The 57671-nt window shown below is 72.0% G+C and carries 48 protein-coding genes and 2 pseudogenes (2 of these 50 only partly in view); 30 read left to right on the top strand and 20 right to left on the bottom strand.

Going from position 1 to position 57671, the window contains the following annotated elements:
• The 4 genes from ABZ354_RS13560 to ABZ354_RS13545 all read right to left on the bottom strand — a co-directional run.
• Positions 1-677, bottom strand: the 5' portion of a protein-coding gene (locus ABZ354_RS13560) for a Tat pathway signal sequence domain protein (protein WP_358656203.1). Its footprint begins 10 nt before the window's first position; 677 of the gene's 687 nt are visible here — the first part of the coding sequence; it begins with the start codon at positions 675-677; its stop codon lies off the left edge, out of view.
• On the bottom strand, positions 674-1078 hold the full coding sequence (locus tag ABZ354_RS13555) for a hypothetical protein (protein WP_358656201.1): 405 nt from the start codon (positions 1076-1078) through the stop codon (positions 674-676). The genes ABZ354_RS13560 and ABZ354_RS13555 overlap by 4 nt, the downstream gene beginning before the upstream one ends.
• A gap of 138 nt (positions 1079-1216) precedes the next feature.
• Positions 1217-1705, bottom strand: coding sequence for a hotdog fold thioesterase (locus tag ABZ354_RS13550; RefSeq protein ID WP_358656199.1), 489 nt, complete (start codon positions 1703-1705; stop codon positions 1217-1219).
• Positions 1706-1764: 59 nt separating this feature from the next.
• A complete protein-coding gene (locus ABZ354_RS13545; RefSeq protein ID WP_358656197.1) occupies positions 1765-4044 on the bottom strand; it encodes an FdhF/YdeP family oxidoreductase in 2280 nt (759 codons plus the stop codon).
• 466 nt (positions 4045-4510) lie between these two features.
• Between ABZ354_RS13545 and polA the strand changes: the two genes are divergently transcribed.
• Together polA and ABZ354_RS13535 are read left to right on the top strand one after the other, a co-directional pair.
• Positions 4511-7237: a DNA polymerase I gene (gene polA, locus ABZ354_RS13540; protein WP_358656196.1), complete on the top strand. Its 2727-nt coding sequence runs from the start codon at positions 4511-4513 to the stop codon at positions 7235-7237.
• Positions 7238-8443: 1206 nt separating this feature from the next.
• Positions 8444-9034, top strand: a complete 591-nt coding sequence (locus tag ABZ354_RS13535; RefSeq protein ID WP_358656194.1) for a hypothetical protein — start codon at positions 8444-8446, stop codon at positions 9032-9034.
• 629 nt (positions 9035-9663) lie between these two features.
• On the opposite strand, the pseudogene ABZ354_RS13530 reads toward ABZ354_RS13535, so the two are convergent.
• Positions 9664-9834: pseudogene (locus ABZ354_RS13530) on the bottom strand (DUF4184 domain-containing protein); the annotation flags it as partial.
• A 422-nt stretch (positions 9835-10256) separates the two neighbouring features.
• On the opposite strand from ABZ354_RS13530, the gene ABZ354_RS13525 reads away from it, so the two are divergent.
• Entirely contained in the window at positions 10257-11993 is a 1737-nt protein-coding gene (locus ABZ354_RS13525) for a lytic murein transglycosylase (RefSeq protein WP_358656192.1), read from the top strand.
• 89 nt (positions 11994-12082) lie between these two features.
• Here the strand turns inward: ABZ354_RS13525 and hrpB are convergent, their stop codons facing one another.
• Positions 12083-14590, bottom strand: coding sequence for an ATP-dependent helicase HrpB (gene hrpB, locus ABZ354_RS13520; RefSeq protein WP_358656190.1), 2508 nt, complete (start codon positions 14588-14590; stop codon positions 12083-12085).
• A 58-nt stretch (positions 14591-14648) separates the two neighbouring features.
• Positions 14649-15446 carry a class I SAM-dependent methyltransferase gene (locus ABZ354_RS13515; protein ID WP_358656188.1) on the bottom strand — a complete coding sequence of 266 codons (798 nt, stop codon included), beginning with the start codon at positions 15444-15446 and terminating at the stop codon, positions 14649-14651.
• 388 nt (positions 15447-15834) lie between these two features.
• On the opposite strand from ABZ354_RS13515, the gene rpsA reads away from it, so the two are divergent.
• From rpsA to ABZ354_RS13490, 5 genes are all read left to right on the top strand, one after another.
• Entirely contained in the window at positions 15835-17337 is a 1503-nt protein-coding gene (rpsA, locus tag ABZ354_RS13510) for a 30S ribosomal protein S1 (RefSeq protein WP_358656186.1), read from the top strand.
• Between the two features lie 334 nt (positions 17338-17671).
• Positions 17672-18610 carry a PAC2 family protein gene (locus ABZ354_RS13505; RefSeq protein ID WP_358656184.1) on the top strand — a complete coding sequence of 313 codons (939 nt, stop codon included), beginning with the start codon at positions 17672-17674 and terminating at the stop codon, positions 18608-18610.
• Positions 18611-18765: 155 nt separating this feature from the next.
• Complete coding sequence (coaE, locus tag ABZ354_RS13500; protein ID WP_358656182.1) at positions 18766-19395, top strand: dephospho-CoA kinase; 630 nt, start codon at positions 18766-18768, stop codon at positions 19393-19395.
• A 50-nt stretch (positions 19396-19445) separates the two neighbouring features.
• The gene (locus tag ABZ354_RS13495; RefSeq protein WP_358656180.1) at positions 19446-19826 is read left to right on the top strand and encodes a tetratricopeptide repeat protein; all 381 of its coding nucleotides are present in this window, start codon (positions 19446-19448) and stop codon (positions 19824-19826) included.
• A 250-nt stretch (positions 19827-20076) separates the two neighbouring features.
• A complete protein-coding gene (locus ABZ354_RS13490; protein WP_358656178.1) occupies positions 20077-20511 on the top strand; it encodes a DoxX family protein in 435 nt (144 codons plus the stop codon).
• Between the two features lie 93 nt (positions 20512-20604).
• Here the strand turns inward: ABZ354_RS13490 and ABZ354_RS13485 are convergent, their stop codons facing one another.
• Positions 20605-21312: an RNA-binding S4 domain-containing protein gene (locus ABZ354_RS13485; protein ID WP_358656176.1), complete on the bottom strand. Its 708-nt coding sequence runs from the start codon at positions 21310-21312 to the stop codon at positions 20605-20607.
• 65 nt (positions 21313-21377) lie between these two features.
• Between ABZ354_RS13485 and ABZ354_RS13480 the strand changes: the two genes are divergently transcribed.
• The 6 genes and pseudogenes from ABZ354_RS13480 (at position 21378) to ABZ354_RS13455 (ending at position 26671) form a co-directional block, all read left to right on the top strand.
• Complete coding sequence (locus tag ABZ354_RS13480; RefSeq protein ID WP_358656174.1) at positions 21378-22244, top strand: uracil-DNA glycosylase; 867 nt, start codon at positions 21378-21380, stop codon at positions 22242-22244.
• Between the two features lie 37 nt (positions 22245-22281).
• Positions 22282-23244 (top strand): prolyl aminopeptidase, encoded by a 963-nt coding sequence (gene pip, locus ABZ354_RS13475; protein ID WP_358656173.1) that lies wholly within the window; start codon positions 22282-22284, stop codon positions 23242-23244.
• A 313-nt stretch (positions 23245-23557) separates the two neighbouring features.
• Positions 23558-23755: pseudogene (locus ABZ354_RS13470) on the top strand (nucleotidyltransferase domain-containing protein); the annotation flags it as partial.
• Positions 23756-23916: 161 nt separating this feature from the next.
• A complete protein-coding gene (locus ABZ354_RS13465; RefSeq protein WP_358656172.1) occupies positions 23917-25281 on the top strand; it encodes an amidohydrolase in 1365 nt (454 codons plus the stop codon).
• Positions 25282-25438: 157 nt separating this feature from the next.
• A complete protein-coding gene (locus ABZ354_RS13460; protein WP_358656170.1) occupies positions 25439-26128 on the top strand; it encodes a DUF899 domain-containing protein in 690 nt (229 codons plus the stop codon).
• A 360-nt stretch (positions 26129-26488) separates the two neighbouring features.
• Positions 26489-26671 carry a hypothetical protein gene (locus ABZ354_RS13455; protein WP_358656168.1) on the top strand — a complete coding sequence of 61 codons (183 nt, stop codon included), beginning with the start codon at positions 26489-26491 and terminating at the stop codon, positions 26669-26671.
• Positions 26672-26879: 208 nt separating this feature from the next.
• On the opposite strand, the gene ABZ354_RS13450 is transcribed toward ABZ354_RS13455, so the two are convergent.
• Both ABZ354_RS13450 and ABZ354_RS13445 read right to left on the bottom strand, forming a co-directional pair.
• Positions 26880-27320, bottom strand: a complete 441-nt coding sequence (locus ABZ354_RS13450; RefSeq protein ID WP_358656166.1) for a hypothetical protein — start codon at positions 27318-27320, stop codon at positions 26880-26882.
• The gene (locus tag ABZ354_RS13445; protein WP_358656164.1) at positions 27311-27934 is read right to left on the bottom strand and encodes an ATP-binding protein; all 624 of its coding nucleotides are present in this window, start codon (positions 27932-27934) and stop codon (positions 27311-27313) included. Before ABZ354_RS13445 ends, ABZ354_RS13450 begins: the two co-directional genes overlap by 10 nt.
• Positions 27935-28170: 236 nt before the next feature.
• Between ABZ354_RS13445 and ABZ354_RS13440 the strand changes: the two genes are divergently transcribed.
• The 4 genes from ABZ354_RS13440 (at position 28171) to ABZ354_RS13425 (ending at position 31202) form a co-directional block, all read left to right on the top strand.
• On the top strand, positions 28171-29031 hold the full coding sequence (locus ABZ354_RS13440; protein WP_358656162.1) for a helix-turn-helix transcriptional regulator: 861 nt from the start codon (positions 28171-28173) through the stop codon (positions 29029-29031).
• Positions 29032-29307 (top strand): DUF397 domain-containing protein, encoded by a 276-nt coding sequence (locus ABZ354_RS13435; protein WP_358656160.1) that lies wholly within the window; start codon positions 29032-29034, stop codon positions 29305-29307.
• 483 nt (positions 29308-29790) lie between these two features.
• The gene (locus tag ABZ354_RS13430) at positions 29791-30429 is read left to right on the top strand and encodes a uridine kinase (RefSeq protein ID WP_358656158.1); all 639 of its coding nucleotides are present in this window, start codon (positions 29791-29793) and stop codon (positions 30427-30429) included.
• Between the two features lie 338 nt (positions 30430-30767).
• Complete coding sequence (locus ABZ354_RS13425) at positions 30768-31202, top strand: CBS domain-containing protein (RefSeq protein WP_358656156.1); 435 nt, start codon at positions 30768-30770, stop codon at positions 31200-31202.
• 28 nt (positions 31203-31230) lie between these two features.
• Here the strand turns inward: ABZ354_RS13425 and ABZ354_RS13420 are convergent, their stop codons facing one another.
• Positions 31231-32358, bottom strand: coding sequence for a magnesium and cobalt transport protein CorA (locus ABZ354_RS13420; RefSeq protein WP_358656154.1), 1128 nt, complete (start codon positions 32356-32358; stop codon positions 31231-31233).
• Between the two features lie 267 nt (positions 32359-32625).
• Here ABZ354_RS13420 and ABZ354_RS13415 point away from each other — a divergent pair, with 267 nt between their 5' ends.
• Complete coding sequence (locus ABZ354_RS13415) at positions 32626-33420, top strand: methyltransferase domain-containing protein (protein ID WP_358656152.1); 795 nt, start codon at positions 32626-32628, stop codon at positions 33418-33420.
• 149 nt (positions 33421-33569) lie between these two features.
• Here ABZ354_RS13415 and ABZ354_RS13410 read toward each other — a convergent pair whose 3' ends face one another.
• Together ABZ354_RS13410 and ABZ354_RS13405 are read right to left on the bottom strand one after the other, a co-directional pair.
• A complete protein-coding gene (locus ABZ354_RS13410; RefSeq protein WP_358656150.1) occupies positions 33570-34487 on the bottom strand; it encodes a sugar kinase in 918 nt (305 codons plus the stop codon).
• On the bottom strand, positions 34484-35392 hold the full coding sequence (locus tag ABZ354_RS13405) for a pseudouridine-5'-phosphate glycosidase (RefSeq protein ID WP_358656149.1): 909 nt from the start codon (positions 35390-35392) through the stop codon (positions 34484-34486). The genes ABZ354_RS13410 and ABZ354_RS13405 overlap by 4 nt, the downstream gene beginning before the upstream one ends.
• A gap of 107 nt (positions 35393-35499) precedes the next feature.
• Between ABZ354_RS13405 and ABZ354_RS13400 the strand changes: the two genes are divergently transcribed.
• Entirely contained in the window at positions 35500-35928 is a 429-nt protein-coding gene (locus tag ABZ354_RS13400; protein WP_358656147.1) for a VOC family protein, read from the top strand.
• Between the two features lie 15 nt (positions 35929-35943).
• On the opposite strand, the gene ABZ354_RS13395 is transcribed toward ABZ354_RS13400, so the two are convergent.
• Positions 35944-36498 (bottom strand): methylated-DNA--[protein]-cysteine S-methyltransferase, encoded by a 555-nt coding sequence (locus ABZ354_RS13395; RefSeq protein ID WP_358656145.1) that lies wholly within the window; start codon positions 36496-36498, stop codon positions 35944-35946.
• A 71-nt stretch (positions 36499-36569) separates the two neighbouring features.
• Positions 36570-37442: a glycerophosphodiester phosphodiesterase family protein gene (locus tag ABZ354_RS13390; RefSeq protein WP_358656143.1), complete on the bottom strand. Its 873-nt coding sequence runs from the start codon at positions 37440-37442 to the stop codon at positions 36570-36572.
• A 279-nt stretch (positions 37443-37721) separates the two neighbouring features.
• Between ABZ354_RS13390 and ABZ354_RS13385 the strand changes: the two genes are divergently transcribed.
• The 7 genes from ABZ354_RS13385 to aroQ all read left to right on the top strand — a co-directional run bounded on the left by ABZ354_RS13385 (position 37722) and on the right by aroQ (position 46797).
• Positions 37722-38570: an MHYT domain-containing protein gene (locus ABZ354_RS13385; protein WP_358656141.1), complete on the top strand. Its 849-nt coding sequence runs from the start codon at positions 37722-37724 to the stop codon at positions 38568-38570.
• Positions 38571-38609: 39 nt separating this feature from the next.
• Complete coding sequence (gene uvrB, locus ABZ354_RS13380; protein WP_358656139.1) at positions 38610-40757, top strand: excinuclease ABC subunit UvrB; 2148 nt, start codon at positions 38610-38612, stop codon at positions 40755-40757.
• A gap of 203 nt (positions 40758-40960) precedes the next feature.
• The gene (locus ABZ354_RS13375) at positions 40961-41539 is read left to right on the top strand and encodes a TerD family protein (RefSeq protein ID WP_358656137.1); all 579 of its coding nucleotides are present in this window, start codon (positions 40961-40963) and stop codon (positions 41537-41539) included.
• A gap of 69 nt (positions 41540-41608) precedes the next feature.
• A complete protein-coding gene (locus tag ABZ354_RS13370; RefSeq protein ID WP_358656135.1) occupies positions 41609-43621 on the top strand; it encodes a TerD family protein in 2013 nt (670 codons plus the stop codon).
• A 282-nt stretch (positions 43622-43903) separates the two neighbouring features.
• Positions 43904-44929, top strand: a complete 1026-nt coding sequence (locus ABZ354_RS13365; RefSeq protein WP_358656133.1) for a TerC family protein — start codon at positions 43904-43906, stop codon at positions 44927-44929.
• 119 nt (positions 44930-45048) lie between these two features.
• On the top strand, positions 45049-46152 hold the full coding sequence (locus ABZ354_RS13360) for an ionic transporter y4hA (RefSeq protein ID WP_358656131.1): 1104 nt from the start codon (positions 45049-45051) through the stop codon (positions 46150-46152).
• 171 nt (positions 46153-46323) lie between these two features.
• Entirely contained in the window at positions 46324-46797 is a 474-nt protein-coding gene (gene aroQ / locus ABZ354_RS13355) for a type II 3-dehydroquinate dehydratase (protein WP_358656129.1), read from the top strand.
• A 75-nt stretch (positions 46798-46872) separates the two neighbouring features.
• Here the strand turns inward: aroQ and ABZ354_RS13350 are convergent, their stop codons facing one another.
• Positions 46873-47529 (bottom strand): MBL fold metallo-hydrolase, encoded by a 657-nt coding sequence (locus ABZ354_RS13350; RefSeq protein ID WP_358656127.1) that lies wholly within the window; start codon positions 47527-47529, stop codon positions 46873-46875.
• A gap of 64 nt (positions 47530-47593) precedes the next feature.
• Positions 47594-48280: a maleylpyruvate isomerase family mycothiol-dependent enzyme gene (locus ABZ354_RS13345; protein ID WP_358656125.1), complete on the bottom strand. Its 687-nt coding sequence runs from the start codon at positions 48278-48280 to the stop codon at positions 47594-47596.
• A 221-nt stretch (positions 48281-48501) separates the two neighbouring features.
• On the opposite strand from ABZ354_RS13345, the gene uvrA reads away from it, so the two are divergent.
• Positions 48502-51519 carry an excinuclease ABC subunit UvrA gene (gene uvrA / locus ABZ354_RS13340; RefSeq protein ID WP_358656123.1) on the top strand — a complete coding sequence of 1006 codons (3018 nt, stop codon included), beginning with the start codon at positions 48502-48504 and terminating at the stop codon, positions 51517-51519.
• A 169-nt stretch (positions 51520-51688) separates the two neighbouring features.
• Here the strand turns inward: uvrA and ABZ354_RS13335 are convergent, their stop codons facing one another.
• Positions 51689-52615: a carbohydrate kinase gene (locus ABZ354_RS13335; protein WP_358656121.1), complete on the bottom strand. Its 927-nt coding sequence runs from the start codon at positions 52613-52615 to the stop codon at positions 51689-51691.
• Between the two features lie 16 nt (positions 52616-52631).
• The gene (locus ABZ354_RS13330) at positions 52632-53663 is read right to left on the bottom strand and encodes a LacI family DNA-binding transcriptional regulator (protein WP_358656119.1); all 1032 of its coding nucleotides are present in this window, start codon (positions 53661-53663) and stop codon (positions 52632-52634) included.
• A 282-nt stretch (positions 53664-53945) separates the two neighbouring features.
• On the opposite strand from ABZ354_RS13330, the gene ABZ354_RS13325 reads away from it, so the two are divergent.
• Positions 53946-54374 (top strand): Rieske (2Fe-2S) protein, encoded by a 429-nt coding sequence (locus ABZ354_RS13325; RefSeq protein ID WP_358656117.1) that lies wholly within the window; start codon positions 53946-53948, stop codon positions 54372-54374.
• Between the two features lie 178 nt (positions 54375-54552).
• Here ABZ354_RS13325 and ABZ354_RS13320 read toward each other — a convergent pair whose 3' ends face one another.
• Positions 54553-55497, bottom strand: coding sequence for a hypothetical protein (locus ABZ354_RS13320; RefSeq protein WP_358656115.1), 945 nt, complete (start codon positions 55495-55497; stop codon positions 54553-54555).
• A gap of 405 nt (positions 55498-55902) precedes the next feature.
• On the opposite strand from ABZ354_RS13320, the gene uvrC reads away from it, so the two are divergent.
• Positions 55903-57671: the 5' portion of an excinuclease ABC subunit UvrC gene (gene uvrC / locus ABZ354_RS13315; RefSeq protein WP_358656113.1), read on the top strand. It continues 271 nt past the right edge of the window; only the first 1769 of its 2040 coding nucleotides appear in the window; its start codon is at positions 55903-55905; its stop codon lies beyond the right edge, outside the window.

The raw sequence follows: 57671 nt of genomic DNA, 5'->3' as shown, positions 1-57671 counted from the left end.
CTGTTGCTGCAGGCTACTTGGAGAGCCGTCGAGAGATGCCGCGCGTAACGCGGACCGAGGATGAAACTGTGGACTTGCTTTACGCGTGCATTACGTAGAGTTACGTCCAGGAAAGGGAGCCCGGAGTTCATCGGAACATTTCCGCATTCCGTGACCCTCATGGTGATGACGATCTTGCGGGAGTATCCCGACTTTGTCCGGAAAGGCGTCCGCGGGACCGATGTCAGGGAAAGGCCCGCATAGGGCTGCGCGATCCGGGTCACGGTGACGGGCGGGCCGGACGTCACCGTGAGCAGGAGGCCGAAGGCGAAGGGGGCGCGGGGGTCGCCGGCGGGGCCGCTGTCCGGCCCCCCACCGCCGGGTCCGCCGCCGTCCGGCCCGTCCGTGCCGGGCCCGGCGCCGCCCGCCGCCCGGCCCAGATAGTCGAGGCCCACGACCTGTGAGGGGTAGGGCGGCGGCGGTGGCGCCGGTGGCCGGGGCCGGGTGGCGTAGAGGTATCCGCCGCCCGCCAGCAGAACGAGAGCCGTGGCTCCGGCGAGGGCGGCGTGACGATGCAGGCCGAGGCGGGCGGTGAGCCGTTCGTGGAGGGCGGCGAGCCGGCCGTCGGGCTCACGGGGCGCGGATGCTGACGCTGCGTGGGTGCCCTCACCGGGCTCGACCGGGCCGACGACACTCACTGCCAAGGCCCCTCGGCCGGTGTGCGGGTGCGGTACAACTCGGCGCACCCCGCCCGCACTCGGCGGTCGATCAGGGCGTCGTCGGCCCGGGTCCCGCCGCTCCGCCGCTCGGCCCGCGCGGCGTCCACCACCTCACGCAGGATCTCGTACTGCCCGTTGGACAGGCCCATCGACTGGTAGTCCCCGTAGGTGTCGCCGCCCAGCACCGCCCGGGACCAGTGGCCGACGATCCGGGCACACAGGTCCTGCGGGGGCGTGGCCCGCGGAACCGGGGCGGAACCGGTCCGCGCGGCACCGCCCTCCCCGCCCCGCTCCGCCCCGGCCCCGCATCCGCCGACCGGCCCGGCGAGCAGCACGACGAGTGCCAGCGCCGCGCCCGCACGGCGAACTCCCGTTGCCATGCACCGACGTTAGGGGTCGCGCGGGCAGCAGGGCCAGAAGCGGGATGCGGGATGTGAGATGCGGGATGCGGAGGTGATGGAGGGCCGGAGTGCCGGTTGTGCCGGGGTGTGTCCAGGGAGGCGGGCGTGTGGGACTCCTCAGCCGGTCGCGCCCACCGGCTCGCCGTCGCCCGGACGGACGTCCCGCAGCAGGCAGGTGAGGCGGGCGGTGCACACCCGCCGCTCCTCCTCGTCGCTGATGACGACCTCGTACGTCGCGGTGCTGCGCCCCCGGTGGACCGGTGTGGCCACACCGGTCACCAGGCCGGACCGCACACCGCGGTGGTGCGTGCAGTTCAGGTCGACGCCCACGGCGACCTTGGTGCTGCCGCCGTGCAGCATCGCGCCCACCGAGCCGAGCGTCTCGGCCAGCACCGCCGAGGCGCCGCCGTGGAGCAGCCCGTACGGCTGGGTGTTGCCCTCCACCGGCATCGTCCCGACGACGCGCTCGGCGGACGCCTCCACTATCTGCACGCCCATCCGCGTCCCGAGGTGCCCGGCGGAGAACAGCGCCCGGAGGTCCACGCCCAGCGCGGCGTACTCGTCGAGGACCTCCTGCGGGAACTTCACGTTCTGCTGCTCGCCCATGGGCCAGGCTCCATTCGTCGTGATCGCGACAACTCTTTCCATTGTCACTGAGCGAACGCTCAGTCGGTCGCCGATTGTTCCAGACGGACCACGACGGACTTGCTGGCCGGGGTGTTGCTGGTGTCCGCGGTCGCGTCGAGCGGGACCAGGACGTTGGTCTCCGGGTAGTAGGCCGCCGCGCAGCCTCGCGCCGTCGGATAGTGCACGACCCGGAAACCCGGCGCCCGCCGCTCCACGCCGTCCCGCCACTCGCTGACGAGATCCACGTACGAGCCGTCCGCCACCTTCAGCTCGCGCGCGTCCTGCGGATTCACCAGTACCACCCGGCGGCCGTTCCGGATGCCGCGGTAGCGGTCGTCGAGGCCGTAGATCGTGGTGTTGTACTGGTCGTGCGAACGCAGCGTCTGCAGCAGCAGGCGGCCCTCCGGCAACTCGGGGAACTCCACGGGCGCGGCCGTGAAGTTGGCCTTGCCGGTCGCGGTCGGGAAACGGCGCTCGTCGCGCGGGGCGTGCGGCAGCACGAAGCCGCCGGGACGGGCCACCCGCGCGTTGAAGTCCTCGAAGCCGGGGATCACGCGCGCGATGCGGTCCCGGATCGTCCCGTAGTCCTTCTCGAACGCCTCCCACGGAGTACGGCTGCCCTCGCCGAGCACCCGCCGGGCCAGCCGGCACACGATCGCCGGCTCCGACAGCAGGCGTGGTCCCGCGGGCTCCAGACGCCCGCGCGAGGCGTGCACCATGCCCATCGAGTCCTCCACGGTCACGAACTGCTCGCTGCCGCCCTGCACGTCACGCTCCGTGCGGCCGAGGGTCGGCAGGATCAGCGCACGCGCGCCCGTGACCACGTGCGAGCGGTTCAGCTTCGTCGACACGTGCACCGTGAGCCGGGCCCGGCGCATCGCCGCCTCGGTGACCTCCGTGTCCGGGGACGCCGACACGAAGTTGCCGCCCATCGCGAAGAACACCTTCGCCGCACCGTCGCGCAGCGCGCGGATGGCCCGTACGACGTCGTAGCCGTGCTCGCGCGGCGGAGCGAAACCGAACTCCTTCTCCAAGGCGTCCAGGAAGGCCGGGGCCGGGCGCTCGAAGATGCCCATCGTGCGGTCGCCCTGCACGTTCGAATGGCCGCGCACCGGGCACACGCCCGCACCCGGGCGGCCGATGTTGCCGCGCAGCAGCAGGAAGTTGACCACCTCGCGGATGGTCGGCACCGAGTGCTTGTGCTGGGTCAGGCCCATCGCCCAGCACACCACCGTCCGCTCGGAGTCGAGGACCATCCGCAGCGCCCGCTCGACCTCCGTGCGCGTGAGGCCCGTCGCCCGCAGCATCTCGTCCCAGTCGGTCGTGCGGGCCGCCGCGGCGAATTCCTCGAAGCCGTGCGTGTGCTCGCCGACGAAGGCCTCGTCGACCGCGCCCTCCGTCTCGAGGATCAGTCTGTTGAGGAGCCGGAACAGGGCCTGGTCGCCGCCGATGCGGATCTGCAGGAACAGGTCCGTGAGCGTGGCGCCCACCGTGAGGCCCCTGGCGGTCTGCGGGTTCTTGAAGCGCTCCAGCCCCGCCTCGGGCAGCGGGTTGACACTGATGATCCGCGCGCCGTTCGCCTTGGCCTTTTCCAGGGCGGTCAGCATCCGCGGGTGGTTCGTGCCCGGATTCTGCCCCGCGACGATGATCAGGTCGGCCTGGTGCAGGTCCTCCAGCAGGACGCTGCCCTTGCCGACACCGATCGTCTCCGACAGGGCCGAGCCGGAGGACTCGTGGCACATGTTCGAGCAGTCCGGGAGGTTGTTCGTGCCCAGCTCTCTCGCGAACAGCTGGTACAGGAACGCGGCCTCGTTACTGGTCCGGCCCGAGGTGTAGAAGACCGCCTCGTCGGGGGAGCCGAGGGCCGTGATCTCCTCGGCGACGATGTCGAACGCCCGCTCCCAGGTGACCGGCTCGTAGTGCTCGGCTCCCTCCGGCAGGTACATCGGGTGCGTCAGCCGGCCCTGCTGGCCGAGCCAGTAGCCGCTGCGCCCGGCGAGGTCGGCGACCGGGTGCGCCGCGAAGAACTCGGGCGTGACCCGGCGCAGCGTGGCCTCCTCGGCCACCGCCTTCGCGCCGTTCTCGCAGAACTCCGCGGGGGACCGGTGGTCCGGCTCCGGCCAGGCACAGCCGGGGCAGTCGAAGCCGTCCTTCTGGTTGACGCGCAGCAGCGTCAGCGTCGCGCGCCTGGTGCCCATCTGCTGCTGGGCCATGCGCAGGCCGTGCCCGATCGCGGGAAGGCCGACCGCCACGTGCTTCGGCTCGGCGACCTGCGGTGCGTCCTGGACCGGATCGCTCTTGGGCGGCTTCCTCGCCATCGCACACTCCTCTTCGACTGCGTGTGTGAGGTACGTCTCCGATCCTCGCACGCAGGACCGACATTGATCAGGGGCCGGGCGTGCCCGCGATACGCGGGGAGGCGACGGGCGGGGCGCACGGGGAGCGTGGGGAGCACGCACACGGTCGTGGCGCGGCCCGGCACGCGATGCCGGACAGGCCCTTCCGGCAGGACCCAGCCCTTGACGGGCCGGGCGCGGCCCCGCGCGCGATGCCGGACATGCCGCCCGTGCCGAGCGGCGCGAGCGCGGGGGAGGCGTGGCCGAACCCCGGTGACCGTGGCCGGCCGAGACTCGGTGGCGTGCCGGCCGAGACCCGGCGACCGTGCCCGGCCGGGCCCCGGTGGCGCGTCGGCGGGACCTGGTGGCGTGTCGGCCGGGACCCGGTGGCGTGCGGTGGAGCCCGGCCGAGCCTCGGCTGTCAGTGGCACGTGGCAGGATCGGGGGCGTGGCAGAAACAGCATCGAAGAAGACCGAGACCACCCCCGGCGGCACCCGTCCCCGCCTGATGCTCATGGACGGACACTCGCTGGCGTATCGCGCGTTCTTCGCGCTCCCCGCGGAGAACTTCACGACCGCGACGGGCCAGCCGACGAACGCGATCTACGGCTTCGCGTCGATGCTGGCCAACACGCTGCGCGACGAGGCGCCCACGCACTTCGCGGTCGCCTTCGACGTCTCCCGCAAGACCTGGCGCTCCGCGGAGTTCACGGAGTACAAGGCGAACCGCTCCAAGACCCCCGACGAGTTCAAGGGCCAGGTCGAGCTGATCGGCGAGCTGCTGGACGCGATGCACGCGCCGCGGTTCGCCGTCGAGGGCTTCGAGGCCGACGACGTCATCGCCACGCTCGCCACCCAGGCCGAGGCCGAGGGCTTCGAGGTGCTGATCGTCACCGGCGACCGCGACTCCTTCCAGCTGGTCAGCGAGCACACCACGGTGCTGTACCCCACCAAGGGCGTCTCCGAGCTGACCCGGTTCACCCCGGAGAAGGTCTTCGAGAAGTACGGGCTGACGCCGGCGCAGTACCCCGACTTCGCCGCGCTGCGCGGCGACCCGTCCGACAACCTGCCGGGCATCCCCGGCGTCGGCGAGAAGACCGCCGCGAAGTGGATCAACCAGTTCGGTTCGTTCGCGGACCTCGTCGAGCGCGTCGACGAGGTCAAGGGCAAGGCCGGGCAGAACCTCCGCGACCACCTGGAGGCCGTCAAGCTGAACCGCCGGCTCACCGAGCTGGAACGGCGGGTTGAGCTGCCGAAGACGGTCGCGGAGCTGGAGCGCGCTCCGTACGACCGCAAGACGGTCGCGGTGGTCCTGGACACCCTGGAGATCCGCAACCCGTCCCTGCGCGAGCGACTCTTCGCCGTCGACCCCGGGGCCGAGGAGGCCGAGACCACGCCGGTGATCACGGACGGCGTGGAGCTGGACGGCGCGGTGCTCGGCACCGGCGAGCTGGCTCCGTGGCTGGCCGAGCACGGCACGGGCACACTCGGCGTCGCCACCGTCGACAGCTGGGCGCTCGGCGCAGGCTCGGTCGCCGAGGTCGCGCTCGCCGCGCCCGGCGGGGCCGCGGCCTGGTTCGACCCGGCGCAGCTGGACGAGGCCGACGAGCGGGCGTTCGCGTCCTGGCTGACCGACGCGGACCGGCCCAAGATCTTCCACAATGCCAAGGGCGCCATGCGGGTCTTCGCCGAGCACGGCTGGAGCGTCTGCGGCGTCACCATGGACACCGCGCTCGCCGCCTACCTGGTCAAGCCGGGCCGCCGCTCCTTCGACCTGGACGCGCTGTCCCTGGAGTACCTGCACCGCGAGCTGGCCCCCGCCGCCGCGGCCGACGGGCAGCTCGCCTTCGGCGCCGACGAGGACGCCGAGCGCGAAACCCTGATGGTGCAGGCCCGCGCGGTCCTCGACCTCGGCGAGGCGTTCGAGGGCCTGCTCCAGGACGTCGGTGCCGCCGACCTGCTGCGCGACATGGAGCTGCCCACCTCCGCCCTGCTGGCCCGCATGGAGCGGCACGGCATCGCGGCCGACCGGGCCCACCTGGAGGCCATGGAGCAGATGTTCGCCGGCGCGGTGCAGCAGGCAGTGAAGGAGGCGCACGCGGCGGCCGGGCGCGAGTTCAACCTGGGCTCGCCCAAGCAGCTCCAGGAAGTCCTCTTCGGTGAGCTGGGCCTGCCCAGGACCAAGAAGACGAAGACCGGCTACACGACCGACGCGGACGCCCTCGCCTGGCTCGCCACCCAGACGGACAACGAACTGCCGGTGATCATGCTCCGCCACCGTGAGCAGGCGAAACTCCGCGTCACCGTCGAGGGCCTGATCAAGACGATCGCCGCGGACGGCCGCATCCACACGACCTTCAACCAGACGGTCGCCGCGACGGGCCGCCTCTCCTCGACCGACCCGAACCTGCAGAACATCCCGGTCCGCACGGACGAGGGCAGGGCCATCCGCAGGGGCTTCGTGGTGGGCGAGGGCTTCGAGTCCCTCATGACGGCGGACTACAGCCAGATCGAGCTCCGCGTCATGGCCCACCTGTCGGAGGACGCGGGCCTGACCGAGGCGTTCACCTCGGGCGAGGACCTGCACACCACGGCCGCCGCGCAGGTCTTCTCGGTCGAGCAGAGCGCGGTCGACGCCGAGATGCGCCGCAAGATCAAGGCCATGTCGTACGGCCTGGCCTACGGCCTGTCGGCGTTCGGCCTCTCCCAGCAGCTCAACATCGAGGCGGCCGAGGCCCGCGCCCTGATGGACGCGTACTTCGAGCGCTTCGGCGGTGTACGGGACTATCTGCGGCGGGTCGTGGACGAGGCGCGGGCGACGGGGTACACGGCGACACTCTTCGGCCGCCGTCGCTATCTGCCCGACCTCAACAGCGACAACCGCCAGCGCCGCGAGGCCGCCGAACGCATGGCCCTCAACGCCCCCATCCAGGGCACCGCCGCGGACATCGTCAAGTTCGCCATGCTGAAGGTGGGCACCGCGCTGCAGGAGGCGGGCCTGAAGTCCCGCATGCTCCTCCAGGTCCACGACGAAATCGTCCTGGAAATCGCCCCGGGCGAGCGCGCGGCGGCGGAGGAACTCATCCGCCGCGAAATGTCGGCCGCGGTCACCCTCCGGGTGCCCCTGGGAGTCTCGGTGGGCGCGGGCCCGGACTGGGAGTCGGCCGCGCATTAGCCTCGGGCGGGGGACGGGTCGTCCTCCGGCGGGGAACGGGTCTGTCGAGGCGGGGGCTGCTTGCCGCCCGGCGGCGGGAGGCTCCCGTGCGGGGGTCTGCCTCTCGGGCCGCTTGCCGCCCCGGCGGGGGGAGTTGCCCGTGCCGGGGTCTGGCTTCGGTGGGGAACGGGTCTGTCGAGGCGGGGGCTGCCTGCCGCCCGGCGGCCGGGAGGCTCCCGTCCCAGGGGTCTGCCTTTCGGGCCGCTTGCCGCCCCGGCGGGGGGAGTTGCCCGTGCCGGGGTCTGGCTTCGGCGGGGAACGGGTCTGTCGAGGCGGGGGCTGCTTGCCGCCTGGCCCCCGGGAGGCCCCCCGTCCCAGGGGTCTGCCTTTCGGGCTGCTTGCCGCCCCGGCGCGGGGGCAGTCCGTGCCGGGGTCTGGCTTCGGCGGGGAACGGGTCTGTCGAGGCTGGAGGCCGCTTGCCGCCCGGCGGGGAGTTGCCCGTGCCGGGGTCTGGCTTTCGGTGAGGGCCGGGGGAGCCATCCACGCTGGGATGCCGGGGCCATTGGCGGAGGCGGGGAGCGGCGGGCATGCGCGGCGGCGGGGCGGGTGTGGTCAGCGGCGCCGCCCGTACGTGAGGGGCGGCAACCCGCCCACGCAGGCAGTGCCACCCGCTCCGTGCTCACGGCGACGCCGGTGCGGTCGCGTCGCCCGTACGTGAGGGGTGGCACCCGGTCAACGCCGGGCAGCGCCACCCGCTCCGCGCGCACGGTAACGCTCGGTGCACGTCTGCGACCGCTTGGACAACGGCCCACCCGCCCCGGGCCTGTCCGCACCGGCCCACCCCGCCCCGGGCACACTCGCCCCGGCCTGCCCGGCCCCACGCATATTCACCTTGGCCTACCCGGCTCGGGCGACACCCGGCTCGGGCGACACCCGGCTCGGGCGACACCCGGCTCGGGCGACACCCGGCTCGGGCGACACCCGGCTCGGGCGACACCAGCCCCCGGGCGACACCCGCACCCCCTCCCACACGGCACCTTCCGCGTTCCCGGCGACCTTGACGACTTCGGCAGTCTCGGGAATCCCGGCGGCTCTGACGACTTCGGCAGTCTCGGCGAAATCGGCGGCCTCGGGCCACCGGACGCCCCGCCCCACCCCGGTGGGACCGTCACTCGCGTGGCCCCCGCGAGAACGCCCTGCCCCACCCCGCAGGAGCACGATGCGGGCATGGGTATACGGATGCTCCACCACCGGACAGCACCCACACCGGGACACGCCGACGCGCTCGGCCGCGTGTCACCCCCGCCGGTCCCGGCTCACGCGGCCACCGCAAGCACCGTCCGTGCCCCCGCCACCTTCGCCTCCGCCCTCCGGCGCACGGCGGAAGACCTCCGACGCCTGGGGACGCCCCGCGACCCCGTCCTGCGGGCCCTGGCCCTCGGCGACGCGTCCCGCACCTCGGACCCCCCGCTCTGGCGGCAGTGGACGAACGTGGCCCTCGGCCACATCGACCGAGCGCTCCGCGGCCCGGAATCCCGCCCCGGTGAGCCACTGCCATGGCGCCAGTGGGCCGCCGTCGCACGTGCCCGTCTCGGCTCGGCCGCTCACCCTGGCGTCCCATTCCTGTGGCGCCAGTGGGCCGAGCTCGCCCGCGGCTACCTCGCGCTCGCCCTGGCAGCGCTGCCAGGGCCACGCCCCGTACAGACGGTCACCGTCTTCGTCGCGGCGCCGCAGCCCGTCACCGGACACCCGTACGGCCGGGCTCCGCGCCGACGCCGCCGGGACGGCCGAGGGCCGGGACCGGACGCCACAGCCTGACCCCGGCCGCGTACAGCAGCACACCGGCCCGCCACCACCCCGCCCAGCCGCCAAACACCCGCGTCCCCCCGGGTCGAGAGGCGTGAACGCGTCCCACCCGACACGCGTCAGCGATCCCAGCGCCGCCGCCGGCACGTACCACCACGCCACCAGACCGGCCTGACACGCGCGCAGTGACGCCCCGCTCGCGTGAGCGCGGCCGCCTGCCTTTGCCGCGTCCGCGTGAGCGTGGCCGCCTGCCCTGGTCATGCCCGCACCGGCGCGGCCGCCTGCCCCTGCCCTTGCCCTTGCCCCGTCCGCGTCAACGCGGCCGCTCACCCGGGCGGCGCCCGCGGCGGCAGGACCGCTCACCCCGGCGGCGCCCGCTGCGGCAGGACCACTCGCCCCAGCGGGCATCTGCCGCGGCGAGACCACTCGCCCCATCGCCGCCCGCGGCGTGGGCCCCGGCCCTACCACACCCGCCGCGGTGGCAGGACCACCTGCCGCTGCCCCTTCCCCTGCCCCGCCCCCGGCGTGGGCCGCCGCCCCACCGCGCCCGCGGCAGGGCCACCGCCTTCGCGCCCGCCGCGGCGCCTGGGCAAACCAGGCGCTCCCGCACCGGCTGCCAAAGCCCCCCGGCGCCCACGCGACGCGACGGCCACGTCGACCGTGGGCACGTCCCGCTCGGAATGCGTCAGGTCCCCGAACTCCGCCACTCCGGACAGCACACTCGCCGCGTAGTGGGTCATGCCGGGCGCGAGCCAACCCGCCACGAGGGCAGCCGGTGCCCACGGTCCGCGGCCCGTCCCGTCGGTGCGCAGGGCAGGCGGCGCGGTCGGCGCATGGCCGGGGGCGGAAAGCGTGAGGGAGTAACCGGGCCACTCGGGAGAGCCGTTGACGAAGCCCCCAGGGGCCTGAAGATCGCCCACGTCCCCCTGCGCGCCCCGAGTTCCGGACACCTGGCTGTCCAAGTCGGTCAACCGGCGGAAACCGGGCACGAACGACTGTCCGAGCCCGGCAAGTTGTCGTAGGGTCACCTGGGTCGATGTGCCGGGAGTGCGGGGAGCGCGGCGCAAACCGCCCGAACCGCAGCACAACTGCACACCGGTGTCACACGGTCCACGCGAGCCGGCGAGCAACTGGCTTGACGAGGGCAACCGTCGCGGCGGGCCGATCGTCACAAGCAGGGCGGGCACACCACGCAGAGACGGGCGCTCCGGCGTCCATGGGAGGGGTTCACTCCATGACGGCGCATTTCGGCACGAGGCTGCGCAAGGGAGCGGCGACCACCGCTGTGGCCGCGGCCGCGGTCGCGGCTCTGGCGGCGTCCCAGGCTCCCGGTACGGGACCGGGGGACCAGGGCAGACAGCCCACCGCCGACAGTACGTCGTCGCCCGACGCGAACGCCGACAGCGCGACCGGCAACTCGCCCTACTACACGGATCTTCCGCCGCTGCACAGCCCGAAGCCGTCGCCGACGGACGGCACGGCCGTCACGCCCGGCTCGGCCGAGTCCGGCATCCCCGCGACCGTCCTCGACGCGTACAAGAAGGCAGCCGCCGCCCTCGGCGCGTCCAAGCCCGGCTGCAACCTGCCGTGGCAGATCCTCGCCGCCATCGGCAAGGTGGAGTCCGGTCAGGCGCGCGGCGGCCGCGTCCGCGCCGACGGCACCACGATCACCCCGATCATCGGCCCCCAGCTCGACGGCAACGGCTTCGCCCTCATCCAGGACACCGACGACGGCGTCTACGACGGCAACAGCCGCTACGACAACGCCGTCGGCCCCATGCAGTTCATCCCGTCCACCTGGGCCTGGGCGGGCCGCGACGGCAACGGCGACGGCAAGAAGGACCCCAACAACGTCTACGACGCGGCCCTCGCCGCCGGTCACTACCTGTGCCGCTTCGGCTGGGACCTGTCCGTGCAGGCCGACATGAACCGCGCGATCCTCAGCTACAACAACTCGCAGGACTACCTCCACACGGTCCTGTCGTGGCTGGAGTACTACCGCAAGGGCTCGCACGAGATCCCGGACGGCACCGGAGCCCTTCCCGGGGGCCGCAGCGACAGCCGGCAGGACCCGGGTTCGCACACCCGGCCGTCGGCCCCGTCCACCCCGAAGCCCGGCGAGTCGGGCAAGCCGGGCGGCGGAAGCCAGAGCCCCAAGCCGCCCACGACCGAGCCCCCGACCACGCCTCCCCCGACGACGCCGCCCCCCACCACGCCCCCGCCCACGCCCACGCCCACCGACACGGTGCACCACCTGGAGGACGCGGGGACCGGGACGCTCACCGCGATGGCCGGCGACGCGTTCACCGGGCGGGTCAGCGCCCGCGCGGAGACCGAGGACGGCAAGCCGGTCGCCACCGTGCGCGTTCGCTTCACCATCACCGGCTCCACCGACGCCACCTTCTCCAACGGCGAGACCGTCGCCACGGCCCCCACCACCAGCTCCGGCGTCGCGGTCGCGCCCAGCCTCCTCGCGGGCGAGAAGACGGGCGACTTCACGATTCGCGCCACCGTCGTCGGCCGCCTCGTCCCGGGCCTGGACTATGCGGCGTCCGTCACCGAACGCGCGGCCGACGCCCTCACCCGCACCGACCAGGCCGCCCTGACCTGCCCCGCCGGCGGCGAGTTCGCGAGCCAGGTCGAGGTCAGGGCCACCTACAAGGACGCGGTCGCGGACGGCGTCGCCGCCACCGCCACCCTGATCAAGTCGGCGGACGACCCCACCGTCAACGACAAGGGCCCGTACTTCAGGGACGCCGACGGCAGGGCCGTCCGTACCCTCACCGGCCTGAAGACGGACGCGGACGGCCTGCTGAAGCTGCCGAAGCTCTACGCGGACGAGACGAGCGGCACGTACCTGCTCCGCGTCACCACCGCGGGCGGCGCGACCCTCACGGTCGAACTGACCGTGACCGCCGCCGAGTCGACGGAGCCGGCCCCGACCACCCCGTCGCCGACCCCGACCGCATAGCCCGTACCCCGCCAGGGCGTCCTTCCGTTCCAGGAGGGGCGCCCTGCGCGCGTGTACGTACGCGGATGAGTGCGCGACATGCGTGGCCGTCACCGTCGCAGCCGGGCGTTGGTGTACCGCGTCGGCTCGGCGGTCGCCGGATCCTCGGGCCACGGATGCTTCGGGTACCGCCCGCGCAACTCGGCCCGTACGCCCCTGTAGCCGTCCCGCCAGAAAGAGGCGAGGTCGGCGGTGACGGCGGCGGGCCGCCCGGCGGGCGAGAGCAGGTGCACCACGACCGGCACTCCGGCGACCCGGGGCGACTCCTGCAGCCCGAACATCTCCTGGAGTTTCACGGCCAGCACCGGCTGCTCCGGACGGGAGTAGTCGATCCGGATCCCGGACCCACTCGGCACGGTGAACCGCTCGGGAGCGAGCTTGTCCAGCCGCCCGGCCTCCCCCGACGCCCAGGGCAGCAGCCGGGCCAGCGCCCGCCCCGCATCGATGCGCGCCAGATCCGCCCGCCGCCGAGCCCGGCCGAGCTCCGGCTCCAGCCACTCGTCCACGCGCGCGTGCAGCGCGTCGTCGCCGACGTCGGGCCAGGGGTCGCCCAGGTGCAGCCGCACAAACGCGAGCCGCTGCCGCAGCACCTCGGCATCCGCGGACCACCGCAGCAGCCCCAGGCCCTCGCGCCGCAGCCCGTCCAGCAGTGCCTCGCGCACGAGACCGGCGGCAGCGTCCCGCATCGGACGCACGGCGAGCTCGACCGCTCCCAGCCGCTCCACCCGCCGCGCGACGACATCCCCGTCGTTCCAGCGCACCTCGTCGTCCGCCCGCAGCAGCGCACCGGCCGCGAGCCGGGCCGTGCCCTCGTCGATCGCCGCCGCGAGCTGCACCCGCGCGTGCCCCCTGCCCACGGGCCGGTCGGCCACAGCCACAGCGATCCACGGCGCGCCCCGCAGCGCGGACCCCTCGGAGAGCTCGGCCCTGGTCCCGGAAGCCATGAGATACGAGCCGCCGTCCGCCCCGGCGACCCGCTCGGGAAAGGCGAGAGCGGCCACCAGCCCGACGGCACGGTCCTCCGGTACGGAGCCTGAAGCGCCCGACCCGGCCACCTCGCCCACCACGGCCCGCAGCCGCCGCACCTCGGCACGCCACCGCGCCGCATAGGCGTCACCGCCACGCCGCGCGGCCCGCAACGCGCCGGCGAGGTCGTCCCCGTAGTCCCGCGGTGCCTCCTCGCTGAGCAGTGCCACCACCTCGGCGGCCCGCTCCGCGCCGACCGTCGCCGCGGCGTCCACCAGCGCCCGCCCCAGCCGCGGATGCAGGCCCAGCCGCGCCAGCCGCGCACCCCGCTCGGTGGCCCGCCCCGCGGAGTCCACCGCCCCCACCGCCGACAGCACCCGCCGCGCCGCCGCCATCGCCCCGCCCGGCGGGGGATCCAGCAGCGCGAGCCCGGACGCGTCCGGATCCCCCCAGCACGCCACCTGCAGCGCGAACGCCGTCAGATCGGCCACCTTGATCTCCGGCGCCGGGAAACGCGGCAGCCGCACGTCCTCCGCCTCCGCCCAGCACCGGTACACCGTGCCCGGCGCCTCACGCCCGGCCCGCCCCGCCCGCTGCCGCGCCGACGCCTGCGAGGCCCGTACCGTGGTCAGCGCGCTCAGCCCGCGCGCGTGGTCGACCCGGGGCTCCCGCGCCAGCCCCGAGTCCACGACCACCCGCACCCCCGGCACCGTCAACGACGACTCCGCCACCGACGTCGCCAGCACCACCCGGCGCCGCTCCCCGGGCGCCAGCACCGCGTCCTGCACGGCCGCCGGCGCCCGCCCGTGCACCTGCAGCACGTCCACACGGCCGAGGTCCGTCAGCTGACCGGCGACCCTGGCGATCTCGCCCACGCCCGGCAGGAAACACAGCACGTCCCCGTCCCGTTCGGCCAGCGCCCGCCGCACCACCGACGCCACATGCGCGAGCAGCGCCGGGTCGACCCGCATCCCGTGCGGCGGCCGCACCGGGCGAACCGGCGGCGACCACACCACTTCCACGTCGTACGAGGCACCCGAAGCCTCGACCACCGGCGCCCCGCCCAGCAGCCGCGCCCAGCCCTCGGCGTCGGTCGTCGCCGACGCGGCCACCAGCCGCAGCTCCGGACGCAGTGTTTCCCGTACGTCCCACAGGAACGCCGCCGCCGTGTCGGCGTCCAGATGCCGCTCGTGGCACTCGTCGAGCACCACCACGTCCACGCCGGACAGTTCCTGGTCCCGCTGCAGCCGTTGCAGCAGCACGCCGGTCGTCACGACCTCCACGCGCGTGTGCCGCCCCACGACCCGCTCCCCGCGCACCGTGTAGCCGACGCTCTGTCCGGGATTCTCGCCCAGCAGCCACGCCATGCGCCGGGCCGCGGCCCGTGCCGCGATCCGCCGCGGCTCGGCGACGACCACCCGCCGCGCCGGCCCCTCGCCGAGCAGCCCTGCGAGCGTCGGCGGCACCAGCGTCGTCTTGCCGGTCCCGGGAGGGGCGACCAGCACGGCGGTGCCGTGCCCGGCCAGGGCGTCGTCGAGCGCGGGCAGAGCGGTACGGACGGGCAGCCCGTCCAGTGCGTCGTAACGGATCACGCCCCCAGTGTCGTACGACGGCGCGACTCGTCCCCCGAGCCTGTGGAAAACTCCGGCCTCAGTCCCGCTCGCACACGAAGATCGCCGTGCCGGGGATCAGGCCGCCACGCAGCGGGGACCAGCCGCCCCACTCCGCGGTGTTCCACGCCGGCCACTCCGGCTCCACCAGGTCCACGAGCCGGAGGCCCGCCCCGACGACGTCCCGGACACGGTCGCCGAGCGTCCTGTGGTGCTCGACGTACACCGCCCGGCCCCGCTCGTCCTGCTCGACGTACGGCGTGCGGTCGAAGTAGGAGCCCGAGACGCCGAGCCCTTCCGGGCCCGGCTCGTCCGGGAACGCCCAGCGGATCGGATGCGTCACCGAGAACACGAACCGGCCCCCAGGCCGCAGCACCCGGCGCACCTCCTCCAGCACCAGCACCGGCTCCGCGACGAAGGGCAGCGCCCCGTACGCCGAACACGCCAGGTCGAAGGAGCCGTCCGCGAAGGGCAGCGTGCCCGCGTCGGCGCACACCAGCGGGAACGCCCCGCCGATCCGCAGCGCGTGCTGGAGCTGCCGGTGCGAGATGTCCAGCGCGACCGGGCGGGCGCCCTGCGCGGCCAGCCAGCGCGCGCACTGTGCGGCCCCGGCTCCGATCTCCAGGACGTCCTTCCCCTTCAGGTCCTCGGCCGGGCCCAGCAGCTCGGCCTCCACCTCGTCCAGGCCCTCGGGGCCCCAGACGAACCGGTCGTCGCCGAGGAACGTGCCGTGCTCGGTCTGGTATTCGTCCGCGTTGCGGTCCCACCAGCCACGGTTCGCCCGGACGCTTTCCGCGACTCCGGCGTTCCGACGGGTGGCCTCGGGCTCGGACGCCACGGGCTCTTGGATGATCGGCTCCCTCGTCGTACTCTTCCGTCCGGCCCGTCCCGGTGGCTCTCGTGCCTCGCGCGAGAGGGGCGGCCCGGGGCCTTCATGGCCTCGACAGACAGGTTCTGCGCCGGATATACGGCGATCCGCCCCGGGTGCGCGATTCGCGCATTGACCCTGTCCGGCTGCCCCCGTATGCTACAAGTTGCGCTGCGGGCCTGCGCACCTCAGACGTAGCAGGTCGCGCTCGCATCTGTTGTAGTCCCCTCGGTTTTCGAGGCGCCACTAAGGATTTTGTGTGGCGCTTCCTTGGCTGTCCGGCTTCTTCAGAGCGAAACGGGCTCCCGGCGTAAGCAGTACCTACGACTTCAATGTCCGTACCGGAGCCCTTTCCCACATGACGAGCAGCACCGAGACCACCGCAACCACCCCGCAGGTAGCGGTCAACGACATCGGTAACGAGGAAGCTTTCCTCGCCGCGATCGACGAGACGATCAAGTACTTCAACGACGGCGACATCGTCGACGGCGTCATCGTGAAGGTCGACCGGGACGAGGTCCTGCTCGACATCGGTTACAAGACCGAAGGTGTCATCCCGAGCCGAGAGCTCTCGATCAAGCACGACGTCGACCCGAACGAGGTCGTCGCCGTCGGTGACGAGATCGAGGCCCTTGTCCTTCAGAAGGAGGACAAGGAAGGCCGCCTGATCCTCTCGAAGAAGCGCGCCCAGTACGAGCGTGCCTGGGGCACCATCGAGAAGATCAAGGAAGAGGACGGCATCGTCACCGGTACCGTCATCGAGGTCGTCAAGGGTGGTCTCATCCTCGACATCGGCCTCCGCGGCTTCCTCCCGGCCTCCCTGGTCGAGATGCGCCGTGTCCGCGACCTCCAGCCCTACGTGGGTAAGGAGCTCGAGGCCAAGATCATCGAGCTGGACAAGAACCGCAACAACGTGGTCCTGTCCCGCCGTGCCTGGCTGGAGCAGACCCAGTCCGAGGTCCGCCAGACCTTCCTCACGACCCTGCAGAAGGGTCAGGTCCGCTCCGGCGTGGTCTCCTCGATCGTCAACTTCGGTGCCTTCGTGGACCTGGGTGGCGTCGACGGTCTGGTCCACGTCTCCGAGCTCTCCTGGAAGCACATCGACCACCCCTCCGAGGTCGTCGAGGTCGGCCAGGAGGTCACGGTCGAGGTCCTGGACGTCGACATGGACCGCGAGCGCGTCTCCCTGTCGCTGAAGGCGACCCAGGAAGACCCGTGGCAGCAGTTCGCCCGCACCCACCAGATCGGCCAGGTCGTGCCCGGCAAGGTCACGAAGCTGGTTCCGTTCGGTGCGTTCGTCCGCGTGGACGAGGGCATCGAGGGTCTGGTCCACATCTCCGAGCTGGCCGAGCGCCACGTGGAGATCCCGGAGCAGGTCGTCCAGGTCAACGACGAGATCTTCGTCAAGGTCATCGACATCGACCTCGAGCGCCGCCGCATCAGCCTCTCGCTGAAGCAGGCCAACGAGGCCTTCGGTTCGGACCCGTCGGTGGTCGAGTTCGACCCCACCCTGTACGGCATGGCCGCGTCGTACGACGACCAGGGCAACTACATCTACCCCGAGGGCTTCGACCCCGAGACCAACGACTGGCTCGAGGGCTACGAGACCCAGCGCGAGGTGTGGGAGACCCAGTACGCCGAGGCGCAGCAGCGCTTCGAGCAGCACCAGGCGCAGGTCATCAAGTCCCGCGAGGCGGACGCCGCTGCTGCCGCCGAGGGCGGCGAGGCTGCCGCTCCGGCCGCATCCGGTGGTGGCGGCGGCGGTTCGTACTCCTCCGAGGGCCCGGACAACTCCGGCGCGCTTGCCTCGGACGAGGCGCTGGCCGCGCTCCGCGAGAAGCTCGCCGGTGGCCAGAGCTGACCACTGAGCAGGAGCTGATCACTGCGCAGTAGCTCGTGAACTGAGGGCCCGCATCCTTCGTGGATGCGGGCCCTCAGCCGTGCCCGCGCTGACCGCTGACCGCGGGGGTCCCTCGTCCAGGAACGCCTGCTCGCGCGCGAGCGGCCGCCGCGCCGTGATCACATCCACGCGTGCGTGCGGGTGTGTGCCGGGTGCGTGACAAGGTGGTGCGCGCCCGGCGATGCGCGGTCTCCAAGGGAAAGGAGCGGTAAAGACGGCCTGATCAGGTGCACGGGGGGAATGCGCTGGTCCCGCACCACGTTGTGCAGTGGGAACACGAGGAGGAGCGGTCACTGTGCCTGATCCGCAGGGTTTGTACGCATGGGAGCCGAAGGGCCTGGCCGTGGTCGACATGGCACTCGCCCAGCAATCGGCCGGCCTTGTCATGCTCTACCACTTCGACGGCTACATCGACGCGGGGGAGACCGGCGACCAGATCGTCGACCGGCTGCTCGACTCGCAGCCCCACCAACTCGTCGCCCGTTTCGACCACGACCGGCTCGTCGACTACCGGGCCCGGCGCCCGCTGCTGACGTTCCAGCGCGACCGCTGGACCGACTACGAGGAACCCGCCATCGAGGTGCGGCTCCTCCAGGACACCACCGGGGCACCCTTCCTGCTGCTGTCCGGCCCGGAGCCCGACATCGAGTGGGAGAGCTTCGCCGCCGCCGTCGGCGAGGTCGTGGAGCGTCTCGGCGTGCGCCTGTCCGTCAACTTCCACGGCATCCCGATGGGCGTCCCGCACACCCGGCCCGTCGGCCTCACCCCGCACGGCAACCGCGTCGACCTCGTCCCTGGCCACCGCAGCCCCTTCGAGGAGGCCCAGGTGCCCGGCAGCGCGGAGGCCCTCGTCGAATACCGCCTGACGCAGGCCGGGCACGACGTCCTGGGCGTCGCCGCGCACGTGCCGCACTACATCGCCCGCTCCACGTACCCGGACGCGGCGCTGAGCGTCCTGGAGGCCATCACGGCGGCGACCGGTCTGGTCCTGCCCGGCATCGCCCACGGGCTGCGTACGGCCGCGCACCGGACGCAGACGGAGATCGACCGTCAGATCCAGGAGGGCGACGAGGAACTCACCGCGCTCGTCCAGGGCCTTGAGCACCAGTACGACGCCGCCGCGGGCGGCGAGACCCGCGGCAACATGCTCGCCGAACCCGTCGAGATCCCGTCGGCGGACGAGATCGGGCGCGAGTTCGAACGGTTCCTGGCGGAGCGGGAAGGGGAGGGCTAACCGCCGACGGGCGCCTCCCTGTGGCCGGGCATCAGGCTCGCTGACACTGGTTGACGCCGCGTGGGGTCTCCACCGGCGGTCGGACACCGCAGGCTCGGCGCCGGTCGGCCGTCCCGGCGCGGGCTGGTCGGGTGGCAGGGCCTAAGCTGCCGTTCATGCTGAAGGTGGGTCTGACCGGCGGGATCGGCGCCGGCAAGAGCGAGGTGTCACGGCTGCTCGTCGAGTACGGGGCGGTCCTGATCGACGCGGACCGCATCGCGCGCGAGGTCGTCGCGCCGGGGACGCCCGGCCTCGCTGCTGTGGTTGCGGCCTTCGGCGCGGAGGTACTCGCCCCGGACGGCAGCCTGGACCGGCCCAAACTCGGCTCCGTGGTCTTCTCCGACCCGGAGAAGCTGGCCGTCCTGAACGAGATCGTGCACCCCTTGGTCCGTGCTCGCTCCAGCGAACTGGAGGACGCCGCCGCAGACGACTCCGTCGTCGTCCACGACGTCCCGCTGCTCACGGAGAACGGCCTCGCACCGCTGTACGACCTCGTGATCGTCGTGGACGCGAGCTCCGGGACCCAGCTCGACCGGCTGGTCCGGCAGCGGGGCATGACCGAGCAGGACGCGCGGGCACGCATGGCGGCCCAGGCCACCCGTGAGCAGCGGCGGGAGATCGCGGACATCGTCATCGACAACGACGTACCGCTGGAGGAACTGCGCCGACGCGTGCGGGACGTGTGGGCGGAGCTCTCCCGCCGCACCCACGGGACGCCGCAGCAGCCCGGGCAGCCGGAGGAATAGCGGCCCGCCGGTCGCGCGTTGAACCCGTTCAGCGTGGGAAGGACTCTGCCGTGCCCGAGAACAGCGGATCGACCGGACGTACTCCGGAGACCCATGTCATCGACTTCCGTGCCGCCGAGCAACTGCTCGCCGCACGTGATCCGCGGGGCGCGGTGAAACTGCTCGACGAGGTGGTCGCCGCCCACCCGGAGAACACCGCGGCGCGACTGCTGCGCGCACGCGCCTTCTTCGCCGCCGCGCAACTGCGCCCCGCCGAACTGGAATTCAGCGTCGTCCTGGAACGCGAGCCCGACAACGCCTTCGCCCACTTCGCGCTAGCCCGCACCTACGAGCGTCTCAGCCGCCTCGACCAGGCGCAACGACACTTCCGGCTGGCGGCAGCCCTGGACCCGAAACCGGAGTACCTGAAGGCCGCGCGCTTCGAATCCTGAGCGCCGCGGGGGCGATGTGGTCCGTTCTTTCCCCGGCTGCCACGCCGCGTGGCCCGCGGCCGGACGCGTTGCCGTACCGTCCGGCACGCTCCTACGACTGCTCCCGCGCCGCTGTCACTCGGTCGGTGGCGTCTCCGTAGCGGGCCGGGGAGCGTTTCGGTGCGAACAGGCTCTCGGGGAGCGATGAGTTGCCGGGGTCCTGGAGGTCTTCTTCTGTGACAGCACACGACCGGTTCACACAGGAGACACCATGTCCGGAAACACCGCTTCAGCCGTCGCCGAGCCCACGCGCGGCCGTGGCCGGTTCGCCCGCGTCGCCCTGCGCGCTCTGCAGGTCTTTCTCGCGCTCTTCTTCGGCATCGCGAGTGCCGTCCCCAAGCTGATCGCGCATTCCTCCGCCGTCGAGTCGTTCGACGAACTGGGCTGGGGCAGCGCGGGCATGTACGCCATCGGCGCACTCGAACTCGCCGGCGCTGTCGCGTTGTTGGTACCTCTGCTGCAATCGGTCGCGGCCACGGCGCTGAGCGCGCTGATGGTGGGCGCGTTCGTCGTCCAGGTCACCGTGTTCGACGGCGAGTACGCCGCCACGCCGCTCCTTCTCATTCTGCCGCTCGCCCTCATCGCATGGGCCCGGCGCGGACACAACGCGGATCTGATCCGCATACTGAGCCTGTCGCGACGGTGACGTCGTCGGGGAGGAAGAGGGAGCCGTGCCCGGGTACGCAGCTCGCCCCTCGTCGTCCGCGGACGGTTCCGTCCCTTGAGCCGTGTCCGCTGCCTACCGTCCGCCGCTCGGCCGGCCGCCCGGCTTGCTCAGACCTTTCAGGGCACGCAGGCGCTCCAGCTCACGGCGGTCCCGCTTGGTCGGGCGACCGGCACCGGGGTCCCGGATCCCGGCCGGTGCAACGGCCTCGCGGGGCGGGGGCGGCGGGGAGTTGTCGACGTAGCACTGAACGGCGACGGGGGCGCCGACCCGCTTGCGGATCAGACGCCTGACGACGACGATCCGCTCCCGTCCCTCGTGCCGCAGCCGCACCTCGTCGCCGACGCGGACGGAGTGGGCGGGCTTGACGCGCTCGCCGTTCACACGGACGTGGCCGCCCCGGCAGGCGGTGGCTCCGGCGGAGCGGGTCTTGACCAGGCGGACGGCCCAGATCCAGCTGTCGACGCGGACGGTGTCACCGCTCTTCGGACCGGCGGCCTCGGCAGCGGCCAGGGCGGCAACGACCTTCGGGTCGAGAGTGGCTGCGGACGCGCCGTACTCGGGACCGCGGGTGCTTCCGGCGCCGGAGTCGGCACCGGCCGCGGCGTCAGCACCGGCATCGGCGTCGGGGCCCGTGGTGGCCGCGGTACCGGCGTGGGCTCCGGTTTCCGTGCCGGCTGGGGTTTCTCCCGTGCGTGTCCGGCCGGCGCGGCGAGGGCCGCCATGCCGAGCAGCCCCGGCTGTTCCGTCCGCCCTGTCGTGGTCCACGTCCTTGGCAACCATGCACCCGACCTTAATACCGGGACCGGGGCAGGGCGTGGGAAATTCCGGCGGCCTACCGTGGGGGCATGGACATCAGCGGCCTCGACGCGCTCGACCGGCGGATTTCGGACTGCCGGGCCTGTCCGAGGCTGGTCGCCTGGCGGGAGGAGGTGGCCGCCGTCAAACGTGCCGCCTTCGCCGACGAGACCTACTGGGGCCGGCCCGTACCCGGCTTCGGGCCGCCCGACGCGCGACTGCTGATCGTCGGCCTCGCCCCGGCGGCGCACGGCGGCAACCGGACAGGGCGCATGTTCACGGGGGACCGTTCCGGGGACGTGCTGTACCGGGCGCTGTACGACCTGGGCCTCGCGTCGCAGCCCACGGCCGTCGGGGTCGGGGACGGGCTGGAGCTGCACGGGGTGCGGGTGACGTCGCCCGTGCACTGCGTGCCTCCCGCGAACCGGCCCACGCCGGGCGAGCGCGACACCTGCAGGCCCTGGCTGGTGCGAGAGCTGCGGCTGCTGCGGCCGACGCTGCGGTCCGTCGTCGTACTCGGCGCCTTCGGCTGGCAGGCCGCTCTGCCGGCGTTCGCGGAGGCGGGCTGGACGGTGCCGAGACCGCGGCCGGTGTTCGCCCACGGTGCCCGGCTGCCCCTCAGCGCCTCCGGCACGACCGGCGAGACCGGGGCCCCCGGCACGTCCGGCGCGCCTGGCGCGTCCGGCGCGTCCGGCGCGCATGGCGCGGATGAGGGCATCGGCGTGTCCGGTGACCGGGGCGAGCCCGACGTCCGGGAGCAACCTGACGGCGGTGTCGCCCGGCCGCTGGAACTGTTCGGCTGCTTTCACGTCAGCCAGCGCAACACCTTCACCGGGCGGCTCACCCCCGAGATGCTGCGGGAGGTGCTGCGTACGGCGGCGCGGGTGGCGGGCCTCACGGTGGCCCCGGAAAAGTGAGATGACCGGCCCGGTCCGTGGACGTTACGGTGCGCTGATGGGCCTGTATCCGGAGATCGAACCGTACGACGGCGGGATGCTCGACGTCGGTGACGGCAACCGCATCTACTGGGAGACCTGCGGGAACCCGCGGGGCAAACCGGCACTGGTGCTGCACGGCGGGCCGGGTTCCGGCAGCAGCCCCTACTTCCGTCGCTTGTTCGACCCCGCCGTCTACCGGATCGTGCTGCTGGACCAGCGGGGGTGCGGGCGTTCCACGCCGCACGCGAGCGCGTACGACACCGACATGCGTGTCAACACGACCGAGCATGTGATGGCCGACCTGGAGGTGTTGCGCCGGCACCTGGCGATCGAGCGCTGGCTCGTGTGGGGCGTCTCGTGGGGATCGGTGCTCGGACTGCGGTACGCGCAGACACATCCGGAGATGGTGTCCGAACTGGTGCTGGCCGGGGTGGCGACCGGCTCCAACCGTGAGGTGACGCTGCTGACGCGAGGCTTGGGCACGCTCTTCCCGGAAGCCTTCGAGCGGTTCCTCGGCCTGCTTCCCGAGGACGAGCGGGACGGGAACCTGGCCGCCGCGTACAACCGGCTCATCGAGTCGCCCGATCCCGCGGTGCGTGAGCGGGCGGCGCGTGGCTGGACCGACTGGGAGACAGCGATCATTCCGGCACCGCCCCGCTCGGTGGCACGCTTCGAGGACGCGGCGTTCCGGATGGGCTTCGCCCGCACGGTGACGCACTACTTCGGCAACGACCATTTCCTCGGCGCGGGCAACGACGACGGAGTCGTGCTGCGCGACGCGTCCCTCATCAAGAACGTCCCCGGCACGATGGTCCAGGGCAGCCTCGACCTGGGCAATCTGCTCGGCATCGTATGGCGGCTGCACCATGCCTGGCCCGGCAGCGAGCTGATCGTCGTGGACGAGGCGGGACACGGCGCTGGAGCCCCGGGAATGACGGACGCGCTGGTGGCGGCGACGGACAAGTACGGCCGCGGGTGAGGGCTGGGGCGTGTGCGGGGGTGTGCGCGGGCGTGTGCAGGTAGGTGTGCGGTCGTTGCGTGTCTGCGGTCTGCGGTCTGCGGTCTGCGGTCTTGCGGTGTGCGGTGTGCGGTGTGATGCGGTGGGCGGTCTGCGGTGTGTCGGCCGCCGTGACGCCGGCTTCGATGCCTGTCACCTGGATGTCCGCTCCGGCGCCACACGTGGCGCACATCCGGCTCGAGCCCCGCTTGTTGTCGTGCGTGCGCCGGGAGGCGAGGCTTACGCTTCCGGCGATCTCTGACCACCACGCCCCCGACCGGCCGGAGCCGTCGCCGTGTCCTCACCCGCCGACGGAGCCTTCCTCGACGCCGTTGCCTACCGGCTCGCCGCGCTGCCCGGCGTACGGGCCGTGGCCCTCGGTGGCTCCCGCGCACAGGGCTCCGCACGCCCGGACAGTGACTGGGACCTGGCGATCTACTACCGCGGCGCCTTCGACCCCGCCGACCTGCGGGCCGTCGGCTGGCTGGGTGACGCGTAAGACAGCCCGACGGCTGTCCGAGCGCGCTGCGGGAGAACGCCGCCGGCCGGCCCTGGGACCTGGTCCTGGCCCTGGCCCGGACGGCACCGGACGGTGGCGAGTTCCGCATCGTCCGGGAGGTCGTCCGACCGGCCTCCGCGTCGTACCGTGGCGGCATGAGGCCTGCCACCGCGGAGGTCACCGTCGACCTCCTCATCACCGGCTGCACCGTCCTCGTGCACGACGACGAGGAACGGATCGGATTCGCGCGGGACGCCGCCGTCGTCGTACGCGACGGTGTCATCGAGGCTGTGACGAGCGCCGCCGCCACCGGTGGACTGTCCGCCGTCGAGCACATCGACGCACGCGGCCAGGTCGCGATGCCGGGACTTGTCAACTGCCACACCCACGCGCCGATGGTCGCGCTGCGCGGCCTCGCCGAGGACCTGCCCACCGAGGAGTGGTTCAACGACGTCGTCTGGCCCGTCGAGTCCAACCTCACCGCCGAACACGTCGACCTGGGCGCGCGGCTGGCATGCGCCGAGATGATCCGCGGTGGCGTCACGTGTTTCGCCGACCACTACTTCGCGATGGAGGCCGTCGCGTCCGTCGTCGCCGAGTGCGGGATGCGGGCCCTGCTCGGAGAGACCTACTTCTCCTCGCAGGGGCCGGAGGGCCGGGAGAAGTCCCTCGACTTCGCGCTGCGGCGGCGCGGCACGGCCGGCGGCCGCATCACCACGGCCCTCGCCCCGCACGCCCCCTACACCGTCACGGACGACGACCTCGCCGTCACCGCCGAACTCGCCCGCGCCCACGGCCTGCCCGTCCACCTGCACGCCGCCGAGAACCGCGACCAGACCGACGCCAGCCTCACCCGGCACGGCCGGACCCCCATCGAGGTCCTCGCCCACACCGGGATCCTCGACACCGACGTCCTCATCGCGCACGGCACCGGCATCCTCGAACACGACCTGCCGCTGCTGGCCGCGGCCGAGGGCCGGACCGCCGTCGCCAGCGCGCCCCGCGGGTACCTCAAGTTCGCCTGGCCCACCACCACGCCGATACGGGGCCTGCGCGACATCGGCATCCCCGTCGGACTGGCCACGGACGGCGCCGCCTCCAACAACAACCTCGACGTGTGGGAGTCGATGGCGCTCACCTCCCTCATCCAGAAGTCCACCGCGGGTGACCCGCGCTGGCTGACCTCCCGTCAGGCTCTGCACCACGCAACGCTGCAGAGCGCCCGCGCCGTGGGCCTCGGCGACACTGTCGGCAGCATCGCGCCGGGACGCCGGGCCGACATCGTCCTCGTGGACCTCACCGGACCGCACACCCGGCCCGTGCACGACCTCGCCGCCACATTGGTGCACAGTGCCCGCTCCGCAGACGTCCGTACGACGATCGTCGACGGACGCGTCCTGATGCGCGACCGCGAGCTGCTGACGATCGACGTGGCCGCGGTCGCCGAGGAGTTGGAGGAGCGGCTGCCCGCGCTCGTGGACCGCGGCCACGGCCGGCGCATCCAGGAGTACGACACCTGAGCGGGCGGCATCACCGTCGCGCGTCCCCCACACCCCTTCGCCGGAGTGCCAGAGTGCCGGAGTGCCGGGACCGTCGAAAAGGAATACCGCGGCGAGCGATGAGTTCCGTACGGCGCGGCGGTCACCACAAAGATCGGACCGCTGTACAGGAGGGCTCATGTCGCTTCCCGACATCGTCTCGCGCGACCAGTGGCGCGTCGCACGCCAGGACCTGCTCGCCAGGGAGAAGGAGGCCACGCGTGCCCGGGACGCGCTCAACGCCGAGCGGCGCAGAATGCCCATGGTCGAGGTGGAGAAGGAGTACGTCTTCGAAGGCGGCGACGGCAGGGCCTCGCTCCTCGACTTGTTCGACGGCCGGGACCAACTGGTCGTCTACCACTTCATGTTCGCCCCCGAGTGGGAGTCGGGCTGCCGCAGCTGCTCCGCCTTCCTCGACCAGATCGGGCACCTCGCCCACATGAAGGCGCGGGGTACGACGTTCGCGACCGTGTCCCGGGCGCCGTACACCCGGATTCTGCCGTTCAAGGCACGGATGGGCTGGACGGTGCCGTGGTACTCCTCGTACCTGTGCGACTTCAACCGCGACTTCGAGGTGACCCTGGAGCACGACGGGGAGCTTCTCGAGCGGCCCGGCCTCAGCTGTTTCCTGCGCGACCGCGACCGGGTCTTCCACACCTACTCGACGTACGAGCGGGGCCTCGACGGGCTCGGCTCGACCACGAGCCTGCTCGACCTGACGGCCCTGGGGCGGCAGGAGGAATGGGAGGAACCCAAGGGGCGTGCGTCGACGCTGGGGGCGCCCGCGGGTAGCGCCCGCATTCGCTACCACGACGAGTACGAGGACTGAGGGGTGCGAGGATCGCAGGCACGAGGTCCGAAGAGTGCCAGGTCCGAGGGGTGCCGGGTCCGAAGGACGCCACATCCGCAGGGTGCGAGGACTGACGGTGCGACGCCGTGAACGGCGCTCGTGTGCGGACCGAAATGCGATCCGCCTTCGGAGGGGGCATGCCCTCATCGCCCGCGCGAGCGTATACGACACCGTACGCGAACCGCGACGGAGCGTAATCAACCACCCGAAATGCCGAGTTTGTGCCCGCTTTCGGCAGTGAACGCGTGTCAACTATGTCTCATTGCCGTCGCTCCACGAGGCATCACGGGTCTCCATGGCGTTTAACTACACCAGTACAGCGCTACATGGAGGTGCAGGGTGAGCGGGCGAACGGTGCTCGAGCGCTTTCCCGCCGGCGGGCCGCGCGGCTCGTGGCCGGCGGAGGAGTTCGCGCAGGCGCGGCGTCTGGAGGGCCTGTCGGCCGAGGTGGTCATGGACCTCGCGACGGACATGTTCCTGGTCGTCGTGCGCGGCGACGCGGCGATCGACGCGGCCGCCTGAAGCCCGCGGTGGCACTGCGTACGGTCTTCGCGCACGCGATGTCGCACACCGACGTGCGGTGCACGCCGCCGGGCTCTGCAAGCGGTTGAGTCTGCTGATCACCGGCGCTCGAGCCCGTGTGGCGTCTGGGTGGATTCACATCCCGGATGCTCATCGAACGGCCTGCCGGACAGGGCTTGCGAGACCTTGCGCGACCTTGTCGAAAGCCTCAGGCGTTGACCGGCCGTGACCAGTTCGGGGTTGTGTTCGTCAGTCGGCACAGGGCCAGGTAGAGCGGAATGGGCGGCGTGTAGGGGACGGTTCCGTCCGGCCGGTGGATCAGGCCCGGCGCCCTCGGCGCGTCGGGGACGACCGCACCGGCGGCGTAGCGCGCGGGTGCGGGCCACTCCAGGGCGTAGTCGGAGTCCGACGGAACAATCCACCACCAGTGCGTCTCATCGCTGTAGACGCACCCCACTCGGGGCAACCGGGGCATCATCAGGGGACCGAAGCGGGCGGGTACCGCCACTGCGTCGCAGCCCAGCGGAGCGGTCATGCCGTCGGGCACGGCCAGTCGCCGGGGTGTACCGGACGGCCGCAGTCCGCGCTGCAGGCCGATCAGCGTGTCCAGGCACATGGCCCGGCCGGCGGACGCGGTGCTCACGCCCATTCGGCCCCCGATCCCGTGTGTGCTTCCGCCTCGTCGTCCGTGTCCGAGCCGCCGGACGCGCCAGGCTTCGGGCGGGCACCCCAGCCCAGGTCGTTGCGCGGTCCGGACGGGACGCGCGATGTATCCGCCCCGCGCGGCAGGTCGGCCCAGACCAGCAGTCCCGCGCCCTGCTCGCGGGTGCCCCAGGCGTGGCACAGGGTGTCGACGAGCAGCAGCCCGCGCCCGTGCTCGTCCTCGGGGCGCTGCCCGGCCGGCGCGTGGGGCTGCCCCGGTGCGCACCCCTCGTCACGCACGGCTATACGGAGCAGGTCGTCGCCGTCGTGCAGTTCGCACACTATGTGCGTGCTGGCGGTGTGCACGATCGCGTTGGTGACCAGCTCGGACACTACGAGGGCCGCGGTGTCGCAGGTGTCCTCGCAGACCGACCAGCCGTTCAGCCGTGCGCGTGTCAGGCGTCTCGCCTGCGCGGGGGAGCCCGGATGTGCGGCCAGCTCGAAGCGGAACCGGCGCTGCTCGGCCGCCCCGTGAGGGGTGACTGCCGTAATGGCGTCGAGGCCGAGCGGGACTGCGGCGGCGTCTGTTCCTAAGGGCGCGGACGGAATCACGCTTGCCACTATCGCCCCGCCGCGGACACTTGGCAAGCATCACTCTGGAAAATGCAGAGTGCTGTATGACGCGGTGGGGTGGCGTGGCACACTGCTGGCAACAGCACGTCGAGCGGCGCCAATTGAGATCAAGAAGATCGCCCCGGTCTTCGAACAGGTCTTCGAGCGGCGCCGCCCGGCTGTCGGGATCTTTCAGCAACCCGTCGTGGATTCCGAGTCAGTGCATTCTTCTGTGGAGGTGGAGCGTGAGCGAACCGCGGTCCGCGCCGACGGTCGGACAGGTCGTCCTCGGCCGGCGCCTGCTGGACCTGCGGGAACGCGCCGGGATGAAGCGCGAGGAGGCCGCCGCCATTCTCCGCGTCGCACCCGCCACGGTCCGCCGTATGGAGATGGCCGAGGTGGCCCTCAAGATCCCGTACCTCCAACTGCTGCTGAAGGCCTACGGAGTCCCGGAGGCCGAGGCCGACGGATTTGTCCAGCTCGCCGAGGACGCCAACAAACCCGGCTGGTGGCAGCGCTTCCACGACATCCTGCCCGGCTGGTTCTCGATGTACGTCAGCCTGGAGGGCGCCGCCGCCCTGATCCGCGGCTATGAGCCCCACTTCGTCCCCGGCCTGCTGCAGACCGAGGACTACGCGCGCGGGGTGCTGCGGTGCGGCGCCATTGGCCAGACCCGGCCCGAGGACATCGAGCGGCACGTCGCCCTGCGCATGCAACGGCAGGATCTGCTCACCCGGGAGAACGCACCCCGGATCTGGGTCGTGATGGAGGAAACCGCGCTGCAGCGCCAGGTCGGTGGTCCGGAGGTGATGCGCGCCCAGATCGACAGACTTCTCGAGGCCGCGGATCTGCCCAACGTGACGCTGCAGATCGCGCTGTTCGACGAAGGGCCGCATCCCGGCACCTACGGGCCGTTCGTGCTGTTCCGATTCGCCATGCCCGAGCTTCCGGACATGGTCTACAGCGAGTACCTGACCGGCGCCGTCTACCTCGACGCCCGTACCGAGGTGGCGACCCACCTCGAGGTCATGGACCGCATGGCGGCACTGGCCGCCACGGCACACCGCACGAAGGAGATCCTTCGGGATTTCCGCAAGGAGCTGTGAATGAAACGCATCACGTCCGAGCCCCAGCGGCGGGTCCGCACCGAGGGGATCTACAACGGCATGCCGGCGCGTGAGCTGGGGAGCGAAGGCTGGCACAAGCCGTGGAGCGGTGGCAACGGAGGCAACTGCCTGGAGGCGATGAAACTCGCCGACGGCCGGATCGCGGTTCGGCAGTCCACCGACCCCGACGGGCCGGCGCTGATCTACACCTCCGACGAGATGACCGCCTTCATCGAGGGCGCCAAGGCGGGAAAGGCGGACTTCCTCCTGTCCTGACCGCCGTTTTCCTCCTGAGCACGTCCTGAGTTGATCATTAACAGTTGATTGCCTCCTTCACCAGTCACCCTTTCAGCCACTGATAGCCGGGCTGGCCGCTCGTCGGCGGTCCTCCCACCGGTCCTTCGCCAGCCGTCCGCCACCCGCCGTCCGTCGCCTCGGTCGGCGGGTGGCGGCGTGTGCGGAACCCGCGGCCAGGGCCGGCGGTCTTCCTCCGGGAGCGGGAGCACAAACCCGTCGCCCACCGGCAGACCGTCGGAGGGAACGGGGTGGGGTGCACAAACCCGTCGTCCCACCGGCAGACCATCGGCACCCGCGCCGCAAAGCCCTGCCCCCGCACGGCGAGCGCGTGTCCCCCTCCGGGCGTCCCCTTCCGGGGGCCGGGCATGCCCGGCGCCGCGAAGCCCGCTCTCGCACGGCGAGTCCCCTTCGGAGGGCCGGGCGGCCCGTCGAGTCCGCCGACGGACGGCGCATCATGGGCCTGTGCGACTCGAAGCGATCACCTGGGAACGGCTCGGCGACCTGCTCGCCGAGCGCCTGCTCGACCTGGCGCCGGCCGACGGCAGTCCCTGGCCACGCGCTGCCTTCGACGGTGCTCCGGCCGCACGCACCGGTGACCTCGCCGAACGCGTCAGCGAAGCGCTGCGCGCCGGCGGCCGACCCTCGCTCGTCGTCGGCACGGAGGGCTTCTTGCGCCCGGCCTCGCTGCGCCTGGAGCACGGACGCCGGGACCCGGAGTCCTATGAGAACGGCTGGTACGACACCGGCGCCCTGTGGCGCGAGGTGTTCGGCCCTCTCGAGCCCGGCGGCGACGGACGCGTCCTGCCCGACCTGTGGGACCCCGTCACCGATCGAGCCACCCGCAGCCCCTACGTCCGCCTCCCGCCCGGTGGCGTCCTCCTGATGCACGGCCCCCTCCTCCTGCGTCACTGGTTCCCCTTCGACCTGACCGTCCACGTCCTCCTCTCCCCGGGCGCGCTGCGCCGCCGCACCGCCGAGGCCGACCACTGGACCCTGCCCGTCTTCGAGCGCTACGCGGACGTGACCGACCCCGCGGCCACCGCCGACGTCCTGGTGCGCGCCGACGACCCGCATCACCCGGCGTGGACCGGCTGGACCTGACCCTCGCCGCCGCCGGGCGGAACGGGTCCGCGTCATCCGGCGTGAGCCGGCCTAACCGGTCGCTCCCCCCGACAACGGCGGCCGTCCCCGACGCCCGCCCCGGGAGGGACCTGCCTCCGGGCCACCCCTGGAGAGATCGCCCCCGACCACCCCGGGAGAAACCCGCACCCGGCCACCCCGGGAGGGACATGGCGGAGGACCGGCCCAGCCCTCCTGCGGCAGCTCCGCCCCCGCCCCGCTCCGCGTGCGAGTGCCAGGCACCGCGGCGAGAATGTGGACGCCGGGACCAGCGGTGCGCCCCCGCACCGCGCCGGCCGTTCGGCACCAGGAGGCAGCGCATGACCACCGCCAAAGACATCATGCACCGCGGCGCCCAGTGGATCCCCGCCCACGAAACCCTCGACCGCGCCGCCCAGCTGATGCGCGAGCTGGGCGTCGGTGCCCTGCCCATCAGCGACGAGAACGAACGGCTCTGCGGCATCCTGACCGACCGCGACATCGTCGTCGGCTGTGTCGCCGAGGGCCGCGACCCGGCTCGGGTCACCGCGGGCGACATGGCCCGGGGCACTCCGCGCTGGATCGACGCGAACGCCGACATCGGCGACGTCCTGCGGGAGATGCAGGAGTACCAGATCCGCCGACTGCCCGTCATCGACGACAAGCGGCTCGTCGGCATGATCAGCGAGTCCGATCTCGTCCGGCACCTGGCCGACGACCAGATCGCGAGCTGGGCGGAGAGCGTCTACGCCAAGAGCTCCGCGCGCCGAGCCTGAGCCGCCCGGCACGCCTCCTTGGCGCCCGTCACAGCCAGCCGTTGCGCCGGAAGCCCCGGTACAGCACCAGACAGGCGACGGATATGACACCGACGACCAGGGGATAGCCGAACCGCCAGTGCAGCTCCGGCATGTGGTCGAAGTTCATGCCGTACACCCCGCACACCATCGTCGGCACGGCGACCACCGCGGCCCAGGCCGTGATCTTGCGCATGTCCTCGTTCTGCGCGACCGTGACCTGCGCGAGGTGTGCCTGGAGGATGGAGTTGAGCAGTTCGTCGAAGGCGGCGATCTGCTCGACGGCTCGCTGCAGATGGTCCGAGACGTCCCGGAAGTACGCCTGTATCTCCGGGTCGACCACGCGTATGGGCCGCGCGGCGAGGTCCTCCAGGGGGCGATTCAACGGCACCACCGCCCGTTTCAACTCGAGCAGTTCGCGCTTGAGCTGGTAGATCCTGCCCGGGTCGACATGGACGCCCTGCTCGGCGAACACGGCCGTCTCCACCTCGTCGACGTCGTCGTGCACGGAGTCGATGACGGACAGGTAGTCGTCGACCACATGGTCCGCGATCGCGTGCAGTACCGCCGAGGGGCCTTTCGCGAGCTGCTGCGGCGCGGACTCCAGCTCCTCGCGCAGCGGTCCCAGCGAGCCGTGCCGCCCGTGCCGCACCGTGATCACGAAGTCCTCGCCGGTGAACACCATGATCTCGCCCGTGTTCACCACCTCGCTGGTGGCGGTCAGCTGGTCGTGCTCGACATAGCACACTGTCTTGAACACCGCGAAGAGCGTCTCGCCGTACCGCTCCAGCTTGGGCCGCTGATGGGCCTCGACGGCATCCTCGACCGCCAGGGGGTGCAGATCGAACAGGTCGGCGATGCCGGCGAACTCCTGGTTCGTCGGCTCGTGCAGCCCCATCCAGACGAAACCCTCGCCGCTCTTGCGCACCTGCCGCACGGCCTCGACCAGATCGCCGCCCATGGAGACCCGGCAACCGTCCTGATACGTCACGCAGTTGACCACCGAGGAGCCCAGTGGGGAACGGGCCGGGTGGCTCAGGTCCACGCGCGGGCGCCGACGGGCCAGCCGTGCCACTCTGCGCAGGCCACCCACGCCACCGATGCTCGTGACCTTCCGCAGATTCCCTGCCATGGACATCTGGATCTCCTTGCGTGGATCTCCTCGCGCCGCGTCTCCGCGCCCTGGTCGGGCCAGTTTGCCAGGTGACGCCGAGCGGCGAACGAACCTGTGGAAACGCCGTATTCCGCTTGGTTCCCGGCTGTGGACAACCGGCCGGCCCCGCTGGACAGGGTCCTTGACCGTCGCGTCCGGTACCCGTCTGCTGTCCGGCCGGACGTGGGCGGTCTCGCCGGCGGCGCCGCGCCGCCCGCACCGGACAAGTGGGACACCTGGGATGATCGCGGTATGACGCGACCCGACGGTTATCTCCTGGCCAACCAGCAGACGGAGGCGGGGGAGCGTTTCGACGCCTTCGCCGACCTCTTCGACCCCACGACCTTCCGCCATATCGAGGGACTCGGCATCGGACCGGGCTGGCGCTGCTGGGAGGTTGGCGCCGGCGGTACGTCCGTGGTGTCGTGGCTGGCCAAGAGAGTGGGCCCGACCGGGAAGGTCGTGGCGACCGACATCGACACCTCGCTGCTGACCCCCGCGGCACACCCGCCGGTGGACGTCCGCGTCCACGACGTGAGCGCCGAGGCACCGCCGGAGGAGGGGTTCGACCTGGTGCACGCCCGGCTCGTCCTGGTTCATGTACCCAACCGGGAGCGGGCGTTGGCCTCGATGATCAAGGCGCTGCGGCCCGGCGGACGGCTCCTCGTCGAAGACGCCGATCCCGCACTGCAGCCCCTGATCTGCCCCGACGAGCACGGCCCCGAACAGCGGCTGGCGAACCGGCTTCGGCACGGTTTCCGCAAGCTGCTCGCCGACCGCGGCGCCGACCTCTCCTACGGCCGCAGGCTTCCGCGGCTCCTCCGCGAGGCGGGACTGCACCAGGTGGCAGCCGACGCCTACTTCCCCCTCACCTCGCCCGCCTGCGCCGCGCTGGAGTCCGCGACGGTTCGGCAGATCCGCGATCAGCTGGTCTCCGCGGGTCTCGCCACCGACGAGGACATCGACCGCCACCTCGCGAACGTGGCCACCGGAGCCATGGACCTCACGACGGCCCCGATGATCTCGGCGTGGGGACGCAAGGGGTAGGGGCCACGCATACGGCCAGGCACCAGACCGCCGGTCCCCTGACGCGTCGGCGGACCCGCCCGTGGGCTCGGGGCGGCCCGGTGGCCGCCGGTCTGCCGGTCCCTCTCCCTCTCCAAACGGTCAGCCCCGGACTGACGCTCCCCGCAGCGTCAGCCCCGTACGGGCGGTCTGCCGCCCACCCGCTCGACCGCCCGCGCGCCGGCCCGGCAGCCCTCCAGCGCGGCCCCCTCCGGGTCCGCGCCGACGAGCAGAGCCGCCAGGAACGCGCCAGTGAAGGCATCGCCGGCGCCCGTGGTGTCCCGGGGCTGCGCGGGGACGGCGGTGACGTGGGCCCGTACCGCGCCCGAGTGGGCCACCAGCGCACCGGCCGCGCCCTGTTTGAGGATCACCAGCGGCACGCGTCGGCTCAGTTCGGCCGCAGCGTCCGCCGCCCCGGAGCGCCCCGTCAGCAGACATGCCTCGTCGCGGCTCGGCAGCAGCACGTCCACGTCCGCGACCAGCGTCAGGAAGCGGTCCACGCCCAACTCCTCGAGAAACCCCACGGACGCCGGGTCCAGGCTCACCGGCACACCGCGCGCACGTGCCGATGCCACGGCCACCGACACCAGCGCCCGGGTCGTTTCGGAGAACAGCAGATAACCCGACAGGTGCAGACGCGCGACACCGTCGAGGAACTCGTCCGACCAGTCGCCCGGCCCGAGCCGCAGGGAGGCGCCACTGTCGGTGAGGAACGTCCGCTCGGCCGCCGCGCCCGTGTCCACCAGGCAGAGCACCGTCCCCGTCGGCGCCTCCGGATCGACGACCAGCGCGGGCGTCACCCCGTGCGCGACCAGTTCCCGCTCGTGCCATGCCGCTGCCTCCGCACCCACCCGGCCGACCATCCGCACCTCCGGGCATCCCCAGTGCGCCGCCCAGCAGGCCACGTTCGCCCCCGCACCGCCAGGCACCCGTCGGATCACCGCCGCCGTGTCCGTGCCCGCGACGAGTGGTCCCCGGTGCCGGGCGACGACGTCCGTGATCACGTCCCCGACGACCAGCAGCGCACCGCCCGCCCCCGATCCGGTCACGCCGAGGCCCAGGCCGCCGCGATCCGTCCCGCGAGCCGTACGTTGCCGCGGACCGCCGCCAGATTGGCGCTCAGGGAGGCCCCGTCGGTGTGCCGCACCAGGTAGTCCAGCAGGAACGGTGTGACTCCCTGCCCGGTCACCCCCTGCTCCTCGCACGCGTGCAGCGCCTCGTCGAGCACGCGAGCGTGCAGCTCCGGATCGAGCTGCTCCCCCCGGGGCACCGGGTTGGCGACGATCAGCGCCGACTGCGGCACCCCGAGCGCGTCCTGCGCCCGCATGACGTCCGCCACCTGGTCAGGCGAGTCGAGGGTCCAGTCCACCGGGTGGCCGGAGTCGGACAGGTAGAAGCCGGGGAATCGGCGCGTGCCGTACCCGGCGACCGTCACGCCCAGCGTCTCCAGGCGCTGCAGCGTCGCCGGCACGTCCAGGATCGACTTCACGCCCGCGCACACCACCGTGATCCTTGTCCGGGCGAGCAGACCCAGGTCGGCCGACTCGTCCTGCGTGACCGTCCACTGCCGGTGCACGCCGCCCAGCCCGCCCGTGGCGAAGATCCGTACCCCCGCCCTGGCCGCAAGCAGGGCCGTCGCCGACACCGTGGTCGCGCCGCTCGCTCTCGACGCCACCGCGAGAGGCAGGTCGCGGTGCCCCAGTTTGCGGATCCCGTCCTCGTTCGCGACCCGCTCCAGCTGCTGCTCGTCCAGGCCGACGCGGGGCCGTCCGTCCAGCACGGCGACGGTCGCGGGAACAGCGCCCTCCTGCCGTACGGCCGCCTCCAGCTCCAGGGCCACCCGCAGGTTGCGGGGTCGCGGCAGACCGTGCGCGATGATCGTGGACTCCAGCGCCACCACCGGCCGACCTGCGCCGATCGCCTCGCGTACCTCTTCGGACACCGTCAGCGCCACGAGCGTGCCTCCCGTCTGTCGGTCTTCCCTCGTCTCTGGCATCTCTGGCGAACGGCGTGCGAGGCCAAACCCTTGCCGACATGGTCGACGGGCGTGAGCCTTGAGGCATGACGGACAACACGCCACGTATCGACCACGTCGTCCTGTGGGTGCGTGACCCGGTCGGGGCGGCCGGGTTCTACGAGAGGGCGCTCGGCATGGAGCCGCTGCGCGTCACCGAGTACGCCGCGGGAACCGTGTCCTTCCCCTCCGTACGGCTGAACGAGGAGACGATCTTCGATCTGGCGCCCCTCACCCTGGCGGAGCGCATGACCATGGTCCCGGGCGCCGCCGACAGCGCCGGTCACCCCGTCAACCACGTCTGCGTGGCGCTGGGGCAGGACGACTTCGACGCGCTGCGCGACCGGCTGCAACGCCAGGCCGTCCCCGTGTCGGCGATCACTCACGACGCCTACGGCGCCCGCGGCATGGCCAGGCGCAGCTTCTACTTCCGCGACCCCGACGGCAACGTCGTCGAAGCGCGGCACTACGACTGACCAGGGCGGCGACCGTCAGAACAGCGGCTGGGGCAGCACGCCCTCCAGGGCGAGCAGCCTCCGCTTGGCCTCCAGGCCTCCGCCGAAACCCCCGATGCCGCCGTCACTCTCCACGACCCGGTGGCAGGGCACGACCACCGGCAGCGGATTGGCTCCCATCGCCAGGCCCACGGCCTGGGCGGCGCCCGGCCGGCCGACCCGCGCGGCCAGGTCGCCGTAGCCCACGACCGCGCCGTACGGCACCCCGGAGGCGAGCTCGCGCAGCACCTGCCGGTTGAAGCCGGAGATCAGCGACCAGTCCAGCGGCAGGTCGAAGTCCCGCCGGACCCCCGCGAAGTACGCCTCCACCTGGCGTATCGGCTCGGCCAGCAGGGGTGAGCGCGGCGCTTCGACGGGATCGCCGCCCAGCCGGGAAGCCAGCCGGCCGAGCGCCCGGTCACGCACCGCGTCGGTGGCGTGGAACACCACGTTGACCAGGCCGTCAGGTGTGGCGGCGAGCAGCAGCGGTCCGACGTCCGTACCGACGACCGTCCACACGACCTGCCGCTCTGCCTGCCCATGGCTGTCCATGCGCCCACCGTACGGCCCGCCACTGACAACGCCCCGCCTGCCGGCACGTCCCGGGGCGGGGCGGCGGGTGGTCAGCCGCCGCCCACCGCGGCCCGCACCACGTCCGGTTTGTTGCTGATGATGCCGTCGACCCCGTACCCGGCGACCTGCCGGGCGGTGTCCGCGTCGTCGACGGTCCAGGCGAAGACCTCGAGTGACCTGCCGTGCGGCCCCCTGAAGGCCTGGACCGCGGACACGTATCCCAGGGACACCGTGCGGTACGACGGATTGATCTGGTCGGTGAATTCCGCGTACGCGGGCAGCTCCATCACGGACGGCGTACCGAGGAACCCGGTCTTGACGGCGGGCTTCAGCTCGTGAACGGTCCGCACGCTGTCCGCGCTGAAGCTCTGCACGATCAGCCGCCCCGCCACGTGCGACCGCTCCAGCCAGCCCTCGTTGCCGAGCACCTTGAGCGTCTGCTTCTCGATGTCCGGATACAGCTCAGGGCTCTTGATCTCCAGCAGCAGCTTCTGGTGGTGGCGCTCGACGCGGTGCACGTACTGCTCCAGCGTCGGCACGCGCGCGCCCGCGTACGCGGGGCCGAACCAGCTTCCCGCGTCGAGCCGCGCGATCTCGGCGGCGGTGAAGTCCTTCACCTTCCACGGGGCCCGGTCGGGGAAGAGCTCCTCGACGTTCGTGGTACGCGCCAGGCTGTCGTCGTGGACGACGACGAGTTCACCGTCCCTGGTCCGCTGCACGTCGTTCTCGACCCAGCGGAAGCCGAGTTCGGCCGCCTTGTCGACGGCGGCCAGGGTGTTCTCCGGCGCGTATCCGGAGGCGCCCCGGTGGGCGACCACCAGCGGTGGCCCGGCGTCGGCGGCACCCGCGGCGGGGGCCGGGAACAGGGTGGCGGCGGTTCCCAGGAGCGCGATGGTCGTGGCGGTAAGTGCGCGTGCGTGCATGCGTACTCCTCGCGTCGAGCGGTCACGGACAGTTCAACTGTGACAGCAGATGGTCAACGGCGGAGGGGTGCGGAATGGACACAGGATGAATGGAGGGGCCACAACTCCACACACGGGGGCCGCACAAGTGGGTCAAGGCCGTGTTTCTTTGCCGGATAGTCGTTCGACCATTCCGGTGGACGTCATACTCTCTGCCTCAACCTCAACCGCAATCGCGGTTCTCGGAGGGGGTACATAACGGGGAAATCCGGGATGTAAAAGGCGGAAGGGCAGCCGCGCATGCAAGGCACCGTCGACGGATTCAGTTACGGACTCGTCACACCGCTGGTGGCCTACCTCATGGCCTGCCTGGGCGGTGCCCTGGGCCTGCGCTGCACCACCAGGTCCCTGATCGTGACCCGCTCGTGGCGCCCCGTCTGGATCGCCCTCGGGGCGGGGGCGATCGGCTCCGGCATCTGGACCATGCACTTCGTCGCCATGATGGGGTTCACGGTCGAAGAGGCGCCGATCCACTACGACACGGCGATGACGTACGCCGGCCTGGGCGTCGCGATCCTCATGGTGGGCGTCGGGATCTTCATCGTCGGCTACCGCGGCGCGAAGGGCACGGCGCTGTTCACCGGGGGCACGGTCACCGGCCTCGGGATCGCCTCGATGCACTACCTGGGTATGGCCGGGATGCAGCTCGACGGCGAATTCCGGTACAGCATCCCTACCGTCGCGGCGTCCGTCGTGATAGCGATGGCCGCCGCCACCGCCGCGCTCTGGGCGGCCTGCCAGGTCAAGGGCTTCCTGTGGAGCGTGGGCGCCAGCCTCCTGATGGGGCTCGCGGTCAGCGGCATGCACTACACCGGCATGGCCGCCCTCAGTGTCCACCTGCACGGCACGGCCGTCCCCGCGACGGGAGAGTCGCCCGCCACCCTGCTCGTGCCGATGCTGATCGGCCCGCTCGCCTTCCTCGCCCTCGCCGGCGTTGTCGTGGTCTTCGACCCGCTCATGGTCAGGGGACGCGTCGCCGCCGCGCCCGTGGAGGAGAAGCCGGGCATCCCCGCCGGCGAAGTGGTCCACCAGCCGGGCCACCGTCCGCTGCGGGCCCGCAGCGGTGTCCGCACCCCGCAGAACCGCTGATCACGCCGCATTGTCAGTGACGAGTCGTACGGTGGATCCATGCGGCCCGTTTCCCAGATCGAACGCACGGTGGCGCCCTTCGAGGTCGTCAGTCCCTACCAGCCCAGCGGCGACCAGCCGACGGCCATCGCCGACCTCGCCCGGCGCATCGAAGCCGGCGAGAAGGACGTCGTCCTGCTCGGCGCGACCGGCACCGGCAAGTCCGCCACCACCGCGTGGATGATCGAGAAGCTCCAGCGTCCCACCCTCGTCATGGCGCCGAACAAGACCCTGGCCGCCCAGCTGGCGAACGAGTTCCGCGAGCTCCTGCCGAACAACGCCGTCGAGTACTTCGTCTCGTACTACGACTACTACCAGCCCGAGGCCTACGTCCCGCAGTCGGACACCTACATCGAGAAGGACTCCTCGATCAACGAGGAGGTCGAGCGGCTGCGCCACTCCGCGACCAACTCGCTGCTCACCCGCCGCGACGTCGTCGTGGTCGCCTCGGTCTCCTGCATCTACGGCCTGGGCACCCCCCAGGAGTACGTGGACCGGATGGTGCCCCTCCGGGTGGGCGACGAGATCGACCGGGACCAGCTGCTGCGACGCTTCGTCGACATCCAGTACACGCGCAACGACCTGGCGTTCACCCGCGGCACCTTCCGCGTCCGCGGCGACACCGTCGAGATCTTCCCGGTCTACGAGGAGCTCGCCGTCCGCATCGAGATGTTCGGCGACGAGATCGAGGCCCTGTCCACGCTGCACCCGCTCACCGGCGAAATCATCAGCGACGACCGGCAGCTGTACGTCTTCCCCGCCTCCCACTACGTCGCCGGACCCGAGCGCCTGGAGCGGGCCGCCAACGACATCGAGAAGGAGCTCGGGGAGCGCCTGGCCGAGCTGGAGACCCAGGGCAAACTCCTGGAGGCGCAGCGCCTGCGCATGCGCACCACGTACGACCTGGAGATGCTCCGCCAGATCGGCTCCTGCTCCGGCGTGGAGAACTACTCGATGCACTTCGACGGCCGTCTGCCCGGCTCTCCGCCCAACACCCTGCTGGACTACTTCCCGGACGACTTCCTCCTCGTCATCGACGAGTCGCACGTCACCGTCCCGCAGATCGGCGCGATGTACGAGGGCGACGCCTCCCGCAAGCGCACCCTGGTCGACCACGGCTTCCGGCTGCCCTCCGCCCTCGACAACCGCCCCCTGAAGTGGGAGGAGTTCCAGGAGCGCATCGGGCAGGCGGTCTACCTGTCGGCCACGCCGGGCCAGTACGAGCTGTCCCGCTCGGACGGGGCCGTGGAGCAGATCATCCGCCCCACCGGCCTGGTCGACCCGGAGGTCGTCGTCAAGCCCACCGAGGGCCAGATCGACGACCTGGTGCACGAGATCCGCAAGCGGGTCGACAAGGACGAGCGCGTCCTGGTCACCACCCTCACCAAGAAGATGGCCGAGGACCTCACGGACTACTTCGTGGAGCTCGGCATCCAGGTCCGCTACCTGCACAGCGACGTCGACACGCTCCGCCGCGTCGAACTGCTGCGGGAGCTGCGCAGCGGCGAGTACGACGTCCTGGTCGGCATCAACCTCCTGAGGGAGGGCCTCGACCTGCCCGAGGTGTCGCTGGTGGCGATCCTGGACGCGGACAAGGAAGGCTTCCTGCGCTCGGGCACCTCGCTCATCCAGACCATCGGCCGCGCCGCGCGCAACGTCTCCGGCCAGGTCCACATGTACGCCGACAAGATCACCCCGGCGATGGAGAAGGCCATCGACGAGACCAACCGCCGCCGGGCGAAGCAAGTCGCGTACAACAAGGCGAAGGGCATCGACCCCCAGCCGCTCCGCAAGAAGATCAACGACATCGTCGCGCAGATCGCCCGCGAGGACATCGACACGGAGCAGCTGCTCGGCTCGGGCTACCGCAAGTCCAAGGACGGCAAGACCGTCAAGGCGCCGGTGCCGTCGCTGAGCACCACGCAGGCCGACGGCAAGGCGGCCAAGGGCAGGGGGAAGACCAAGGCGGCCGAGGCCGTGCCCACGGACCGTCCCGCCGCCGAGCTCGCCGGGCAGATCGAGGAACTCACCGCACGCATGCGTGCCGCCGCGGCGGATCTCCAGTTCGAGATCGCGGCCAGGCTGCGCGACGAGGTCTCCGAGATGAAGAAGGAATTGCGCCAGATGCGGGAGGCCGGGCTGTCCTGACGGAGGGCCGGTCGGCGGGCGGTGCCGGTCGCGGGCGGACCCCGGTCCCGCCAAAGGTCCCGCTGGTCCCACCTGGCACACGCTGTGTTGCAAGACCGACACAAAGTGCGGACCTGGGTACGGCGCTGTCAGTGGTCGTGCGTAGGGTTCTGGTCAACCGCGGCTCCGCGGCAACAGGGGAAGTTCGAGAGGGGAATCAGCGCGTGACCGTCAACATGACCAAGGGTCAGTCCGTCAGTCTGCAGAAGAGCGACGGCGGCAGTCTGACCGCGGTGCGCATGGGTCTCGGCTGGCAGGCGGCTCCCCGTCGCGGCCTGTTCGGTTCGCGTACGCGGGAAATCGACCTGGATGCCTCCGCCGTCCTGTTCGCGGACAAGCAGCCGGTCGACGTGGTGTTCTTCCGCCACCTGGTGAGCGACGACGGCTCGGTGCGCCACACCGGCGACAACCTCGTCGGCGGCGTCGGCCAGGGCGGCGACGACGAGGCGATCCTCGTCGACCTGCAGCGTGTACCGGTCCACATCGACCAGATCGTGTTCACCGTGAACTCGTTCACGGGCCAGACCTTCCAGGAAGTGCAGAACGCGTTCTGCCGCCTGGTCGACGAGACCAACGGCCAGGAGCTCGCCCGCTACACGCTCGCCGGCGGCGGCGCCTACACGGCCCAGGTCATGGCGAAGGTGCACCGCTCGGGCCCGGGCTGGACGATGACGGCCCTCGGCACCCCGGCCAACGGCCGCACCTTCCAGGACCTCATGCCGTCCATCCTGCCGCTGCTCTGACGGCGGCCCGGCCGACACGGGCCGGCGAGCAGCGCACGACACGACACGAATGACACAGGGGGACAGGCGATGACGGCCGAGCTGGTGCGGGGGCAGAACCACCCGCTCTCCCAGACCCGTCTCGAGATACGAGTCTCGGCCGGCACGCCGATCGTGGCAGCGGCCACGCTCAGCGACGAAAACGGCCGGGTCGGCGGAGTGGAGTGGGTGGCCCACCCGGGCACACCCACCCTGCCGGGACTGGAAGTGTCCCGCCAGGCGGCCGCCGACCACCGCCTCGCCGTCGACCTGGACGCCATACCGGACGCCGTGCACCGGGTCAACGTGCTGCTCGCCCTGCCCTCCGCCGACGGGGGAGGGCCGGTCCGCTTCGGCGCGGTGGCCGCCCCCTTCGTGGCCGTCACCGGTCTCGACGGCACGGAGGTCGCCAGCTACACCATCACCGGCCTCGACGCCGAGACCGCCGTCGTCGCCCTGGAGCTGTACCGGCGGCTGGACAGCTGGAAGGTGCGCGCCGTGGGCCAGGGCTACGCGGGCGGCCTCGGCGAGCTCCTCACCGACCAGCGCCTGACCGAGGCCCACGAGCTCTCGGCCGCCATCAACGAGGCGGTGGCCGGCGGCCTGGCCCGTTCGGTCTCGGCGGCCCCGCCGCGCACGGCGGACACCGACCGGTCCCGGCAGACCGCGGGGCAGGCCACCGGCCCGGAGCAGGGCGGACCGGCCCCGCAGGCCGCCCCCGGCACCGTCCCGCCGTCGTCGCCGTACGGCCACCCCGGCGGCGCGCCCGTTCCGCAGCCGCCGTTCCCGGGTGGCGCGGACCAGCCCTGCGACACCGAGCCGTCGGTGCCCGCTGCGGGCCATCCGGTCAACTACAGCCACCCGGGCCGGCAGACCTCCGCCCCCCCGCCGCCCCCGCCGACCGCGCCTCCCGCCGAGCCCGGTCAGCCCGCGCGTCCCGTAGCGGGCGACGCCACCGGCTGGTCCATGGACGAGCGGCTCTACAACCAGGTGTGGGGCATGTTCGAGGACCTGGCCCGCACGACCGCCGCGTACCGCAGTGCCGTCGACTTCGCCGACTCCCGCATGGAGAAGGAACTCGACCAGGTGCTGTCCGATCCGCGCAGCCGGATCGGCGGGCAGGCCGAGGCGGCGCGCGAGAGCGCCCACGCCCGGCACACGCAGCTCGTCACGCGGGCCCGCGAGGCCCTCGACCGGGACATCGCCCAGCTCACCGCCGAGGCCGAGGTCGTCGAGCCCGCGCTGCCGTTGGCGTTCGCCCGCTGGGACAGTCCCGTCTGGCACGGCTACCGCGTGCCGATGGAAATGCCCGTGGCGCTGCGACTGGGCGACCTGCACGTGCCCGAGGCCGTCCAGGTGCGCATCCCGATGCTGGTCAGGCTGCCGCTGGAGCGGGGCCTGTGGGTGGACAGCGGCCGGGTCGGTTCGCCGGACGGCAGCTTCACCGACTCCTACGAACTGCGCCGGGCGGCACTCGAGTCGGCGGTGGCGCACGCCGCGCGGCTGCTCGCGGTCCACACCCCCGGCGAGTTCTCCGTGCACGTCATCGACCCGGCGGGTGCGGGTGCGCAGCAGCTGGCGCCGCTGGTGCAGAGCGGGGTGCTGGCCGGCCCGCCCGCAGCGGGTGCCGCGGGTGTCGCGGACGTCCTGGGACGGCTCACGCAGCGCGTCGACCTCGTGCAGATGGCGGTGCGGGCCGGTGCGGCGGACTCGCTCCCGCCCGACCTGGACCTGGCCCAGCAGCTCCTCGTCGTCAACGACTTCCCGCACGGTTTCGACGACCGGGCCGTGAACCAGCTGCGGTACCTCTCCGACGAGGGACCGGCCGTCGGCGTCCATCTGATGATGGTCGCCGACCGGGAGGAGTCCGCGGGGTACGGTCCTTTGCTCGACCCGCTGTGGCGTTCGCTGCTGCGACTGACGCCGGTGCCCGACGATCATCTGGCCGACCCGTGGGTCGGTCACGCCTGGACGTTCGAGCCCGCTGTGGTGCCGCCCGGCAGTCAGGTGCTCCACCACGTGCTGCACCAGGTCGCGGCGGCTCGCCGCGAGTGGCAGCGATGACCGCCGTCACCTCTGTCAAGCAGAAGTAAAGCCTGCCTGATCAGGCAACTTGGCTTTTCCTTTACTCCGTTCTTTACCTTTCCTTGGGTATCGGAGTACCCTTTCCGTACGGAGGGGAGTACTCCCTGTCTGCTGCGGCGTACCCGTCAATACGGATCCGGTCGGATCCCGGGGCGTCGGCCCGTGGGATCCGGGCGTGTCAAGCGCTCCGGCCCACCCGGGTGGAAGAGACCTCCGGCAGCTATGACGCTGACATTTGCCGTGACGACTGCCGGAGGCGCAGTGCATGTTTCCCCGACCCTGTGGGTCCTGACCGTCCTGGGCCTCGCCGCCCTCATCGCGGCCGACTTCTTCGTCGGCCGCAAACCGCACGACGTATCGATCAAGGAAGCCGGCATCTGGACGGTCGTCTGGGTCGTCCTGGCCGGCCTCTTCGGGCTCGGACTGCTCGTCCTCGGCGGCGGGCAGCCCGCCGGTGAGTTCTCCGCCGGCTACATCACCGAGAAGTCGCTGAGCGTCGACAACCTCTTCGTGTTCGTCCTGATCATGGCGAAGTTCGCGGTGCCGACGCAGTACCAGCAGCGGGTACTCCTCATCGGGGTACTCATAGCCCTGGTCCTGCGGGCCGTCTTCATCGCCGCGGGCGCCGCGATCCTCGGCAGCTTCTCCTGGGTCTTCTACCTGTTCGGCGCCTTCCTGATCTGGACCGCCTGGAAGCTCGTCCAGGAGGCCCGGGCCGACGGGGACGACGAAGAGTTCGAGGAGAACAAGCTGCTCAAGGCCGCCGAGCGCCGCTTCGGCGTGGCCGACCGGTACCACGGCACCAAGCTGTGGATCCGGGAGAACGGCAAGCGGATCATGACGCCGATGCTGGTCGTCATGCTCGCCATCGGCACGACGGACGTACTGTTCGCGCTCGACTCGATACCCGCGATCTTCGGCCTGACGCAGGACCCGTACATCGTGTTCACCGCCAACGCGTTCGCGCTGATGGGTCTGCGGCAGCTGTACTTCCTCATCGGCGGCCTGCTGAAGAAACTGGTCCACCTCAGCTACGGCCTGTCGATCATCCTCGGCTTCATCGGCGTCAAGCTCGTGCTGCACGCGCTGCACGAGTCCGGCGTCCATGCCCCGGAGATCAGCATTCCGGTCTCCCTCGGCGTGATCTGTTCGGTGCTGGTCGTCACCACGATCACCAGCCTTCGGGCCTCCAGGCGGCAAGCGGCCGCAGAGGCCGCGCAGGGCGAGGGCGGGGACGGGAGCGAAGGCGAGGGCAAGGTCCTGGCGAAGGACAGAGCCGACACCTGACAACGCCGACACACCTCCCGTCCCGGTGATGCACGGCCGGTGAGGTCATGCACGGCCCCTCCCGGCCGGCGACCGCCCGCCGGGGTGCGGGGCCCGTGCCCCTCTGCAACCATCGCCGCATGGTCACTCGGCTCCGGGCGCTCGCGACTCGGTGGACGACAGCCGTGCCCGTGCTCGCCGTCGCCCTGCTGGCCCTCACCTGGGGACGAGACCTGCCCGGCGTCGTCGTCGCACTGGCCACCGTGATCCTCGCGGGGGCCGTGCTGGCGGCCGTGCACCACGCCGAGGTGGTCGCCCACCGGGTGGGTGAACCCTTCGGCTCACTCGTGCTCGCCATAGCGGTGACGATCATCGAGGTCGCCCTGATCGTCACCCTCATGGCCGACGGCGGCGACAAGTCCGCGACCCTGGCCAGGGACACGGTCTTCGCGGCCGTGATGATCACGTGCAACGGCGTCGTCGGCGTGTCCCTGCTGTCCGCCTCCCTGCGGCACGGCACCGCCGTGTTCAACCCGGAAGGAACGGGGGCGGCGCTCGCGACCGTGGCCACGCTGGCCACGCTCAGCCTGGTGCTGCCGACGTTCACCACGAGCAGGCCGGGGCCGCAGTTCTCCGGCCCCCAGCTGGCCTTCGCCGCGGTGTCCTCACTGATCCTGTACGGCCTGTTCGTCGCGACCCAGACCGTGCGGCACCGCGACTACTTCCTCCCCGTGGCCCGGCAGGGCGTCGTCCTCGACGGCGACGCCGGCCACGAGGAGGAGCCCGGCGGCAGCACCGCACGGATCAGCCTCGGGCTGCTCGGTCTCGCCCTGATCGGTGTCGTGGGCCTGGCCAAGGGGGTGTCGCCCACCATCGAGTCCACCGTCGCCGCGGCCGGACTCCGGCACGCCGTCGTCGGTGTCGTCATCGCCCTGCTCGTCCTGCTCCCCGAAACCATCGCCGCACTGCGCTCCGCCCGCCGCGACCAGGTGCAGACCAGCCTCAACCTGGCGCTCGGCTCCGCCATGGCCAGCATCGGCCTGACCATCCCCACCGTCGCCCTGGCGTCCGTCTGGCTGTCCGGACCACTCGTCCTCGGACTCGGAGCCACCCACATGGTGCTGCTCGCCCTCACCGTGGTGGTGGGTTCCCTGACGGTCGTACCGGGCCGGGCCACGCCGCTCCAGGGCGGGGTGCACCTCGTGCTGTTCGCGGCGTATCTGGAGCTCGCGATCAACCCGTGAGCCCCGTGGGCGGCGGGACGTTCGGCGTCCGCCGCCCGCACCCTCGTCCCCCTCACCGGCCGCGACGGCGAGAGCGGCGTGAAGCGGCCGCTGTCACCGCCGCGCACCGTGATAGACCGGTGCCGAGCAGGCCGCCGCCGGGCGGCCCGTCCCCGACGGACCGGAGGAACCGTGCCCCGTACCCTGGCCAGCGCCCCGATCATGATCCTCAACGGCCCCAACCTGAACCTGCTCGGACAGCGCCAGCCGGAGATCTACGGTTCCGACACCCTCGCCGACGTCGAGGCGATGTGCGCCAAGGCCGCGGCCGCGCACGGCGGCACGGTGGACCTGCGCCAGTCCAACCACGAGGGCGAACTGGTCGACTGGATCCACGACGCACGTCTGAACCACTGCGGCATCGTGATCAACCCCGGCGCCTACTCGCACACCTCCGTCGCGATCCTGGACGCGCTGAACGCCTGCGACGGGCTGCCGGTGCTGGAGGTGCACATCTCCAACATCCACCAGCGGGAGTCGTTCCGGCACCACTCCTACGTCTCGCTGCGCGCCGACGGCGTCATCGCCGGGTGCGGCGTGCAGGGGTACGTGTTCGCCGTGGAGCGGGTCGCGGCGCTGGCCGGGACCGGACGGGCCGACACGTGAGAGCCGTCGGCCCGGACGCCCGTCAGACGTCCGGGCCGACGGCTCTCGCCGACGGGGCACCCGGTGCGGCGGCCGTCACCAGCCGCGTGCGCGCCACTCCGGCAGGTGCGGACGCTCCACGCCGAGCGAGGTGTCCCTGCCGTGCCCCGGGTAGACCCAGGTCTCGTCCGGGAGCACGTCGAAGATCTTGGTCTCCACGTCGTGGATCAGACTGGCGAACGCCTTCGGGTCCTCGGACGTGTTGCCCACGCCGCCCGGGAAGAGGCAGTCGCCGGTGAACACGTGCGGGTGACCGTGCGGGTCGTCGTAGACGAGGGCGATCGAGCCCGGCGTGTGCCCGGTCAGATGGCGCGCCGTGAGCTCCACCTGCCCGACCCGCAGGACGTCGCCGTCCTCGACGAGGACGTCGGTCGCTACGGGGATGCCCTCCGCGTCGTGGCGGCCCGCGTAGGTGCGGGCGCCGGTGGCGGCCACGACCTCGGCGAGCGCCTGCCAGTGGTCGCCGTGCCGGTGCGTGGTGACGACGGAGGCGATGCCGTCGTCCCCGATCGTGCCCAGCAGTGTGGCCGCGTCGTTGGCCGCGTCGATCAGCAGTTGCTCGTCGGTGGCCCGGCAGCGCAGCAGATAGGCGTTGTTGTCCATCGGGCCGACCGCGACCTTGGTGATCATCAGGTCCTTGAGCTCGTGCACGTCGGCGGGTCCGCCGACCGTCACCTCTCCGCTGTACGTCATGGCGGCCAGCCTAGTCCCCGGGGGTCGGCCCGGAGAGCCACCGTGCGCGCGGCAACGGAGCGGTCTACAAGGGCGGGAGCGCCGGCAGCGGGCCGCCCACCGCCGTGAGCGCGGACCCGTCGCGGCGGCCGGCGAGCCAGCCCAGCAGATCGGCGGGCGACCCCGTGACGGTGGTCTGGGCCCCGCCTGCCTCCCGGCCCGTGCGCCACGCGCGCGTGCCGTCCGACAGGCGGGTCGGTGGCACGTCGGGGTGCCCGGCGAAGCGGTCGGCGAGGAACCCCGTCTCCCGCTGCGTGAACTCCTCCGGAAGATCGTCCAGTTCGTAGCCGATCCCGAGGTCCACGTGGTGCAGTTCCACCTCGACCCAGCGCCGGAACGGCACCCGGGCCGCCGTGTCCGTCACGCCGTTGCGCAACTCCACCGTGCGCGACCAGTCGGCGGGCGCGGCCCCCGTGTCCTGGAAACGGGCGGCGCTGTCGCGTACGTCGGTGAGGTGGGCGTCCAGCGCGCGTGGGGCGTCCCGCTCGATGTCGGCGTCCCGGGCCTCGGCCGAGACGTACATGGGACGGCCCCGCAACACGTTCACCAGGGCGTCCGCGTTGCGGGCGAGGTGGGCCAGCACGTGGCCGCGGGTCCAGCCCGGCAGCCGTGACGACTCCGTCACAGACGCGTTGTCCAGCTTGCCGACCGCGTCGAGCAGCCGCTCCGTCGCGTCCCGTACACACACCAGGTCATGAGCGTGATCAATCATGGTCCTGACCCTAGTCCCGTCACACCTTCGGGTGAAGGCGGCGGAGCCGGCCCGCTAATCGAATGCGTGTGCTATATGGTCGAGTGCGGCGTCGGGCATGCTGGGTGGTCGGGGATTGTTGAAGCGACCGGGATCCGACCGGCGTTGTCAGTGGCTCCCCCTAGGCTGAGGAAGCACGGGGGCCTCGCCCCTGTCACTTCTCTAGAAAGGTGCGGACCGGCGTGGCCGACCGTCTCATCGTCCGTGGCGCGCGCGAGCACAACCTGAAGAACGTCTCGCTCGACCTGCCTCGTGACTCGCTCATCGTCTTCACGGGCCTGTCCGGGTCTGGCAAGTCCTCCCTGGCCTTCGACACGATCTTCGCCGAGGGCCAGCGGCGCTACGTGGAGTCGCTCTCCTCCTACGCCCGGCAGTTCCTCGGTCAGATGGACAAGCCGGACGTGGACTTCATCGAGGGCCTCTCCCCGGCGGTCTCCATCGATCAGAAGTCGACGTCGCGCAACCCGCGCTCGACGGTCGGCACCATCACCGAGGTCTACGACTACCTGCGTCTGCTCTTCGCCCGCATCGGCAAGCCGCACTGTCCGGAGTGCGCCCGTCCGATCGCGCGCCAGTCGCCGCAGGCCATCGTGGACAAAGTGCTGGAGCTGCCGGAGGGCAGCCGCTTCCAGGTGCTGTCGCCGCTTGTCCGCGGGCGCAAGGGGGAGTTCGTCGACCTCTTCGCCGACCTCCAGGCCAAGGGCTACTCCCGGGCGCGCGTGGACGGCGAGACCGTCCAGCTCTCCGAGCCGCCCACGCTGAAGAAGCAGGAGAAGCACACGATCGAGGTGGTCGTCGACCGCCTCACGGTGAAGGAGTCCGCCAAGCGCCGCCTCACCGACTCCGTGGAGACCGCCCTCGGCCTGTCCGGCGGCATGGTCGTGCTCGACTTCGTGGATCTCCCCGCGGAGGACCCCGAGCGCGAGCGCATGTACTCGGAGCACCTGTACTGCGCGTACGACGACCTGTCCTTCGAGGAGCTCGAGCCCCGCTCCTTCTCCTTCAACTCTCCCTTCGGCGCCTGCCCCGAGTGCAGCGGCATCGGCACGCGCATGGAAGTCGATGCCGAGCTGATCGTCCCCGACCCGGACAAGTCCCTCGACGAGGGCGCCATCCACCCCTGGTCGCACGGTCACACGAAGGACTACTTCGACCGCCAGGTCCATGCCCTGGCGGCCGCGCTCGGCTTCCGCACCGACATCCCCTTCGGCGGCCTGCCGCAGCGCGCCAGAAAGGCCCTGCTGTACGGCCACAAGACCCAGATCGAAATCCGCTACCGCAACCGGTACGGCCGCGAGCGCGTGTACATGGCGGCCTTCGAGGGCGCCGTCAACTTCGTCAAGCGGCGGCACAGCGAGGCCGAGAGCGACGCCAGCCGCGAGCGCTTCGAGGGCTACATGCGCGAGGTGCACTGCCCGTCCTGTGAGGGCACACGTCTGAAGCCGATCGTCCTCGCGGTCACGATCATGGAGAAGTCGATCGCCGAGGTCGCCGCGATGTCCATCAGCGACTGCGCGGACTTCCTGGGCCGGCTGACGCTCAGCGCCCGCGACAAGAAGATCGCCGAGCGCGTGCTGAAGGAGGTCAACGAGCGGCTGCGGTTCCTGGTCGACGTCGGCCTGGACTACCTCTCGCTGAACCGCGCGGCCGGCACGCTGTCCGGCGGCGAGGCCCAGCGCATCCGCCTCGCCACGCAGATCGGCTCCGGCCTCGTCGGCGTGCTGTACGTGCTGGACGAGCCGTCCATCGGCCTGCACCAGCGCGACAACCACCGGCTGATCGAGACCCTGGTCAGGCTGCGCGACATGGGCAACACGCTCATCGTCGTGGAGCACGACGAGGACACCATCAAGACCGCCGACTGGATCGTCGACATCGGTCCCGGCGCGGGCGAGCACGGCGGCAAGGTCGTGCACAGCGGCTCCCTGAAGGAACTGCTCGCCAACACCGAGTCGCAGACCGGGCTGTACCTGTCCGGCCGTAAGGCCATCCCGCTGCCCGAGGTGCGCCGCCCGCGCGACCCGTCCCGGCAGCTGACCGTGCACGGCGCCCGCGAGAACAACCTGAGGGACATCGACGTGTCCTTCCCGCTGGGCGTGTTCACCGCGGTCACGGGCGTGTCCGGATCCGGCAAGTCCACCCTGGTCAACGACATCCTCTACACGCACCTGGCCCGGGAGCTGAACGGCGCGCGGACCGTCCCCGGCCGGCACACCCGCGTGGAGGGCGACGACCTCGTCGACAAGGTCGTGCACGTCGACCAGTCGCCCATCGGCCGCACCCCGCGGTCCAACCCGGCGACGTACACCGGAGTCTTCGACCACGTCCGCAAGCTGTTCGCCGAGACCACCGAGGCCAAGGTCCGCGGCTACATGCCCGGCCGGTTCTCCTTCAACGTCAAGGGCGGCCGCTGCGAGAACTGCTCCGGCGACGGCACCATCAAGATCGAGATGAACTTCCTCCCGGACGTGTACGTCCCGTGCGAGGTCTGCCACGGGGCCCGGTACAACCGGGAGACCCTGGAGGTCCACTACAAGGGCAAGTCCATCTCCGAGGTCCTGAACATGCCGATCGAAGAGGCGATGCACTTCTTCGAGGCGGTCCCGGCGATCTCCCGCCACCTCAGGACACTCAACGACGTCGGCCTCGGCTACGTCCGGCTCGGCCAGTCCGCCACCACCCTGTCCGGCGGTGAGGCACAGCGCGTGAAGCTCGCCAGCGAACTGCAGAAGCGCTCCACCGGCCGCACGGTCTACGTCCTGGACGAGCCGACCACCGGTCTGCACTTCGAGGACATCAGCAAGCTGCTCACGGTGCTCGACGGCCTGGTGGAGAAGGGCAACACGGTCATCGTCATCGAGCACAACCTCGACGTGATCAAGACCGCCGACTGGCTGATCGACATGGGCCCCGAGGGTGGCGCGGGAGGCGGCCTCGTCGTCGCCGAGGGCACGCCCGAGCAGGTCGCCGGCGTCCCCACCAGCCACACCGGCAAGTTCCTGCGGGACATCCTGGACGCCGACCGGATCAGCGACGCGCCCGTCGCGGCGACCCGTAAACGGGCGGCGGCGAAGACGACGGCCGGGACGGCGGCGGCCACGTCCACCGCCAGGAAGACGGCCACCGGTGCCGCTTCCTCCACCGGCGCCGTCAAGAAGGCGGCCTCCGCGAAGAAGGTGCCCCGGGCCCGCCAGGCCTGAGGCCTGTGCCCGCCCACCCGCATACGACGGCGCGCCCCACGGGACCCCCTCCCTGTGGGGCGCGCCGCGTCGCGCATGCCGCCCGCCCACGCCGGTCCGTCGGCCCGTCCCGGCCGTCGCGCCGGTCCGCCCGCCCGCGCCGGTCCCGAGCCGGCCGTCGCCCCCGCGGTCACCCCTTCCGGGGTCGTGCCGGCTCCAGCTCCGCGGCGTACGGCGGTTCGGCGCCGGCCCGTGAGCAGGTGACCGCTGCCGCACGAGCCGCGAAACGCAGCAGCTCCGCCCAGCCGGCCGCGCCGAGACCGGCCAGTGCGGCCTCGCTCAGCCCGTCGCGCGCGGCGAGCCCGTGCAGCAGCGCCGCGTTCACCGTGTCGCCCGCCCCGATGGTGTCCACGACGTCGACCCGCTCGCCCGGCACGGAGTGCTCGCCGCCGTCCCGGGTGAACACCGTCAGCCCGTCGCCGCCCCGGGTCACCACGACCGCCGCCGGACCGGCCGCGAGCCATTCGCGCGGGGTGCCGCCGAGCCAGTCGGCGTCCTCCGCGGACAGCTTCAGCAGGGACACGGACGGCAGCCAGCTCGTGAAGCGGGCCCGATAGGCGTCCGGGTCCGACATCAGTCCGGGCCGGATGTTCGGGTCCAGGGCGGTGAACACGCCCTGCCCGGCGGCCCGTCGCATGAGGGCCTCGTAGGCGGTCGCCCCCGGTTCCAGCACCAGCGAGCACGTGCCGAACGAGACGGCGCGCGTCCCCGGCGGCAGCGCGTCCGGCGCCGTGAACAGCCGGTCCGCGGTGCCCTCCACGTAGAAGGAGTACGCCGCCGAGCCGTCGGCGCCGACCGTCGCGACGGCGAGCGTCGTCGGCTCCGGCCCGCGCCGCACCCACGACACGTCCACGCCGCTCTCGCGCAGCCGGTCCAGCAGCGCACCGCCGAAGGCGTCGTCCGACACGCGGGAGCAGAACGCGGTGGGGGAGCCGAGCCGGCCGAGCGCGACAGCCGTGTTGTACGGGCCGCCGCCGAGCGCCGGCTTCAGGGCCGCGAGGGCACCCGTGCCCTGCGGTACGAGATCTATCAGGGCCTCACCGGCGACGACGATCACGAGCGGGTTCCTCTCTTCAGCCGACTTCGGGCGTTTCGGGGCAGCCGCACGAGGTGCGGTGGACGAACGTGCAGGGCAGCCGGATCCTTCGGGCGGGCCGGCCCGGCTCGGCGAGGCGGTCGAGCAGCAGCCGCACCGCGTGGGCACCGATCTCCCTGCTGGGCTGGGCGACGGCGGTGAGCCGGGGCTGGAACAGGTCGGCCCAGGCGAAGTCGTCGAAGCAGCACAGCGCGATGTCGTGCGGCACGGACAGCCCGGCCCCGCGCAGGGCTCGCAGCGCTCCGAAGGTCATGGCGTTGTTGGCGGTGACCAGTGCGGTCGGCCGGGTGCGGAGGGACAGCAGGGCGGCGGTGGCGCGTTCGGCACCGGCGGACTCGGAGTCGCCGTCCGTCAGGAGCCGTTCGTCGTACGGCAGGCCGGCGGTGGCCAGCCCACGACGGTACCCGGCGATGCGCTCACGCGTCGTACTGAGCCCCGGCCGGCCGGCGACCAGACCGATCCGACGGTGGCCGAGCCCCGCGAGGTGGGTGACGAGCCGGGCCGTGGGCTCCGCGCTCTCGGCGCTCACCTGGTCGAAGTCCGGGCCGCCGTCGGCGGGGGAGTCGAGCACGCGGTCCAGGAAGACGGTCGGTACGGCGTGGCGCCGCAGGTGGTCGACGAGTGCGCCGGGCGCCGCCGAGGGCGCGACGATCATGCCGTCCACCCGGCGCTCGTGCAGGAGTCGCACCGCCTTGCGCTCGTGCTCGGGGTCGTCGTGCGGGTCGGCGACGAGCAGGCCGTAGCCGTGCTCCAGGGCGCCGGCCTCGACGCCCTGGAGGATCTCCGTGAAGTACGGGTTGCTGATCGCGGACACCGCGAGCCCGATGGACCGGGTGCGGGAGGTCACCAGCGAGCGGGCCGGGCCGTTGGGGGTGTAGCCGAGTTCCTCCACGGCGTCCAGGACCGCCTGGCGGGTGTGGGGCAGCACGGGCCGGGTGCCGTTCAGTACGTGGGAGACGGTCGCCACGGAGACACCGGCGCTCCGTGCGACGTCGGTCATGGTCGCCATGCGCTCTCTCCTGCGTGTCCCTGTGGGCCCCTCGGCCGTTCCTCCGGCCGACAGCGGGGACACCCACCGGGCCGGGGCCTCGCGCCGCCTCGTCTCCCGCGCCGTACCCCGGCCGCCCGTCGTGCGTCCCGGGACGGGAACGTATCCCATCGCGCGGACGCGCGTAAGCGCTTGCGCAAGCGTTTACGCGCTCCTCCACCGAGCGGCCCGGCCTGCCCCGTCGGCGGTACGGAAGCGACGGGTATCGTCGCTGTGCCCATCCCCGTGACCTGTGGAGACCTCATGCCCGGCCGTCCCTCACCGAGCCGCCGTACCGTCCTGCGGGGCGCGGCCCTCACGCCCGTCGCCGGAACGGCCCTCGCGGCCTGCGGGCCGGGCGACGACGAGGGGGCGCTGCCGACGACGCCGACCGCGCCCGTCGAACTCGGCGCGCCGGAGGAGATCGCCGAGGGGAGCCCGGTGCTGTACCGCGAGCAGCACGTCGTCGTCAGCCGGGCCGGGGACGGCTCGCTGAAGGCGTACAGCGCGGTCTGCACGCACGGGGGGTGCGCCATCGGCACGCTGGAGGGGAAGAAGCTCGTGTGCGTGTGTCACGGCAGCGAGTTCGACGCCACGACGGGAGAGGTGCTGCACTCGCCCGCGCGGCGGCCGCTGGTCGCGCTCGACGTGCGGGAGGAGAACGGCCGGGTCGTCGCAGGCCCGAAACACTGACCAGGGTCGGCACCCGCCGGAAAGACGCCCCGAGGGCCCGGTCCGCCTCAGTCCGGGCTCGCTCCCGCACCCCCACCCCCGGCCCTCGCGGTCCGGCCCCGCGGGATGGGCGGGTGGGACCGCCGGGGACCGGGGCGCCGCTCGGTCGGTCACGCCTCGGCCGGGGCCTCCGCGCCCCTTACTCCCAGTCCCAGCCGATCCCGACGATGCCCGACCGCATCCGTGGCTCGACGAGGTGCACCGAGTGGTGCGGGCCGGTCGGGGTCAGGTCCTGGTGGCCGCTGCGCGGTGCCGCCGCCGTGTGCTGGGTGAAGCGGTGGCAGCGCACCGGCAGGGCCCGCTCGTCGAACCGGACCTGGAGCGCGTACTGACCTCCGGCGGAATCGAAGCCGCGCACGTACTCGCGCGACTCGCCGGCCGTGCCGTCCTGGACGCCGTAGCGGAACAGGAAGGTGTCACCGGCCCGCAGCCGGGTGCCGAACAGCAGCTCCACGACGAGCAGCCCGGTCTCCTCGTGGCGGCGGACCCGCCCGGCGCTGCAGTTCTCCAGCGCGTGCACCGCCATGCCGTCCGGCACGCACCCCGGGTCGCCGTGGTGCACGGCCACGAAGCGGTCGACGCCGTCCCGGTGGGCCCGCACGATGTGGTGCGACTCGCGCCCGGCCAGCTCCCGGCGCGCCCCGATCCGCACCAGCTCGTGATGGCCGAGGGTCTGCAGCCCGCCGTCCACGGGCGAGTCGAGCTCGGCGAGCAGCCGCTCGAGGACGCCCGCGGCCTCGACGAAGACACGGTAGGAGCGTGCGGAGGTGTCCCGGCCGGCGCGTTCGCCGGTCTCGGCGAGCAGCCGGATCAGTGACTCGTCGGGCAACTGAAGGATCTCCTCCAGCGCCCGCACGGCACGGAGCGACTCCGGGCGCTGCGGACGCCGGGCACCCTGCTGCCAGTAGCTCAGGCTCGTCACACCCACCTTGACGCCGTGGCGCGACAGGTGGTGCTGCACCCGCTGCAGGGGCAGGCCGCGTGCGGCGATCGCGGCGCGCAGGGCGACGTGGAAGGGGCCCCCTCGCAGGGCCGAGTCCAGTTCCGCGGTGGCGTCGTCCGCGTGCTGTGTGGCGTGCGGCATGCACAGAGGCCTTTCTGTGAATGATGGAACGGCTGGTCAGGCCGTTCGCAGGGGTCCCCGGGGCCGCCCCCGTCGGCGCAGGAGGCGTTCTCGTGAACGCAGGCCGCAGCTCCGGGGCCCGAGGTCCTCCGCATTGAAGCGTGTTGACCAAGTCCCGACAACACTTCGGGCGCAACCGCGACGGACGGCTGGCCGAGTCCGTACGGTGCGTCGCGAGCCGTGCGGCCGGCGCCGCATCACGCTCCGCGGGCCGTGCGGCAGTGCCCGGTTCACGCGTCGCCGGCCGCGTGGCGACGCCGTACCCCGCGCCACCGGCCGTACGGTCCCGTCGGCGTGCGGGAACCGGCGGCGGCCCCGGCTCCGGATCACATCGGAGTGTCGGTGCCCGCCAGTAGGGTGTGAGACATGGCCGACCCCTCCAGCTACCGCCCCAGGCCGGGAGACATCCCCGACACCCCCGGGGTGTACAGGTTCCGTGACGAGCACCGCCGGGTGATCTACGTCGGAAAGGCGAAAAGCCTGCGTCAGCGCCTGGCCAGCTACTTCCAGGACCTGGCGAACCTGCACCCGCGGACCCGCTCCATGGTGACCACGGCCGCGTCCGTGGAGTGGACGGTGGTGTCCACGGAGGTCGAGGCCCTCCAGCTGGAGTACTCCTGGATCAAGGAGTACGACCCCCGTTTCAACGTCAAGTACCGCGACGACAAGAGTTACCCCTACCTCGCGGTGACGATCGGCGAGGAGTTCCCGCGCGTGCAGGTCATGCGCGGCCACAAGAAGAAGGGCGTGCGCTACTTCGGGCCGTACGCGCACGCGTGGGCGATCCGCGACACCGTGGACCTGCTGCTGAGGGTGTTCCCGGTGCGCACCTGCTCGGCCGGGGTGTTCAAGAACGCCGCCCGCACCGGCCGCCCCTGCCTGCTCGGCTACATCGGCAAGTGCTCCGCGCCCTGCGTGGACCGTGTCTCTCCCGAGGAGCACCGCGAACTAGCCGACGAGTTCTGCGACTTCATGGCCGGCCGCACGGGCACGTACCTGCGCCGCCTGGAGAAGCGGATGACGCTGGCGGCCGAGGACATGGAGTACGAGCGGGCCGCCCGCCTCCGCGACGACATCGAGGCCCTGAAGAAGGCCATGGAGAAGAACGCGGTCGTGCTCGCCGACGCGACCGACGCCGACCTGATCGCCGTCGCCGAGGACGAGCTCGAAGCCGCCCTCCAGATCTTCCACGTGCGGGGCGGGCGCGTGCGCGGCCAGCGCGGCTGGGTCACCGACAAGGTCGAGGAGATCACCACCGCCGCCCTCGTCGAGCACGCCCTCCAGCAGTTGTACGGCGAGGAGACCGGGGACGCCGTACCGAAGGAGGTGCTGGTCCCGGCCCTGCCGGACCCCGTGGGGCCGGTCCAGCAGTGGCTGACCGTCCGCCGCGGGGCGAACGTGTCGCTGCGCATCCCGCAGCGCGGCGACAAGAAGGCCCTCATGGAGACCGTGCAGCGCAACGCGCAACAGGCGCTCGTCCTGCACAAGACCAAGCGCGCCTCCGACCTCACCACGCGCTCGCGCGCACTGGAGGAGATCGCCGAGGCACTCGGCCTGGACAGTGCGCCGCTGCGCGTCGAGTGCTACGACATCTCCCACCTCCAGGGCGACGACGTGGTCGCCTCCATGGTCGTCTTCGAGGACGGCCTGGCCCGCAAGAGCGAGTACCGGCGCTTCCAGATCAAGGGCTTCGACGGCCAGGACGACGTGCGGTCCATGCACGAGGTGCTCAGCCGCCGCTTCCGGCGCTACCTCGCAGACAAGGAGCGCACCGGGGAGTGGACGGAGGAGGAGCTCAAGGAGGACGACGGCCGCCCCAAGCGGTTCGCCTATCCGCCGCAGCTCGTCGTCGTCGACGGCGGTCAGCCGCAGGTCCGCGCCGCCCAGCGGGCCCTGGACGAGCTGGGCATCGACGACATCGCGGTGTGCGGCCTCGCCAAGCGGCTGGAGGAGGTCTGGCTCCCGCGCGAGGACGACCCGGTGATCCTGCCCCGCACCAGCGAGGGCCTCTACCTGCTGCAGCGCGTGCGCGACGAGGCGCACCGCTTCGCCCTCTCCTACCAGCGCAGCAAGCGAGCCAAGCGGATCCGGGCCACGCCGCTGGACGACGTACCGGGTCTCGGTGAGACCCGCAA

The organism is Streptomyces sp. NPDC005925, assembly GCF_040638805.1.
Classification (GTDB): domain Bacteria; phylum Actinomycetota; class Actinomycetes; order Streptomycetales; family Streptomycetaceae; genus Streptomyces.
The sequence above is the reverse complement of the archived record's forward strand: the minus strand, read 5'-3'. Positions and strand labels throughout refer to the sequence as shown.

Coding starts and splice junctions, on each gene's coding strand:
- ABZ354_RS13555 (WP_358656201.1), bottom strand. CDS start 1,078: ATGGCAACGGGAGTTCGCCGTGCGGGCGCGGCGCTGGCACTCGTCGTG.
- ABZ354_RS13550 (WP_358656199.1), bottom strand. CDS start 1,705: ATGGGCGAGCAGCAGAACGTGAAGTTCCCGCAGGAGGTCCTCGACGAG.
- ABZ354_RS13545 (WP_358656197.1), bottom strand. CDS start 4,044: ATGGCGAGGAAGCCGCCCAAGAGCGATCCGGTCCAGGACGCACCGCAG.
- ABZ354_RS13535 (WP_358656194.1), top strand. CDS start 8,444: ATGGGTATACGGATGCTCCACCACCGGACAGCACCCACACCGGGACAC.
- ABZ354_RS13525 (WP_358656192.1), top strand. CDS start 10,257: ATGACGGCGCATTTCGGCACGAGGCTGCGCAAGGGAGCGGCGACCACC.
- rpsA (WP_358656186.1), top strand. CDS start 15,835: ATGACGAGCAGCACCGAGACCACCGCAACCACCCCGCAGGTAGCGGTC.
- coaE (WP_358656182.1), top strand. CDS start 18,766: ATGCTGAAGGTGGGTCTGACCGGCGGGATCGGCGCCGGCAAGAGCGAG.
- ABZ354_RS13490 (WP_358656178.1), top strand. CDS start 20,077: ATGTCCGGAAACACCGCTTCAGCCGTCGCCGAGCCCACGCGCGGCCGT.
- ABZ354_RS13485 (WP_358656176.1), bottom strand. CDS start 21,312: ATGGTTGCCAAGGACGTGGACCACGACAGGGCGGACGGAACAGCCGGG.
- ABZ354_RS13480 (WP_358656174.1), top strand. CDS start 21,378: ATGGACATCAGCGGCCTCGACGCGCTCGACCGGCGGATTTCGGACTGC.
- pip (WP_358656173.1), top strand. CDS start 22,282: ATGGGCCTGTATCCGGAGATCGAACCGTACGACGGCGGGATGCTCGAC.
- ABZ354_RS13465 (WP_358656172.1), top strand. CDS start 23,917: ATGAGGCCTGCCACCGCGGAGGTCACCGTCGACCTCCTCATCACCGGC.
- ABZ354_RS13460 (WP_358656170.1), top strand. CDS start 25,439: ATGTCGCTTCCCGACATCGTCTCGCGCGACCAGTGGCGCGTCGCACGC.
- ABZ354_RS13450 (WP_358656166.1), bottom strand. CDS start 27,320: ATGGGCGTGAGCACCGCGTCCGCCGGCCGGGCCATGTGCCTGGACACG.
- ABZ354_RS13435 (WP_358656160.1), top strand. CDS start 29,032: ATGAAACGCATCACGTCCGAGCCCCAGCGGCGGGTCCGCACCGAGGGG.
- ABZ354_RS13425 (WP_358656156.1), top strand. CDS start 30,768: ATGACCACCGCCAAAGACATCATGCACCGCGGCGCCCAGTGGATCCCC.
- ABZ354_RS13420 (WP_358656154.1), bottom strand. CDS start 32,358: ATGTCCATGGCAGGGAATCTGCGGAAGGTCACGAGCATCGGTGGCGTG.
- ABZ354_RS13415 (WP_358656152.1), top strand. CDS start 32,626: ATGACGCGACCCGACGGTTATCTCCTGGCCAACCAGCAGACGGAGGCG.
- ABZ354_RS13400 (WP_358656147.1), top strand. CDS start 35,500: ATGACGGACAACACGCCACGTATCGACCACGTCGTCCTGTGGGTGCGT.
- ABZ354_RS13395 (WP_358656145.1), bottom strand. CDS start 36,498: ATGGACAGCCATGGGCAGGCAGAGCGGCAGGTCGTGTGGACGGTCGTC.
- ABZ354_RS13390 (WP_358656143.1), bottom strand. CDS start 37,442: ATGCACGCACGCGCACTTACCGCCACGACCATCGCGCTCCTGGGAACC.
- ABZ354_RS13385 (WP_358656141.1), top strand. CDS start 37,722: ATGCAAGGCACCGTCGACGGATTCAGTTACGGACTCGTCACACCGCTG.
- uvrB (WP_358656139.1), top strand. CDS start 38,610: ATGCGGCCCGTTTCCCAGATCGAACGCACGGTGGCGCCCTTCGAGGTC.
- ABZ354_RS13370 (WP_358656135.1), top strand. CDS start 41,609: ATGACGGCCGAGCTGGTGCGGGGGCAGAACCACCCGCTCTCCCAGACC.
- ABZ354_RS13360 (WP_358656131.1), top strand. CDS start 45,049: ATGGTCACTCGGCTCCGGGCGCTCGCGACTCGGTGGACGACAGCCGTG.
- ABZ354_RS13350 (WP_358656127.1), bottom strand. CDS start 47,529: ATGACGTACAGCGGAGAGGTGACGGTCGGCGGACCCGCCGACGTGCAC.
- ABZ354_RS13345 (WP_358656125.1), bottom strand. CDS start 48,280: ATGATTGATCACGCTCATGACCTGGTGTGTGTACGGGACGCGACGGAG.
- ABZ354_RS13330 (WP_358656119.1), bottom strand. CDS start 53,663: ATGGCGACCATGACCGACGTCGCACGGAGCGCCGGTGTCTCCGTGGCG.
- ABZ354_RS13325 (WP_358656117.1), top strand. CDS start 53,946: ATGCCCGGCCGTCCCTCACCGAGCCGCCGTACCGTCCTGCGGGGCGCG.
- ABZ354_RS13320 (WP_358656115.1), bottom strand. CDS start 55,497: ATGCCGCACGCCACACAGCACGCGGACGACGCCACCGCGGAACTGGAC.